This is a genomic window from Halopseudomonas formosensis, from assembly GCF_900115905.1.
In the GTDB taxonomy this organism is placed as follows: Bacteria; Pseudomonadota; Gammaproteobacteria; order Pseudomonadales; family Pseudomonadaceae; genus Halopseudomonas; species Halopseudomonas formosensis.
This window is the reverse complement of sequence record NZ_FOYD01000017.1, coordinates 1-47,661: the sequence shown is the minus strand read 5'-3', so window position 1 is coordinate 47,661 and position 47,661 is coordinate 1. Positions and strand designations below refer to the sequence as shown.

The 47,661-nt window shown below is 56.2% G+C and carries 48 protein-coding genes; 35 read left to right on the top strand and 13 right to left on the bottom strand.

The features are described from left to right. Positions 1 to 304 (top strand): integrase core domain-containing protein (locus tag BM046_RS15550; RefSeq protein WP_143084214.1); only part of this gene is annotated, 304 nt, incomplete at its 5' end. Here BM046_RS15550 and BM046_RS15545 read toward each other — a convergent pair. From BM046_RS15545 to BM046_RS15520, 6 genes are all read right to left on the bottom strand, one after another. Continuing rightward, the gene (locus BM046_RS15545; protein ID WP_090541165.1) at positions 283 to 654 is read right to left on the bottom strand and encodes a CoA transferase; all 372 of its coding nucleotides are present in this window, start codon (positions 652 to 654) and stop codon (positions 283 to 285) included. The two genes, BM046_RS15550 and BM046_RS15545, sit on opposite strands and share 22 nt — an antisense overlap. Before the next feature lie 117 nt (positions 655 to 771). Continuing rightward, on the bottom strand, positions 772 to 2,100 hold the full coding sequence (locus tag BM046_RS15540; RefSeq protein ID WP_218150052.1) for a multidrug effflux MFS transporter: 1,329 nt from the start codon (positions 2,098 to 2,100) through the stop codon (positions 772 to 774). A gap of 160 nt (positions 2,101 to 2,260) precedes the next feature. Then, positions 2,261 to 3,436, bottom strand: a complete 1,176-nt coding sequence (locus BM046_RS15535; protein WP_090541163.1) for an MFS transporter — start codon at positions 3,434 to 3,436, stop codon at positions 2,261 to 2,263. A 68-nt stretch (positions 3,437 to 3,504) separates the two neighbouring features. Continuing rightward, positions 3,505 to 4,740 (bottom strand): NAD(P)/FAD-dependent oxidoreductase, encoded by a 1,236-nt coding sequence (locus BM046_RS15530; RefSeq protein ID WP_090541161.1) that lies wholly within the window; start codon positions 4,738 to 4,740, stop codon positions 3,505 to 3,507. 17 nt (positions 4,741 to 4,757) lie between these two features. Beyond that, a complete protein-coding gene (locus BM046_RS15525; protein ID WP_090541159.1) occupies positions 4,758 to 5,078 on the bottom strand; it encodes a 2Fe-2S iron-sulfur cluster-binding protein in 321 nt (106 codons plus the stop codon). A 22-nt stretch (positions 5,079 to 5,100) separates the two neighbouring features. Continuing rightward, complete coding sequence (locus BM046_RS15520) at positions 5,101 to 6,378, bottom strand: MFS transporter (protein ID WP_090541157.1); 1,278 nt, start codon at positions 6,376 to 6,378, stop codon at positions 5,101 to 5,103. Between the two features lie 167 nt (positions 6,379 to 6,545). Here BM046_RS15520 and BM046_RS16565 point away from each other — a divergent pair, with 167 nt between their 5' ends. The 4 genes from BM046_RS16565 to BM046_RS15510 are packed head-to-tail and all read left to right on the top strand — an operon-like array spanning position 6,546 to position 8,993. Beyond that, positions 6,546 to 6,848 carry a hypothetical protein gene (locus BM046_RS16565; protein ID WP_177197892.1) on the top strand — a complete coding sequence of 101 codons (303 nt, stop codon included), beginning with the start codon at positions 6,546 to 6,548 and terminating at the stop codon, positions 6,846 to 6,848. Continuing rightward, positions 6,812 to 7,495: a HAMP domain-containing protein gene (locus BM046_RS16560; protein WP_177197891.1), complete on the top strand. Its 684-nt coding sequence runs from the start codon at positions 6,812 to 6,814 to the stop codon at positions 7,493 to 7,495. Before BM046_RS16565 ends, BM046_RS16560 begins: the two co-directional genes overlap by 37 nt. After that, on the top strand, positions 7,492 to 8,196 hold the full coding sequence (locus tag BM046_RS16555) for a methyl-accepting chemotaxis protein (RefSeq protein ID WP_177197890.1): 705 nt from the start codon (positions 7,492 to 7,494) through the stop codon (positions 8,194 to 8,196). Before BM046_RS16560 ends, BM046_RS16555 begins: the two co-directional genes overlap by 4 nt. Before the next feature lie 32 nt (positions 8,197 to 8,228). Beyond that, positions 8,229 to 8,993, top strand: coding sequence for a hypothetical protein (locus BM046_RS15510; RefSeq protein WP_090541154.1), 765 nt, complete (start codon positions 8,229 to 8,231; stop codon positions 8,991 to 8,993). Between the two features lie 21 nt (positions 8,994 to 9,014). On the opposite strand, the gene BM046_RS15505 is transcribed toward BM046_RS15510, so the two are convergent. Further along, the gene (locus BM046_RS15505; RefSeq protein ID WP_090541151.1) at positions 9,015 to 9,653 is read right to left on the bottom strand and encodes a TetR/AcrR family transcriptional regulator; all 639 of its coding nucleotides are present in this window, start codon (positions 9,651 to 9,653) and stop codon (positions 9,015 to 9,017) included. 227 nt (positions 9,654 to 9,880) lie between these two features. Between BM046_RS15505 and BM046_RS15500 the strand changes: the two genes are divergently transcribed. The 10 genes from BM046_RS15500 to BM046_RS15455 all read left to right on the top strand — a co-directional run bounded on the left by BM046_RS15500 (position 9,881) and on the right by BM046_RS15455 (position 21,659). Next, positions 9,881 to 11,143, top strand: a complete 1,263-nt coding sequence (locus BM046_RS15500; RefSeq protein WP_090541148.1) for a cytochrome P450 — start codon at positions 9,881 to 9,883, stop codon at positions 11,141 to 11,143. Then, a complete protein-coding gene (locus BM046_RS15495) occupies positions 11,136 to 12,758 on the top strand; it encodes a GMC family oxidoreductase (protein WP_090541145.1) in 1,623 nt (540 codons plus the stop codon). The genes BM046_RS15500 and BM046_RS15495 overlap by 8 nt, the downstream gene beginning before the upstream one ends. Next, positions 12,755 to 14,242, top strand: a complete 1,488-nt coding sequence (locus BM046_RS15490) for an aldehyde dehydrogenase family protein (protein ID WP_090541142.1) — start codon at positions 12,755 to 12,757, stop codon at positions 14,240 to 14,242. Before BM046_RS15495 ends, BM046_RS15490 begins: the two co-directional genes overlap by 4 nt. Positions 14,243 to 14,483: 241 nt before the next feature. Beyond that, on the top strand, positions 14,484 to 15,962 hold the full coding sequence (locus tag BM046_RS15485; protein ID WP_218150051.1) for an alpha/beta hydrolase domain-containing protein: 1,479 nt from the start codon (positions 14,484 to 14,486) through the stop codon (positions 15,960 to 15,962). Between the two features lie 236 nt (positions 15,963 to 16,198). Further along, positions 16,199 to 16,420 carry a ferredoxin gene (locus BM046_RS15480; RefSeq protein ID WP_074779625.1) on the top strand — a complete coding sequence of 74 codons (222 nt, stop codon included), beginning with the start codon at positions 16,199 to 16,201 and terminating at the stop codon, positions 16,418 to 16,420. A gap of 45 nt (positions 16,421 to 16,465) precedes the next feature. Next, positions 16,466 to 17,224, top strand: coding sequence for an SDR family NAD(P)-dependent oxidoreductase (locus BM046_RS15475; protein WP_090541138.1), 759 nt, complete (start codon positions 16,466 to 16,468; stop codon positions 17,222 to 17,224). Positions 17,225 to 17,259: 35 nt separating this feature from the next. After that, the gene (locus tag BM046_RS15470; RefSeq protein ID WP_090541133.1) at positions 17,260 to 18,201 is read left to right on the top strand and encodes a VOC family protein; all 942 of its coding nucleotides are present in this window, start codon (positions 17,260 to 17,262) and stop codon (positions 18,199 to 18,201) included. A gap of 2 nt (positions 18,202 to 18,203) precedes the next feature. Next, positions 18,204 to 19,088, top strand: coding sequence for a fumarylacetoacetate hydrolase family protein (locus BM046_RS15465; RefSeq protein ID WP_090541130.1), 885 nt, complete (start codon positions 18,204 to 18,206; stop codon positions 19,086 to 19,088). Between the two features lie 78 nt (positions 19,089 to 19,166). Then, positions 19,167 to 20,759 (top strand): MFS transporter, encoded by a 1,593-nt coding sequence (locus tag BM046_RS15460; protein ID WP_090541127.1) that lies wholly within the window; start codon positions 19,167 to 19,169, stop codon positions 20,757 to 20,759. A gap of 105 nt (positions 20,760 to 20,864) precedes the next feature. Further along, complete coding sequence (locus BM046_RS15455; RefSeq protein WP_090541124.1) at positions 20,865 to 21,659, top strand: IclR family transcriptional regulator; 795 nt, start codon at positions 20,865 to 20,867, stop codon at positions 21,657 to 21,659. 3 nt (positions 21,660 to 21,662) lie between these two features. Here the strand turns inward: BM046_RS15455 and BM046_RS15450 are convergent, their stop codons facing one another. Further along, positions 21,663 to 22,853, bottom strand: coding sequence for a thiolase family protein (locus BM046_RS15450; RefSeq protein WP_090541120.1), 1,191 nt, complete (start codon positions 22,851 to 22,853; stop codon positions 21,663 to 21,665). Between the two features lie 2 nt (positions 22,854 to 22,855). Beyond that, positions 22,856 to 23,251, bottom strand: a complete 396-nt coding sequence (locus BM046_RS15445; RefSeq protein ID WP_090541117.1) for a Zn-ribbon domain-containing OB-fold protein — start codon at positions 23,249 to 23,251, stop codon at positions 22,856 to 22,858. Positions 23,252 to 23,394: 143 nt separating this feature from the next. On the opposite strand from BM046_RS15445, the gene BM046_RS15440 reads away from it, so the two are divergent. From BM046_RS15440 to BM046_RS15425, 4 genes are all read left to right on the top strand, one after another. Further along, the gene (locus tag BM046_RS15440) at positions 23,395 to 24,096 is read left to right on the top strand and encodes an SDR family NAD(P)-dependent oxidoreductase (protein ID WP_090541115.1); all 702 of its coding nucleotides are present in this window, start codon (positions 23,395 to 23,397) and stop codon (positions 24,094 to 24,096) included. Between the two features lie 28 nt (positions 24,097 to 24,124). Further along, on the top strand, positions 24,125 to 25,123 hold the full coding sequence (locus BM046_RS15435) for a fumarylacetoacetate hydrolase family protein (protein ID WP_090541112.1): 999 nt from the start codon (positions 24,125 to 24,127) through the stop codon (positions 25,121 to 25,123). A 182-nt stretch (positions 25,124 to 25,305) separates the two neighbouring features. Continuing rightward, complete coding sequence (locus tag BM046_RS15430; protein WP_090541167.1) at positions 25,306 to 26,709, top strand: aromatic ring-hydroxylating dioxygenase subunit alpha; 1,404 nt, start codon at positions 25,306 to 25,308, stop codon at positions 26,707 to 26,709. 29 nt (positions 26,710 to 26,738) lie between these two features. After that, positions 26,739 to 27,299 carry an aromatic-ring-hydroxylating dioxygenase subunit beta gene (locus tag BM046_RS15425; RefSeq protein ID WP_090541109.1) on the top strand — a complete coding sequence of 187 codons (561 nt, stop codon included), beginning with the start codon at positions 26,739 to 26,741 and terminating at the stop codon, positions 27,297 to 27,299. 38 nt (positions 27,300 to 27,337) lie between these two features. Here BM046_RS15425 and BM046_RS15420 read toward each other — a convergent pair whose 3' ends face one another. After that, a complete protein-coding gene (locus BM046_RS15420) occupies positions 27,338 to 28,132 on the bottom strand; it encodes a DUF2889 domain-containing protein (protein ID WP_328586354.1) in 795 nt (264 codons plus the stop codon). 106 nt (positions 28,133 to 28,238) lie between these two features. Here BM046_RS15420 and BM046_RS15415 point away from each other — a divergent pair, with 106 nt between their 5' ends. After that, a complete protein-coding gene (locus BM046_RS15415; RefSeq protein ID WP_090541103.1) occupies positions 28,239 to 29,039 on the top strand; it encodes an SDR family NAD(P)-dependent oxidoreductase in 801 nt (266 codons plus the stop codon). Between the two features lie 182 nt (positions 29,040 to 29,221). Here BM046_RS15415 and BM046_RS15410 read toward each other — a convergent pair whose 3' ends face one another. Further along, positions 29,222 to 30,853: an ATP-dependent acyl-CoA ligase gene (locus BM046_RS15410; protein WP_090541101.1), complete on the bottom strand. Its 1,632-nt coding sequence runs from the start codon at positions 30,851 to 30,853 to the stop codon at positions 29,222 to 29,224. Between the two features lie 176 nt (positions 30,854 to 31,029). Here BM046_RS15410 and BM046_RS15405 point away from each other — a divergent pair, with 176 nt between their 5' ends. From BM046_RS15405 to folE, 15 genes are all read left to right on the top strand, one after another. Further along, entirely contained in the window at positions 31,030 to 31,737 is a 708-nt protein-coding gene (locus BM046_RS15405; protein ID WP_090541098.1) for a TetR/AcrR family transcriptional regulator, read from the top strand. Positions 31,738 to 32,173: 436 nt separating this feature from the next. After that, positions 32,174 to 33,280, top strand: coding sequence for an amidohydrolase family protein (locus tag BM046_RS15400; RefSeq protein ID WP_090541095.1), 1,107 nt, complete (start codon positions 32,174 to 32,176; stop codon positions 33,278 to 33,280). After that, the gene (locus tag BM046_RS15395; protein WP_090541092.1) at positions 33,280 to 34,131 is read left to right on the top strand and encodes a fumarylacetoacetate hydrolase family protein; all 852 of its coding nucleotides are present in this window, start codon (positions 33,280 to 33,282) and stop codon (positions 34,129 to 34,131) included. The genes BM046_RS15400 and BM046_RS15395 overlap by 1 nt, the downstream gene beginning before the upstream one ends. Before the next feature lie 13 nt (positions 34,132 to 34,144). After that, positions 34,145 to 35,050: a 3-hydroxyacyl-CoA dehydrogenase gene (locus tag BM046_RS15390; RefSeq protein ID WP_090541089.1), complete on the top strand. Its 906-nt coding sequence runs from the start codon at positions 34,145 to 34,147 to the stop codon at positions 35,048 to 35,050. Beyond that, entirely contained in the window at positions 35,047 to 36,222 is a 1,176-nt protein-coding gene (locus BM046_RS15385) for a thiolase family protein (RefSeq protein WP_090541086.1), read from the top strand. Before BM046_RS15390 ends, BM046_RS15385 begins: the two co-directional genes overlap by 4 nt. Positions 36,223 to 36,257: 35 nt before the next feature. Further along, positions 36,258 to 36,761, top strand: coding sequence for a carboxymuconolactone decarboxylase family protein (locus BM046_RS15380; protein ID WP_074779583.1), 504 nt, complete (start codon positions 36,258 to 36,260; stop codon positions 36,759 to 36,761). Between the two features lie 170 nt (positions 36,762 to 36,931). Further along, a complete protein-coding gene (locus tag BM046_RS15375; protein WP_090541081.1) occupies positions 36,932 to 38,206 on the top strand; it encodes a cytochrome P450 in 1,275 nt (424 codons plus the stop codon). A gap of 220 nt (positions 38,207 to 38,426) precedes the next feature. Further along, positions 38,427 to 39,734 carry an amidohydrolase family protein gene (locus tag BM046_RS15370; protein ID WP_090541078.1) on the top strand — a complete coding sequence of 436 codons (1,308 nt, stop codon included), beginning with the start codon at positions 38,427 to 38,429 and terminating at the stop codon, positions 39,732 to 39,734. A 106-nt stretch (positions 39,735 to 39,840) separates the two neighbouring features. Further along, positions 39,841 to 40,992, top strand: a complete 1,152-nt coding sequence (locus BM046_RS15365; RefSeq protein WP_090541075.1) for an acyl-CoA dehydrogenase family protein — start codon at positions 39,841 to 39,843, stop codon at positions 40,990 to 40,992. Beyond that, positions 40,992 to 42,050: an acyl-CoA dehydrogenase family protein gene (locus tag BM046_RS15360; protein WP_090541073.1), complete on the top strand. Its 1,059-nt coding sequence runs from the start codon at positions 40,992 to 40,994 to the stop codon at positions 42,048 to 42,050. Before BM046_RS15365 ends, BM046_RS15360 begins: the two co-directional genes overlap by 1 nt. An 11-nt stretch (positions 42,051 to 42,061) precedes the next feature. Further along, positions 42,062 to 42,862, top strand: a complete 801-nt coding sequence (locus tag BM046_RS15355) for a crotonase/enoyl-CoA hydratase family protein (protein WP_090541070.1) — start codon at positions 42,062 to 42,064, stop codon at positions 42,860 to 42,862. A 24-nt stretch (positions 42,863 to 42,886) separates the two neighbouring features. Then, positions 42,887 to 44,011, top strand: coding sequence for an acyl-CoA dehydrogenase family protein (locus tag BM046_RS15350; protein WP_074779571.1), 1,125 nt, complete (start codon positions 42,887 to 42,889; stop codon positions 44,009 to 44,011). A 56-nt stretch (positions 44,012 to 44,067) separates the two neighbouring features. After that, a complete protein-coding gene (locus BM046_RS15345) occupies positions 44,068 to 44,934 on the top strand; it encodes a cache domain-containing protein (RefSeq protein WP_235818664.1) in 867 nt (288 codons plus the stop codon). A 13-nt stretch (positions 44,935 to 44,947) separates the two neighbouring features. Continuing rightward, entirely contained in the window at positions 44,948 to 45,670 is a 723-nt protein-coding gene (gene folM, locus BM046_RS15340; RefSeq protein WP_090541066.1) for a dihydromonapterin reductase, read from the top strand. Between the two features lie 9 nt (positions 45,671 to 45,679). Next, a complete protein-coding gene (gene folE, locus BM046_RS15335; RefSeq protein ID WP_090541064.1) occupies positions 45,680 to 46,240 on the top strand; it encodes a GTP cyclohydrolase I FolE in 561 nt (186 codons plus the stop codon). Between the two features lie 22 nt (positions 46,241 to 46,262). Here the strand turns inward: folE and BM046_RS15330 are convergent, their stop codons facing one another. Beyond that, the gene (locus BM046_RS15330; protein ID WP_090541061.1) at positions 46,263 to 47,093 is read right to left on the bottom strand and encodes an SDR family NAD(P)-dependent oxidoreductase; all 831 of its coding nucleotides are present in this window, start codon (positions 47,091 to 47,093) and stop codon (positions 46,263 to 46,265) included. Between the two features lie 239 nt (positions 47,094 to 47,332). Further along, on the bottom strand, positions 47,333 to 47,661 hold a 329-nt coding region (locus BM046_RS15325; RefSeq protein WP_143084213.1), incomplete at its 5' end, for an integrase core domain-containing protein.

Below are 47,661 nucleotides of genomic sequence, written 5' to 3'. Positions count from 1 at the left end.
GGATCCGATCACGCTGCGTAGTGACAACGGCCTGGTATTTACCTCTCGGCATTACACTCGGACGGTGTACCAATACGGTCTGAAACAGGAGTTCATCCGTCCCCACACCCCGCAGCAGAACGGGATGGTTGAGCGACTGATCCGAACTGTGAAAGAGCAGTGTCTCTGGCTTCATAACTTCCAGACACTGGATGAAGCCAGGCAAACCTTGAGGGCGTGGTTCAAGTACTACAACGAGCAGCGCCCTCATCAGGCACTGGGGATGAAAACACCCAGTACGATTTACCAACAATTAGCGGCTTGAGTGTGCAAATTCCGCTGGGTCATTACAGGGAAGCGCTGCGCCAACTGGGCATCGTCAAGCCCCAGCGTGCCTGCCACTTTCGGGCTGAACTCGTGGATGAATACGTCGGCGGATGTCAGCAGCCGTTCGAGTCGCTGCTGTCCCTCCGGCTCGTTGATATCCAGGATGACGCTGCGTTTACCCCGATTAAGCACAGCAAACAGCGCCTGCTCCTGTCGAGCGGGATTGTCAGGCGGCTCAACCAGAATCACCTCCGCGCCTGCCTCGCAAAGCTGCAAACCCGCCGCAGCGCTCGCGATCCCTGAACCCAGGCTGACGACACGCAGCCCATGCAATGTTGATTCATTCATAAGCACCTCAAGGTATCTTGTTGTTGCCCCGTGAAGAAAGCTCGAATGGACTGTTGTGATACACGACTGATCTGTTCACTCCGCCGGGCCACTGCAAGTCCCAGTCAGCTTTGCCTCCTATTTCAGGGCCGACGGCTCGATGTCCGATCCGTGCAGAATGAGAATGTTGTGGCGATGGCCGAAATGATGGATGAGCAGGCTGGTGCCCAGCATTATCACCATGACTCCCGTCAAGGGTATTGCGCTGGGCATGACCCAGACGCTCACCGCAACGGCACCCAAGGTACCAAAGAGAAACTGTACGGCACCTATAACTGCTGACGCCGATCCCGCGCGATGACCCTGACTGGCCATGGCCAGTGCTACTGCATTAGGCGACAACATACCCATGGAGAACATGTATACGAAGAAGCAGGCCATCAGCAGCGGTAAGGAAGCGTATCCTGCCAAGGTGGCTGTGAGAGCGACCAATGCCGCCAGGAATGGCGGCCAGAGAATGGCGTGCAATAATGCAGCCGGGCCGAAGCGTGCCACCACCCGGGCATTGAGCTGGGAGCCCGCAATCATGCCGAACGCATTCAGCCCGAAGAGCCAGCCGAAATGCACGGCGGGCACCTCGTAGAGCTCAATGATCACGTACGGAGCACCCGCGACGTAGGCGAACATCGCGCCGAAGGGCAGGGCAATGATAAGCACATACATGATGAACTGCCGGTCGCGGAATAGATCGGCGTAACGTTTGAATGTGCCCGCCACACCAAGGCGCTCTGCGGTGTGTCTGGACAAAGTTTCGTGCATATTGAAATGCACGGCCAGCAGCAGAATCGTGCCGGCTATCCCCAGGATGGCGAATATCTCCCGCCAGCCCATGACCTTCAACAGCAGACTGCCGGCGACGGGGGCGAGAATAGGGGCCAGCCCCAGTGCCAGCATCAGCATCGAGAAGGCCCAGGCAGCCTGCGCTGTGGTAGTGCGGTCGCGAATGACTGCGCGACTGACAACCACGCCCGCGCTCCCGCCCAGGGCCTGGAAAAACCGGGCCACGGTCAAAGTCGCCAAGTCTGTGGCAAGCATGCACCCGAAGGAGGCAAGCAAGAAGAGCGCGAGCCCAAAATAGAGCGGTGGCTTGCGTCCGTAGCGATCACTCAAAGGGCCGTAAACAAGTTGCCCTACGGACATCCCGAACAGAAAAACGGCCAGTGTTATCTGCACGTCAGCAGACTGAACACCCAGATCTGAAGCGATGGTTGGAAAAGCGGGAAGGTACAGGTCAACCGACAGCGGCGACAACGCGGTCATCATGGCGAGAAGAAATAACCAGCCGGGGAAGAAGGGCCTTGGTTCGGAATATGACATTAAAAGACACGCAGCATGAAAAATAACATCGGTGACTCCGCAGTCCTGCCCGTGCTTGGGCAAAATAGAAAACTTAAGGTAGCAGAGCAAGCTTGAGGAATCCATATGAAGAATTGCATTTCATATTAAGAATAATATTCCGGGCGCAGGAATTCTCGGTTCAAGGAGTATCGGTAATGGACTGCTTACCTGTTTGCGCTTAACAAGCTGAAAAAGAATGCAGGCTGTTAGCTCCGGACGTCGGGATCGGCTAACGCGCGCCTCGGCGCAGCGCCAGAACCAGTACGAAACCGATCCCCGATAGCAGCGCCGCACTGAGGAAAATCTGAGCGAAACCCAAACTGGCAGCGAGCAAGCCCATCAATGGCCCTGCCAACCCCACCGCCATATCGAAGAACAACGAAAGTGCACTCAGTGCGGAATTGCGATTGGCATCCGGGGTGCGTGCCAGGGTCTCCACCGCCAGTCCCGGGTATACCCAGGACACTCCCAGCCCAGTGAGGGATGCACCGAGAATCGCGACCTCGGGCAAGGGTGCCAGCCAAACCAGCAGCAGGCCCAGGCCTTGTATTGAAAGACATAGCGTCACGACCTGATAGCCACCAAAACGGGGTATCACATTGGGCGTGGCGAGCCTGGCAAAGATAAAGGCGATACCGAAGCCGGTCAGACACCAAGCGGCGTTCGCCCAGCCGAGGCTGTCAAAATAGAGTGCGATGAAGGCCGTCAGACTGCCGAAACCGGCCGAACTGCAGACCAGTGCCAGACCGTTGGGCAATACCGACCACAACACGTGGAGAAAGGGTAGTCGCTCGCCGCGCCCCAGCGGCGCGGGGCGTCTGACGACCGCCACCAGTAGCGCAAACAGTCCGAGCACTACGATGCACATCCCGATGCTGGCCAAGTTGAACTGGTCTCTGATCAACACCCCCAGTGGCGCGCCGACGGCGATACCGCCATAGGCGGCAATGCCGTTCCAGGACATTACCCGTGCGGTATGCGATTTGCCGTGCAAGCCGATAGCCCAGGTACAGCACGGAGTGGAAACCATCGCTGAGGCGAAGCCTTGGATCACGCGGGTGCCGAGTAGGAGCCAAATGCTGAGCCAGGGCGAGGCATACATCACGATGGCCAGTGTGGTCAGTATCCCGCAAAGAACGAGGGCGACGAGTCCAATGATGACGGCGGATTTGGCCCCGAAGCGATCGGCAAGCAAGCCGGCCAATGGTCGAGACAGCAGTGTTCCCACATACTGTGTACCGATCACGATACCAGCCCAGACAGTGCCGAATTCGAGTTCGTTGAGGACAAAGCCGGGCAGTACCGCCAAAGGCAGCCCGCTGGCCACATATGACATGAAGTTGAAGCAGACGATGAAAATGATCGACAGCGAGGGCTGCGTGGAGGCTGTGGTTCTGGTATCCAAAACTGCTGGCTCCTGAATTGAAAAACCCCTTTCACCCTAATGGATGTCCGGGGTTAAACAATTACTGACTAAGGGCGGTGAGCCAGTTCCCAGGTTTTGAGATCGAAGTCCGGTGCACTGGCCTCGGCAGACGTTAGCTCCGGTGGACGAGAGAGGATTTTCTTCCCTGCCAGGTGATCGCCGGGACGGTTGCAGGACTCCACAGCAACCAACTGGCCCTTGCGGAAACACAGAACCGAAAACTGCTGGGTCGCTTCCGAGCCTAGTATGACAGTATTGTCATAGCCGCTGGAGAGACCCGCGATCTGCAATTTCAGGTTACCTTGGTCAGTCCAGAACCAGGGTAATGCATTAAATGGGCTGGCGTTGCCCAATAACCTGCTGGCAACGGTTCGCGCCTGTTCCATGGCATTAGGCACTGATTCGATACGGGTATGCTCACCTTCATTCTGAATGCAGGGGAAACAGGCAACGTCGCCTATGGCCGATATGTGCGGATCGGAGGTCAGCAGGTTGGCATCGACCTTGATACCGTTCTCGATTGCCAGTCCCGCCTCGTTGGCGATGGTTATATTGGGTATGACACCGATGCCGTAGACCAGGAGTTCGGCGGGCAATACCTTGCCGTCAGTGGTTTCAATCGCGGTAATCTGGCCATTTTCGCCGATGAGTCGGGTGACGCCCTGATGAAAATGAAACTGGACGCCCCAAGACTCATGTGTCTGGCGGAAAACGGCGGCCATTTCACTGGAAACCGCCCTGGCCATGGGTCGGTCGCCGAGATCCACCACATGAACCGACGCTCCCAACGCTGCGGCAACGGCGGCAAATTCCAGACCGATGAAGCCTGAGCCAATCACCACGACGTTACGAGCGTCTTTTACCCTGGGGGCCAGCGCGTCGGCGTCGGCGAGGGTCTTGATGCCAAACACACCTTGAAGGTCATCGCCTGGTACTGACAGTGGGCGGTTGTGCGCCCCTGTAGCCAGTACCAGATGATCGTATTGCAGGCTCTTGCCGCTGGCCAAAACGACATGCTGGTTCTGCCGGTCAATAGCGATGGCATCGTCCTGCAGCAACTCTATCTGTTGCTGATCGAAAAAAGCCTCCGGGCGAAAGGCCAGGTTGGATGCCGTTATTTTTCCCAGCAGATAAGCTTTGGATAGCGGCGGGCGTTGGTAGGGCAAACCGGGCTCATTATTGATAAGCGAGATGCGTCCGGTAAACCCCCCCTGGCGCAGGGATGCGGCAACCTGAAAACCTGCCTGGCCGGCACCGACAATAACCACTGACGAAAGCGACATATTAACTCCTGAGTACTTCAGTATTGGGATTCAGGTAAATGCAGCACTATTCCGTCCATATCATCATGAATGACAAGCTGGCAGGTAAGGCGGCTGTTATCCTGGCGTGCACTGGCGAACTCAAGCATATCGGACTCGCATTCTTCCGCTGGTGGTACAGATTTCACCCAGGCCTCGTCAACGTATGCATGGCAGGTTGCGCAACTGCAGGCACCGCCGCAATCTCCCTGGATGCCGGGAATCATGGCATTCATGGCGGCTTGCATCACGGATTGGCCCACTTCACCGACAATGGAATGTTGGGTACCGTTATGTTCGATCAGCGTTATCGTTGGCATTGTTTTTCTCCAGTCAACGGTTTCAGGCCACAGCAGGCTTGAGTGGGGGTTGGGTTTCAAATTGGGGGGCTCGACCCAAGGTCAGAAGCATCAGTGGGCCCACAATCGAGCAGACAAGACAGTAAACGAGCATGGTTGTATACGACCCCGTCTGGCTCAAGAAGGCCGCAAATAATAAAGGAGCCGCAGCCGCTGTAGCGGTCAATAAGCCGATATGAAAACCATACAGCCGGCCGTAATCTTTCAGCCCGAAATAGCGAGCGATCAAAAATGCGGCAATATCGAACTCGGCACCTGCACCAAAGCCAATTGCGATTGCGGCTAGCAGGAGCAAGGTAAAGTCGGTTGTCCCGCTGAGTAGGATTAAGCAGCCTAAGGCTGGCATGGCCAGGCTGAGGGCCGATATGCCTGGGGGCCACACGCGGTCTAACAGATAGCCGACCAGGATTCGACCAAACACCAGCGAAATACCGAAACCACTGAATACCAAGCCGGCTTCTTCTGCAGAGAGCCCGAGGTCACGCAAGATGGGTATGGTATTGGTAACCATCCCAATAACCACCGACGTCACCAGCGCCAGGGCAATATTGCAGATCCAGAAGTTCTTCGAGGTGAAGCCTTCCTTGAACGTCATTCCGGTAATGCTGCGCAGGGCCGCCTGCTTGTCAGCTTCGCTTTTATGGCTCTTTGGTTTTGGAACCGAAAACCACCAGATGGTGAGGGGTAACAGCAGAAGCAGGTTGATCATGGCCAGCATGATAAAGGCTGCTTGCCAGCCCCAGATGCCAATGCCCCAGGAAAGCAACGGTGGGACAGTAGCTGCGGCGAGGCCGGTTCCTGAGAGACCAATAGCCAACGCCAGACCGCGATTCTTCTCAAACCACATGTTGAGTAACTGAGTCCAGGTGACAGCGAGGTTGCCAATACTCAATATCGGAATGATCGTGAATGCTAGATAAAGGCTCCAGATCGACTCACCGAGCCGGGTGGCTGCCAAATAACCCAGCACCGTCAAGCACGTGGAAATTGCGGTTACTTTCTTGATCCCAAACCGCAAATTGAACCAGCCTACCAGTTGCAACGAGATAACTGCGCCCACGAATAGAAAGGTAATGGCTATCTGCAGTGCGCTTCTGTTCCAGCCAAAGGCTTCTTCCAACGGAACGACAAGGGTTCCGAAGCCATAAAGCAATGAGGAATTGATGCTGATGCCAATGCCCAGCAAGGCCAGGATGAGTACCCGCCAACTGGTTCTAAATTCCGAAAAATCGATGGCGGCGCTATTGCTTGAATGATTCATACGCTGTCCTTCATTTTTTTTATGGCATCAGCTTATCGGAGAAATGCTACCAGCTTCTGATTACAGAACTGTATACTGATGTCAGAATATTGCATAAGGATCGGATTGTCCACACCGCGGGCACCTTTCCCGCAGCACAACAATAATAAAAGGAACGAGGTACCATAATGATGCCATGGCTCAGCCGCTTTTCCATTGGCGCGAAGCTTTTATTTGCCCCCGCACTGATTGTTTTCCTGCTTATCGTTATCTCCGCTGTTGCTTATGACGGGCTCAAGCGGCAGCAGGCTGTGCTGCACCAGGTGGAGCACGTCCGCTTCAGTCAATACCAGCGCGCACTGGACATTGCAGCCGCTTCTCAGGCAGCGATGGTCGGCTCTTACGCGGCTGTGGTCCAGGTCATTCAAGCGAGGGTAATGTCGCCGAAGAAGAAATGCAGTTTTACGTGGAAGACATGCAGGCCAGTGTGAAGGATATGTTGGCAGGGATCGGGCAGGGTCTGTCTGAGTCAGCGAGCCTCACTGCAGAGGAGATGGTGCTCTACCAGAACCTGCAGGAACAGGCCGTGGCGTTTGGCGGGGGAGTAGAGCAGCTCGCGGAGGCGTCACTGAACAATCCGTATCTGGCCCCATCGCAGCTAGGCTATGTAAGGGCGGATTATACGCGCTTGGTCGGCCTCCTTAACCTGTATCTGGATCAGCAGAAGGAGTTGGCCAGCATCTCGTTCACGTCGGCAGACGCGACTGCTAAATCAGTTACTACCGCATTGGCGGTTGCGGTTCTGGTCGCCATCGCGCTGGCGCTCGTTGTCGGGCTACTGGTGCGTCATCAGATTCTGCGCTCTATCAAGGCAATCGAGCAGGCTGCTATCAAGCTGCGGGACGGCGATCTGACCCATCGTGTCGAGGTGACAGGCAGGGACGAGATAGCCCAGACAGCCATGGCCTTCAATGCGCTGATCATCAGTCTGCAAAGGGCAGTGCAGCAAGTGACGCGTATTGCCGAGTCGGTCGGAGCCTCCGCGGAGGAGCTGGTGACCACCTCCAATGAGGTGGCACGGGGTGCCAATGAGCAGGCCGGTGCGGCCTTCAGGCCTCATCCACCGTTGAGCAGATGAGCGTGGGTATCGCTTCAATTGCCTCGCATGCAGAAAATTTGCGGTCTTCAGCCGACGCCAGTATGCGAGGGGCAGAGAATGGCCGTTCAGCTTTGGCCAGGCTGCTGGATGAAATCTGCCGGGTGCGGGATGCTTTTGCCGCGATCACCCTGTCGGTCGGCGACTTCGTCTCCAGCACCACTGCCATTACTGACAGCATCAACCGGGTCAAGGAGCTTTCCGCACAAACCAATCTGCTGGCACTGAATGCCGCGATTGAGGCCGCGCGGGCGGGGGAGAGTGGTCGCGGTTTCAGCGTTGTGGCTGATGAGGTGCGCATTCTGGCCCAGCGTTCGGCAGTGGCGGCCAACTCCATCAATGAACTTACCGATGAACTCGAAAGCCAGTCAGGGAGTGTCACGCGAGTGCTGGATGAAGGTGCGGCAGCACTGGATAGCAGCCAGGTGCTGCTCCAGGAACTGGAGAATGTGCTGCTGGAGGCGGCAGGTCTGGTCGGCGCGTCCAGTACCGGGGTGAGTGAAATCGCTTCGGCGGTGCAGATACAGAACGAGGGCGGCAAGAATATTTCACTGGACATAGAGCGAATCGCAAAAATGGCGGAAGAGGGGGATCTGATCTCCCATCAGGTGACCTCGGCCGTGGCATCACTAAGGGAACTGGCAGGAGAGCTTGAGCTGTCAGTCAGTCATTTCCGGACCTGAAGGGGCCGCAGACAAGTTTGCTGGAGGTTTTTATGAAGGGATTCAAGTGGGGCGCGTGGGGTTTTGCGTTATTGGTTGCGATGTTGCCAGCCCATGCAACACAGGCGAGCTCGGCGCAGGCGATACAGGAGATGCGTTCGTTGGGCTTTTCGGTATGCGCCAACATTCTGGTGTATTTCAACGAAAATGGTAGCCCTTATGAGCTGCGCAATAAGCAAGCATATCTGCAGGGCATGACCCGCTTACAGAGCCTGGCCGCCAGTCAGCGGCTTGAGGATGTAAGCGCAGAACTGAGCCGCCTGCAATCGAGCGTGGCCGACACGGCCGAGCTACCGCAGTCGGAGGTTGAACTGCGAAGAACGTCTCCGGGCTATACACGCTGGTTATTGCCTGTGGTGGACTCCCATGCGCGCTTACAGGAACTACTGGATGCGCACTATAGGCGTATCGATAATGCTGAAGAGCTGCAAAGCAGTTTGCATGCTCTGAGCCGTGATATAGGTCAATTGCTGCTGGGATATCAGATAGTTTCGTTCAGCCGCCTTGGAGCGGAGCAGTGGGTCATGTCTGCCCAGCAGGTGCTTGATCAAGACCAGCGTGTCCTTGATAACTTCACCCGCTTGTCCGCCCTCAGCCCGGAGCTGGACAGAGCACTTACGGACCCTGCACGACAATATATCTTTTCTCGGCAGCAATTGTTCAATCAGGCGGGGCGGTGGATGCCCAATGCCGTCGAACGTTATCTGGGCATGGCGATGTTGAAAATTGATCAGGCTGCAATTGAACTGACTAAATGATTTGCTCTGTATCCCGAGTCGCTACGGCTTCGCGGGCCTGACGATACGGCCTGTTGATGCGGGCCATACGCCGTTATTCATGAGCGCGTCAAATGCCTCCGTCATTTCCTGCGCAGAACAGGGATAGCCATGTCGTACCCACCATAGCCACAGCCCCAGCAAGGCACCCACGAAGCAGCGCACTGCGACTTCGCCGTGCAGGCCTTCGCTGTAGATTCCCTGCTTCTGGTAATGCTCTCTGACCTGGATAATGAGGATGTTTTCCAGGTGAGCAAGGATGATGTTCTGGGACGGATTGCTGAAGAAGGACGTGGTAAGTGAGCGATGCCTTTCGGTAGCTGCGAATAGCCAGGCAGACACATCCAGAACAACTTGCTTTTGCCCAGAAACCTCCAGTAGTTTGGTAGGTGGAGTCCCTATCCATTCATAGCCGGCGACCAGCAGATCTTCCTTGTCCCGAAAATGTGCATAAAAAGTAGAGCGTGCTACACCTGCCTTTTCGAGTACATCCTGTATCGTGATCTCACGATAATCCTTTTCCAGAACGAGCAGATACATGGCATCGATAAGCCGCTCACGGGTACGGCGTGCGCGCGCCTTGTGACGGTTGCCGGGGAACACCGCTGCGTTCGGCGCAGTGGCATCAAGTAGCTGATTCATTCTGTGCCTCTGTAGGCAATTATTATCCTGGATAGCCGAATTGCGTATGGCTGAGCGCTGCGCATGGGCTTGCAATGAGCCTGACACAAGCCTGGTAGCCCAGGCAAGCCAAACCCTGGCCGCTGTTCTCCATTCGAAATCGAACGGTTCCAAAATTCTGTCTGTTGTTTGTGTTTCGGCTCCAACCCTAGACTCCGGGTGTCAGTCATTACCGGAGCTAATAATAAATGAACGTCAGTGACGATATAGACAGTGCCGTGCCGCATCACGTGCCTGTTCATCTGGTAAGAAATGTCGACCTGTGGGCCGAACTTACCGCGCAGGGAGAGAAGGCCTATGCCTGGGCAGCAACCCTGCACCAGAGTACTCCTCCTATATTCTGGGTGCCCCGTCTGGGTTTCTTGCCAGGCACCTGGATTCCGCGGCGCGCGGAAGATATGCGGCGGATACTGCAGGATCCAGAGACGTTCAGCAGTGCTGGTTTGACTCCTTACCCCATGCTGCTCGGGGAGAGTTGGCGGTTGACTCCGCTGGAAGTGGATCCGCCAGCCCATGCCAAATACCGTGCATTACTTAACCCGCTGTTTACACCGAAGAAGGTTGATGCGCTCGAGCAGGACATGCGGGACTTGGCGAGCAATCTGATCAACCAGGTCGCAGAAAAAGGGCGCTGCGATTTCAACGAGGCCTTCGCCAAGCCCTTTCCGACCCTGATATTCCTCAAGCTCATGGGCTGGCCTCTGGAAGAGCAGCCTCTGTTCCAGCATTGGACACAGACTCTGATCAAGAGCTTTGACCCACAGGTCGTTACCGACAATGCTCGTGAGATTACCGGCTGGATTCGCGCGCGTATCGCTGAATGCCGCGCCAACCCTGGCGACGACTTTACCAGTTATCTTCTGGCCAGCGAGATTGATGGCCGACCCTTGACTGATGACGAGATGCTCGGCATCAACTTTCTGATCTTCATCGGCGGGCTCGACACCGTTACCTCAAGCATGGGCCTGTTCGTCCATCATCTGGCGCGTAACCCGCAGCAGCAGGCTGCATTGCGGGCTGACCCTGCAATGATCCCCGGCGCTGTTGAGGAAATGCTGCGTTCCTACTCCGTCGTCAATATGCGCCGCACAGTAACCCGAGACGTGCAGATCGGCGAAGCAACCATGAAGACAGGCGACATAGTGCTGATCAGCACAGAGTTGGCCAATCTCGACCCGGAGGTTTTCAACCAGCCTGAGAAGGTCGACTTTCTGCGCAAGCCCGGTTACCCGCCCCATATGGCTTTCTCCTACGGTGTGCACCATTGCGTTGGCACCCACCTTGCGCGCCGCGAATTGCGTATCGCCCTGGAGCTATGGCTTCGTTACTTGCCGCCTTTTCGTATTGCCAGCGGATCCGTTCCGCGCTTCAACGCTTATGGGGTATTCAGTATGGAAGAGCTCGAACTGGAATGGGATGTGCCGACGCGAGGGAGGCCAGAACATGAATGAACGTTACGATTACATCATTGTCGGTGCCGGTTCGGCGGGTTGTGTCATGGCTAATAGGTTGTCCGCCGACCCTGTGGTATCTGTGCTGCTGATCGAAAGCGGCCCGGAACACACCAGCCCGCTGATCGCCATGCCAAGAGGCATCGGCAAGCTGCTCATACCCGGTAATCCACATATATGGGACTACACCGCATCACGCGGCGAGGGCATGGCCGATGAGCTATGGATGAAAGGCAAAGCCATTGGCGGCTCGAGTTCGATCAACGGCATGGTTTACGTGCGCGGCGCACCGGCGGACTATGACGCCTGGGAGGCGCAGGGATGCACTGGCTGGGGCTGGGGCGATATGGGCAGGCAGTTCGTTGCGCTGGAGGATCATCAGCTAGGCAAATCGCAATGGCGCGGAACGGGGGGGCCGTTGAAGGTCACCGTGCACCCCGAGGGTGATGCGCTATGTGATGCGGTTATCGACGCTGCGGCGAGCGTTGGTATACCCACTGTTGCCGACACCAACCACGTGGATTCCGTCAGTCAGGGCGGGTTCGGTTACCAGCCGCAAACTACCTGGAAGGGGCAGCGATTCAGTGCGGCCAAGGCCTTCCTGGATCCGGTGCGAAGCCGTGCCAATCTGACAGTGGTAACCGATACTGACGTACGGCGTATCGAGTTCGCTGGACGGCGCGCGGCAGCAGTGCACGTGCAGGGTAAGTCGGGCGAGCGGCGTATCGATGCAAGCAGGGAAATTCTGCTTTGCGCCGGTGCCATTGAGTCGCCCAAACTATTGCAGCTGTCCGGTATAGGGCCCGCCGGACTATTGCAGTCGCTGGGTATTCCGGTGATCCAGGATGCGCCAGACGTGGGCTGTAACCTGCGCGAGCATGTATATATCGCAGCGCAGTTCCGCGTTACCCATGGCAGCTTCAATCATTGTTTCGGCGGGCTCGGGCTGTTGCGCTCGGTAATACGGTATTTCCTGTTCAGGAAAGGCCCCATGACCCACGCTGCACACGAAGCGGGTGGTTTCGTGAAGACCCGGCAGAGGCTGAAGCGCCCCGATGCCCAGATTGGGGTGAGTCTTTTCTCGATGGCCGGAGACGGCAAAACAGTGGAGATCGATAAACAGCCGGGGATAACGCTCGGTGGGTATTTCATGCACCCTGAGAGCCGGGGCGAGATTCGCATTCAATCCGCTGATCCTGCAGTGCCACCCAAAATCGTTGCCAACTATTTGAGTGCCGAAGCTGACCAGACTGCGGCGATTGCGCTGCTGCAATGGATTCGCAAACTGGCGGCACAGCCTGCGCTCAAGTCTTTTATCGTCGAAGAGCTTACGCCGGGACTTCAGGTGCAGACCGACGACGAGATGCTTGCCGCCTTCCGGCGTTACGGCCAGACGGCATTCCACGTGGCGGGAACCTGTCGCATGGGCATCGATGCGAACGCAGTGCTGGATCCCGAATTACGGGTTCGCGGCGTAGAAGGCCTGCGCGTGATAGATACCTCGATCATGCCTTCACTGGTTTCCGGCAACACCAATGCACCGGCCATGGCCATTGCCATGCGCGCAGCAGAAATCATCACTGGTATTGGCCAACAAGGAGAAGACGCCGCATGACTATTCCATTCACTCATCTCGACAAACTCTACATCGACGGTAGTTGGCAGGCCGCCAGCAGAACCGAAGACGTGCTCAATCCTGCTACCGAAGAGGTGATCGGCCGTGCGCCAGTGGGCAGTGCAGGGACGGCTGAGGCAGCCATTGCAGCCGCACGCCGCGCCTTTGATCACGGTACCTGGCCTTCCTTGAGCATGGCTGAGCGTGCCGGTTATATGCGCCGCCTGCATGCTGCGCTGGTCGCTCGGCGCGAGCAGATAGCGGCGTTGATTATCGCCGAGGTGGGTTGCTCGCAAAATATAACCTACGGCATGCAGGTTGATATGCCGCTGGCGCACGTGCTGACGGCGATTGATCAGTCGCTGCATGCGGAATCGCGGCAAATTCCGATAACAGCAGTACCCAACCCCATGGATCCCAGCGGGTCGATGATCCTCGGCAGCGGCAGTATCGAGCGCGAACCGGTTGGGGTAGTGGCGGGTATTACCGGCTACAACTTTCCCTTTCTGCTCAATCTGGCAAAGGTGTTTCCGGCGTTGCTGGCAGGCAATACGCTGGTCTTGAAACCCTCGCCGTTCACGCCGTATTCGGCACTGCTTTTCGGTGAAATTGCCGAAGAGATCGGTCTGCCGCCGGGCGTGCTCAATATCGTGACCGGTGGAGTGGAGGTCGGCACCTTGCTGAGCAGTGATCCCAGGGTGGATATGGTTTCCTTCACTGGTTCCGAGGCGGTGGGTGTCAGCATCATGAGTCAGGCAGCGACGACCCTCAAACGGGTGCATCTTGAACTGGGTGGCAAGTCGGCGTTGATAGTGCGACATGACGCCGATATTCAGGCGGCGGTGATGGGCGCTGTCGGTGGTCTCACGGTGAACGCCGGGCAGGGTTGCGCGCTCCTTACCCGTTTCCTTGTGCATAACTCCATACGCGAACAATTCGTACAATTTGCCCAGACCCTTGTCGGCCAGCTGAAAGTGGGCAATCCGGCAGATCCCAGCGTGCTGATGGGGCCGCTGATCCGTGAGTCGCAGCGCGCAAAGGTCGAAGAGTTGATCACCAGTGGTCTGGAGCAGGGGGCCACCCTGGTATGCGGTGGCGGCCGTCCTGCCGAGCTTGAGAAGGGCTTTTTCGTCGAGCTGACGCTGTTTGACGATGTGCGCAATGACATGACTATCGCCCAGGAGGAAATCTTCGGGCCAGTCGGTGTGGTGATCGGATTCGACACCGATGAAGAAGCTGTGGCCATCGCCAACGATTCGCGCTTCGGTCTCAACGGCGGCATCGTCAGTGCGGATGCCGCAACAGCGTATCAGATGGCCAAGCGTATCCGGGCAGGCAGCGTATATATCAACGGGGGCGGCGGCACCATGCCTTACGCGCCCATCGGCGGTTACAAGCGCTCGGGCATCGGCCGGGAGTTTGGGCCGGACTGGTTGAAAGAGTTTACCGAGGAAAAGTCCATCATTTATCCAATCGGGCGCTGATTGGTCGTTGACGCGGATAGCCAGTGGAAGGTCGTTCGCAGGTGTAATACGCGAAATCTGCAGACCAATATGGCAGGACGCGACCTGCAGATATACGCGCGTGTAGGGGATAAGGAGCTGTCCGGCTTGGCGCGCCGGCAACTGATCGTGCTGGGGACTACCTGTTGAAACGATTATGTGGGCCAGTCTGAGCGCAGATAGGTGAATGCGTTAGCCATAACAACCCTGAGGGAGAGAGTCCATGCAACACATGACAGCGACATTTCTACTGGCTTCCATGCTTGCACTTGGCGCTTGCAAAGGAAGTGGTGGCAAAAGTGAAGGTATCGATATCGGTAGGAACGAGCCCCGCGCAGAGACGCCTGAGGTGCAGGCAGCGGATGGCGGGATGGGCCAGCCAGCCCTTGCTGCCGGGCTGAATATTCCGCTGGAGACTCTGGGCTACAGTGAGAAGGAGTACTTCCTTTCAGGCACTGCGCGGTCATATCTGTCGCGTGCTGGTCAGGTGCTGACAGAGGACGGCCTGTGGGATATCGAAGCGGGAACTGCCGCGCCGTACGTTACCCGCGCTGTGGTTTATCGGCCACTGGCTGCGGCGAATTTCAATGGCACCGTTATAGTGGAGTGGATGAACGTGACCAGCGGCAGCGATGTCAGTCCGGTGCTGATCTACACTCATAACGAGTTGATCAGGGAGGGCTACGTACTGGTCAGCCTGTCGGCCCAGGCTGCCGGCGTGGAAAGCACCAAGGCACTGGATCCTGAGAGGTACACTCGGCTTCAGCACCCGGGGGACAACCATTCCTACGACATTTTCTCGCAAGTCGGGCAGGCAGTCTGGGATCACGCCGATCTGCTTCTCGACGGGCTCATACCCCAGCGTGTTATAGGTGCCGGCGAGTCGCAATCTGCCTATCGGCTGGTGACCTATGCCAATGCGGTGCATCCGCTGGTCACAGTGTATGACGGTTTTCTTCTGCACAGCCGCCTGGCCAACCCGGCACCGCTCTTCGCTGAGGGTGACGTGTCCGGATCGACGGCGATTCGTCCCGACCTCGGTGTGCCGGTGCTGGTGTTTCAGACGGAAACCGACATCAATGAGGTGACGCGACAGCCTGAGACCTCGACCTACCGGTTATGGGAAGTGGCCGGTACCGCACACTTCGATGCCTACGGCGGAGGGGCCGGTTTGACCGATACCGGGGACGGGCAGGGCGCGGTGCTTGCTGTTCAGGCGCTGTTAAGCCCGCCCAAGTCGGTGTTTGGCTTGATCACGTGCGACAAGCCGATCAACGCAGGACCAATGAACTTCGTATTGAGTGCTGCTATCCATGCGCTGGATAAGTGGGTCAGAACAGGCAACCCTCCGGCCACCGCGAACCAATTGCAGGCGATCGATTTCACTCTCTACAGCCCGAGGCTCGAGCGTGATGCTTCGGGCAATGCTCTGGGCGGCATACGTACGCCCTTCGTCGACGTACCGCTTGCCGTACTCAGTGGAGCCGGCAACTCCGGCGGTAACGGTTTCTGCGGACTGTTCGGCACCACCACACCCTACAATGCGGCTGAGCTGGACGCCCGGTACCCAACTCAGCAGGTATTTGTGAACGCGTGGACTGCAGCCACCGAAGAGGCGGTTGACAAGGGGTTTATTCGCCCTGCGGACGGGCAAGCACTTATCGATGCGGCGAAGCGAGTACAGATCTCCCCTGATATCTAGTAATATGAACGATATTTCTGTTTCTGTGCTTGTTAAGAATATCGTCTGGGATGTCGAGTGGGTTTAGCTTACTATCTGATTTCAAAGGGGTTATTGGTTGGCATAACCGTAGCGGCCCGCTGATATACCTCTTTGCCAGTGAAATTGGCGACCAGTAGCTAACTAAAAATTTACAAAAATGAATTTTATGTTCATTATATCCCTGGCTGAGCCTGACGAATAAAGAGGATAAAGGTATGAGTTCAGATAAGTTTGTTTTCCGTGCTGTTGCTGATCGTGGTCGCTGCTGCGGTTATGGTCTGTGTGCCTCGATCTGTCCCGAAGTCTACAAGCTCGACGACAATGGTCTGGTTTATTTCGACGACGACCGGATTGCGCCGGAACTGGAGGAAGCCGCCCGTGAAGGCGCTGCAGCTTGCCCAGCCGAAGCACTCTGGTTGGTAAAGATTGAAGAATAACCGGCAAGCCCGGTCATCCGTCATGGTCGTTGCGAGGTAGATTTCATGGGACGTTTAAAGGGTAAGGTTGCTCTGATCACGGGTACTGGTGGAGGGCAGGGCAGAGTTGCGGCGCTGCGTTTTGCGCGTGAGGGAGCCCTGGTGGTGGGTTGTGATACCAATGCCGCCGAGCATCAGATCACCGCCGATCTGCTTTCAGAGGAAGGTTTTACCCTGTATGGCAGCGCGCCGGTGGATCTTGGCGACCACGAACAGGCCAAGGCCTGGGTGGAGGCCGCGGTGGCCGAGTTTGGGAAGATCGACATTCTGTACAACAACGCTTCCGCTGCCCGCTTTGCTCCTGTCCAGGACATGACCATTGAAGATTGGCACTTTACCATTCGCAATGAAGTGGATCTGCTGTTTTACACTACCAAATACGCATGGAACCATCTGGCTGAACAAAAGGGCGTGATCATCAACGTGTCCTCCACTGCTGCATGGGGTGGATCCAAGGTGGCCGGTATTTCTGCTCATTCCGCCGCCAAGGGCGCAGTGGTTTCTTTCACCCGCCAGCTGGCAGTGGAGGGCGCACCGGTAGGTATCCGCGCAGTGAGCCTGAGCCCCGGTTTCATTGCTACGCCAGGCACGGCCGCGTTCATGGAGAACCCGGTAGCGCGGGCGGCGCTGCTTGACGGAGTGCTGATGGATCGCCCGGGGGAGCCGGAAGAAGTCGTTTCGATGGCCGTATTCGTGGCGTCGGACGAGGCGTCATTCATTACGGGGTCGGATATCGTCATTGATGGTGGACTTCTGGCCATATAGCCAGCCCCCGCCCCTGGCAGAACGAGGAGGAACAGATGGATATTATTGGACTTGGTTACATGGGCTTTGAAGCCACTGACCTTGATGCCTGGCGCGACTATGGTCCGGCGGTAATGGGCTTTGCGATAGGTCAGAATCCGGAAGGCGATCCGGATTCGTTGTATTTCCGTATGGACGATCGCCGCCACCGTTTCGCCTTTCATCCTGGCAAAGTTGATCGACTGGCCTATCTCGGGTGGGAAGCCAAAGGGCGTATGGAGTTCAAAGCAGCCTGCCAGAAGTTTACCGATGCTGGCGTGGAGTTTACCGTGGGCGACGCCGAGCTATGCGAGAAGCGCGGCGTCAAGGAGCTGATCCGCTTCTTTGACCCGGTGGGCTTCCGGCATGAACTGTTCTACGGGCAGAAGTGGCTACCTGATTCCTTTGTGCCAGGACGTCGCCATGGCGGCTATCTTGCTGGCAGAAGAGGATTGGGCCATGTCGTGCTGATGACACCCGAGTTTCCACCAGAGTTGGAAGATTTCCTTATAAATATCATGGGTTTCCATTGGTATGGCTCGGGTGCTGGCAAGGGTAAGACTGGGTTCTTCCGCTCCAAGCTGAATACCTTCACCAGCCATGATATCGCCTATGGGCACGCTCCTGGCCGTATGGGGATTCAACACGTCGGTCTGTTTGTTGGCAGCTTGCGTGACGTGGGCGAGACCTACGATATCGTGAAGAAGCGCGAGCTGCAGATGATGATGACGCTGGGTCAGCATTCCCAGGATCCACATATTTCCTTCTACCACTTCAATCCTTCAGGCTTCGCTTTTGAATGTATAGCCGAAAGTGAACCCTGGCATGACGATGGGTTCGAGCTGAACCCAGAGAAAATGAGCGTATGGGGCCACGAACTGGTTGGTCCGATTCTGGGGCCTAGCGTTAAAACGCCAGAAGAGGTTGGCGATCCGGAATTCAAGGCCAAGAAGGGTTAGAGGTGCGACTGGCTAGAGTAGAAGATGCGAAGGGCGAGCGGTACTGGGTTCTGTTGCATTCTGATACGGGTTTCGGCCAGCGTATAAATGCCCCGTTCTCCCGTTGGGCCGGCAGCGTCAACAGGGGAGGTATCGGGGCCCTCGACCTGTCGCCGACAGCGCTTGAGCCAGATAGGTTTCGCCTCATAGCCCCCATCGAGCCCGGTGCCCGTATCTTCGGCGTCGGGCTTAATTATTTATCACACCTGACTCGCCTGGGTAGTACCGCGCCTCCTCATCCTCTCGCGTATATCAAACCCGATTCCGCAATCGTTGATCCTGACGGGGTGATTTCCTATCCAGCGATGACCGGCGAGCTGGATTATGAGATCGAGCTGGTTGCAGTTGTCGGCGCGCCCCTGGGCGATGCGGAATATGCCACGTCACGTCTGATGGGATACACGATCGGCAATGATGTCAGTGCGCGTGATGCCGGCAGGGCACTGGGACGGCTGGATCTTTTTACGCAGAAAGGCATGGACGCTACAAGCCCGATAGGGCCTTGGGTGTGTACGCTTGATGAGTTCGGCGGCGCCGGCCAGCCTGAGCTGGACATGCAGCTGAGGGTGAATGGCGAACTGCGCCAGCAGGGCAATACACGGGAGATGATCTTTCCTCTGGATGAGTTGCTCAATTACCTGGATGCCCGCATCGCGCTGCGGCCAGGGGACTTGGTGCTGACCGGCTCCACACATGGGGTGGGGTTGGAAACAGGTCGGTTCCTGCAGCCGGGCGATCTGGTCGAAGCGTCCATTGACGGCATCGGCCTGTTACGCAACCGGGTCGGCTACCGGAAACAACTGACCAGCTCTCGACGCGCTGGGCGGTTGGGGTTTCCGACGCCATAAAGTGGTGATGTCCGATCCGGTACGGCAGTTTCCTTCTTCAGCGTACCCAGTGCTAACTATAAGAGAAAAACGCGAAACATGAATCAACAGGCAACCTGGTTTCCGCTGACGCACCCGCAGTTCCGCTGGTTCTGGGGGGCTGGCGCAGTGGTCAATCTCGCCATCTGGATGCATACCGTCGGCGCAGCATGGATCATGGCCGGCCTGACCGAGTCAGCGTGGATGGTGTCGCTGATCCAGACAGCCATGGCTCTTCCGGTATTTCTCTTCGGTCTGCCGGGAGGCGTCATTGCGGATCTGGTGAACCGGAAATACTGGTTACTGTTCACGCAATCACTGATGCTGACGGCAGCGGCTGTGCTGTTGGTCATGAGCCTGATGGGCGTCCTTAATGTTTGGTCATTGCTGATACTGACCTTCGTCTTGGGGACGGGGAGTGCGTTGAGCATGTCCGCCTGGATGGCCGTAACGCTGACCTTGATCCCGCGTGATATCGTCCCGGCCGCCGTAGCATTGAGCGCCATTTCGACCAATGTGGCGCGTGCGGTAGGCCCAGCGCTGGCCGGTTTGCTCATCGCGCTGACTGGGCCGGCGTCCATGTTTTCGTTGATCGTCCTGTGTTTTCTGTCAGTAATGCTCTTTCTGTTGCTGTGGCGAGCCCATTGGACGCCCGAGGTGCTGCCGCCTGAAACCTTCGTAGGCGGAATGCGCAGCGGGTTGCGCTATATCCGGCACTCTGTGCCGCTCACCAGTTCGCTAAAACAGGTCTTCGTGTTTACCAGTTGCGCCAGCGCGTTATGGGCCTTGCTGCCGCTGATTGCCAGAGACCAGCTGAGTATGGGGGCAGACGGTTATGGCATGCTGATGGGGGCGCTGGGCGCAGGTGCGGTCATTGCCGCCGTAAATCTGACTCGTCTTTATCAGCGCGTCTCGCTCAGGATTGTGGTGGTTTGGGGTGCGCTCTTCTTCGCGTTGGTGACGGCTGCGGCGGCGTTACTGGAATCGGCATGGCTGGTCTGGCTGCTGCTGGTGATCGCAGGAATTGCCTGGATGGCGGTGAATGCGACCGTTGCGACTATCATCCAGACTTGCGCGGCTGACTGGGTTCGGGCGCGAGTCGCCTCGGTGTACCTGCTCATGTACATGGGGGCGATGGCGCTGGGCGGTGCAGTTTGGGGGCTTCTGGCCGAGTATCTGGGAACCACCGGCAGCCTGTTGATCTCGGCTGCGGCCATCGTTCTGGGATTGCTGCTTACTCGGAATGGTGTTTTCGTCCTAGGGAGCGAAACCGATTACAGAAGTGTTTCACAGACTGACAAGCTGGTGATCATTGGGGAGGTATCCCATTCAGACGGGCCGGTATCAGTTGAAAACTGTTATCGGGTTGCGGCAGAGAACCAGACGGAATTCATCCGAGCTGCCTACGCTGTAGGCAAGGCACGGCGCCGGAACGGGGCGCGGAACTGGCGGTTGTACCGCGATCTGGCGGATCCGGAACGTTTCGTTGAACGCTTTATCGTGGAGTCCTGGCTGGATTATCTTCGCCAGCGAGCTAGGGTTACCCAGTCTGATCAAGCGCTGGCGGCGGCGCTTAAACATTACCTCGCCGACACGGGCACAGCAACCAAGCGCTATATTTATCAGGCCGATATCGAAGCGGATTGGCGCTGAGATAAATCTCTACCGAAATTCTATTCTTGATAGAGAATATTGGCTATGCTATCGCACAGTACATCAAATCCGTATTAACTCTCATTGTAAAAGCGAATTTAAAAAATGGATGCTGAAGTGGCACGCGATAGTGACAGAAAGATGGTGAAGTCGTCCTTGGTAACTGTCAAGCCGGTGGTCAATGCCGTTCGCATACTCCGCTTCCTTAGCCAGGCTGGCGCTCCGGCGCGCTCCGTGGATATAGCCAGGAAGCTCGATATCAACCCTAGCACCTGCTTTAATATCCTCAGAACGCTGGTGGCCGAAGATATGGTTGAGTTCAACACAATGTCCAAGCGCTATTCGGCGGGGTTCGGCCTGGCCCGTCTGGTCGAACAATTCGTGACTCAGGGGCAAAGGGTGCAGCGGGCCAAGCCGTTGCTGGAAAGCTTCGCAGCTGACTCAAAAGTGACTGTCACGCTGTGGCGTCGGATGGGAAGTGACAGGAGTGTTATCGTCAGTTCCGCAACCTGTCCTACGGATGTCAGTATCAATATGAGTGAAGGGCAGCGGGTGCCCATCCTGATGGGTGCGAGTGGTCGTTTGTTTGCGTCTGAGCTGGATCTGGATGCTGAGCAGCCACGCGAAATGTTTGAAAAAATTCGCTGGGGAGGGCAATTGTCCTATGCCACCTATCGACAACAGGTGGCAGAGGCCGCCGAGCGCGGATGGGCAATTGACGATGGCCATTTTTCAATTGGCATTCTGGCGGTAGCCGCGCCGGTATACTCACCGGCCAGGACGATTGATTACACTGTGTCGGCGGTCATGTTCCGTGGCCAGCGAGACGAGGATGGCATCAGCGAGCTTGGCAAGGCGCTTTGCGGTCTGTGCAATGAATTGCAGGATGTGCTGTTCTAATCTTCAATCGCGCACCAGCAGCAGACTTCCCCCCAGCGGGCCGCCACCGGCAGCAGTTACCGCTATCTGATGATCGGCTATCTGCCGACCTTCTGCCTTGTTCCACAACTGTAGGCAGGCTTCGTGTACATAACCCAGACCGTGCGTGCGGCCACCGGAGAGCTGCCCGCCGTTGGTATTGATCGGGAGTTCCCCGTCCAGCGCAATACGCTGGCCACCCTCTACAAAACGCCCGCTTTCACCCTTTGGGCAAAACCCCAACGCTTCCAACCAGATCATGGTCAAGATGGAAAAACCATCGTATAACTGAGCGGAGCCGACATCCTTCGGCTTGAGGTCGGTGCGAGACCACATCATTCGGCCCACATCGAATGCTGCGCCTTCGGTAAGGGAAATCTGATCCCATGACCAGGGCTGATTGAGAGCTGCCCCGATAGCTTCTATACGGATCGGGGGGTTGCGGCAGTCTTTGGCGATATCCCGTCGGGACAGAATGATGGCCGTCGACGCGTCGCAGTGAACGTCGCAATCGAACATGCGCAGCGGGGTGGAGATCATCCGGGACTGCATGTAGTCATCCATGCTCATCGGAGATCGATAGATTGCCTTGGGGTTGCGCTGCGCGTTGCGACGACAAGTGAGGGCTATCTGTGCCAGTTGCTCGGAGGTGGTGCCATAATCATGAAAATGACGCTGCGCATACATAGCAATGAGATTAGCCGCAGACAGGACATTGAAGGGCGTATACCATTGCCAGGCAAAGCTGCTGTCTCGGCCCGAGGTCTTGTTGCTCAGCGCAGAGGCCTGCCTGTTGTGTTGCCGGGTTGAGGATTCAGTGATGGTGCGAAACACCAGCACGTTTCGGCATAGGCCACTGGCGATTGCCATGGCACCATTGATCAGGCCTGTCAGGGGCCCCGGTCCTTCATAACCTCCTCCAAACCAGTTGACCTCCAGCCCGAGAGCGTTTTTCAGCGCAAGCGGGCCCACTGGCGAAAAGCTGTCCCCGTTATTGTTGTCGCCCGGCCAGCAGGCTATGCCGTCTATGTCCTCCTTGCGCAGGCCCGCATCATTGATTGCTTCCAGGCAGGCATCCAGAGTAAGGCGCATCCCCGATAAGGTAGACGGGCGGCCCACTTCTGATTGGCCGATGCCGGTGATCGCGACATCTTTCTCGTATAGTCGGTCGTACATGCTCAATCCTTCACGAATAGGGGTAGCCAGACATCATTTTCCTGCTGGAACCGCACCCGCACTTTCATTCCTATATGCACCTGCTCGGGCGGTGTGTCTTCGATATTTGTTACGAAGCGAAGATCCTTCTGCTCCTGCAGTTCCACGATGGCAATGACAAAAGGGGCCGTGAGATCGGGGGTCCATGGCTGATGATTGATGGTGAAGCTGGCTATCTTGCCCTTGCCCGACACGCGCTGCGGTGCCACCTCAAAGCTGGTGCACGTGGGGCAGATCGGGGAGGGCGGATGGAAATATCGCTTGCACGCTTCGCATCGGTGAATGAGCAACTCTCCATTCCTGCCTCCCTGCCAGAATGAGTGGTTATCGGCAGTAAGAGCGGGCAGCTTTCTGGGCATCACGCGGTTCCTTAAGGGCAGCCTTGAATTTGCCAAGAGTATCATTTGTACATATGTTAGAAAAGTGTTCTAATCTTTTCCACCGAGCCCCGCTATCTGGCTCGCAATAATAAAGATAACACTAGCTCGTAGAGGACCTTTAGATGACCCTTACCCTGCAAGACCGCGTAGTAATTGTGACGGGCGGTTTTGGCGTGCTCGGCAGTGCTCTGTCCAGGTTGCTTCTCGAACGCGGCGCCCGTGTAGCCGCGCTGGATCTGAGTCCGGCTCCCACGGACATCCCCGTCCATTCCGATTTCCTAGCTGTGGGTGGAGTCAATCTGACCGACCCTGCTTCGGCAGGGGCAGCGATGCATCAGGTTGCCGATGCCTTCGGCCATATCAACGCGATCGTCAACGTGGCGGGCGGCTTTGCTTGGGAAGCGTTTGAGGACGGCGCGCTTGATACCTGGGATCGCATGTATCAGATGAACGTACGAACCGCAGTGGTAAGTACCCACGCGGCGCTGCCGCATATTATGAAGGCGGGCAACGGGCGCGTAGTCAATGTGAGCGCCCTCGCTGCACTCAAGGCTGGCTTTGGTGTGGCGGCCTATGCCGCATCCAAAGCAGGCGTCTCCCGCTTTACCGAATCCCTGGCCGAGGAACTCAAGAGCCGGGATGTGACGGTAAACGCCGTCATGCCCAGCATCATCGACACGCCAGGCAACAGAGCGGATATGCCGGATCAGGATTTTTCCAACTGGGTGACGCCTGAAGCGCTTTCCGCTGTCATCGCGTTCCTGCTGTCTGCGGAAGGGCAAGTCATCACCGGCGCCTGTTTACCGGTGAGCGGCCGGGTATGAGCGGCGTAAAAACAAGGAGATTGTACCCATGAGATTGGTCACTTTTGTCAGTGAAGAAGGATTGGAGCTGGCAGGTGCTCTGTTCGACCAGGATCAGGCGGTTCTTGATCTGCAGAAGGCCTATACCGTGCTCAAGGGTGGCCAGTCGGCTGCGCTGAGCAGTGTACTGGCGCTGGCCGAAGCTGGTGAGGAGGGGTTGTCGTTGGCGCGCGCGCTACTTGCAAAAGCGCCCGTCGAGGCAGTACGTCAGCGGGCTGCCGTGCACCTGCGTGCGCCCATTCAGCCGCCGCCACAGATGCGCGACTGTTCCTGCTTCGAGCTGCATCTGCGCCAGAGTTTTGCTGCCGCACGCCGATTGCGCGCTATGCGCACTCCTGACCCGGAGGCGACACTCAAGGCGATGGATACCAGCGCGGATGATCGGGTTATTGATACCTTCAATCGCCAACCTATCTATTACAAGTGCAACCGGTTTGCCGTGGTAGGTGTGGATGACCAGTTCGAGTGGCCGGCCTTCAGCAAGGCACTGGATTTCGAGCTCGAGTTCGGCTGCTACATCGGCAGGAAGGGCAAGGATATCAAGCGTGAAAATGCGCGCGAGCATATCTTTGGTTACACCATCTTCAACGACATCAGTGCCCGTGATGCCCAGGCCAAGGAGATGAGCGGTATGCTGGGCCCAGCCAAAGGCAAAGATTTTGATACGGCCAACGTGATGGGTCCATGTTTGGTTACTGCAGACGAGCTGGGTGATCCTTACGATCTGAATATGGTCGCACGCGTCAACGGGGAAGAGTGGGGGCGTGGTAATACTCGGGATATGCGCTGGCAGTTCGAGGACGTTATCGCACATATCTCGCAGTCCGAAACTCTTCACGTAGGCGAGTTCCTCGGGTCGGGTACCGTAGGTAACGGCTGCGGACTGGAACAGCTACGGTATCTCAAGCCAGGGGATGTGGTGGAGCTGGAGATAGACGGCATCGGTAAGCTGACCACACAGGTAGGCTCGCCCGGCAATCCGTTCTAATGCTTGCGGCGGCACGAGGAGCTGAGCCTGCTCAAAAAATCGGCGCATGTTAATGCAGATTTAAGTGATTCAATGAAGTTTCGTAACAAATGACTTTGTGGTTTAGTGTACAAATATTGATTAAGTGTTTATGTTTGTGCATGAAGAAGCCTGAATAAGGTCCTTAATAATTGGAGGCGAATATGCTTACAAAATCCAGCCCGGTGCTCTCTGATGGCACCAAGATTTCAGAGCTCATCTATCCGGAAACTCGTGAAGTACAGATGCGCGTGTTGTCTGATCCTGAAATCTACGAGTTGGAGATGGAAAAAATCTTCGGTCGTACCTGGGTGATGTTGGGTCATGAATCAGAGATTCCTGAGCCCAACGATTTCATGGTGCGTGACATGGGATCCGATTCCGTGATCGTTGCCCGTGACAAGAACGGTGAAATTCATGTCACTCTGAACGTCTGCCCTCACCGTGGTATGCGTGTCGCGCTGACTGATTGCGGTAACGCCACAATCCATAAATGTATTTATCACGGCTGGGCTTTCCGTCCCAACGGTGACTTTATTGGCTCACCAGTAAAGCGCGAGTGCATGCATGGCAAGATGCTGCCGAAGGAGGAGCTGGGCCTGAAGAAAGCCCGGGTGACGCTCTACGGCGGTCTGATCTTCGCTACCTGGAATGTCGATGGCCCGTCGTTTGATGAGTTTCTCGGTGATGCCAAGTGGTACTACGACATGCTTTTCCTGCGTAGCGATAAGGGCATGGAGGTTCTCGGGCCGCCACAGCGTTTCATCGTCAATGCAAACTGGAAAACGGCCGGTGAGCAATCTGCGGCGGATGGTTTCCATACGCTGACTCTACATCGCTGGCTGGGAGAGGTCGGTAACTATTCGAAAAAGGGGCCTGGAGAAGAAGAGAGTGATGAGCCTGATCTGACGCCGGAAATGTATGGTGTGGAGGTCAGTTCACCCCATGGCCACGCGCTTCGCTGCATCGACCTGTCGCGTAAAATCCGTCGTTTAACGGGTCTGGAGCCTGACGATCTGACCATTCAGGAGAAACTCGATGCATTGCCGCCGGCAGGCATGACCAAGGATATGGTCGCGCAGTTGGCGAATAACCTGTCTGAGGATCAACTCAAGGTTTTGACCTCCATGCCTCCGCAGGTGGGTGGCATATTCCCGAATATTCTCTTCGGGTTTGTCTATATTCCGCAGCCGGATGGGTCAGTGGTCGGCTCCATGACCATGCATACCTATATCCCGCGTGGCCCCAACAAGCTTGAATTCTGTAATTGGATTTTCGCAGAGAAAGATGCCCCGGAAGAGCTGCGCGAGAAAATGTTGAAGCAGACCATTCAGCTTTTTGGCACGTCAGGCATGGTCGAGCAGGACGACTCTGACACCTGGCCGCATATGACATTAGCCGCCAAGGGGGCGATGGGCCGCCACGTGACGATGAAATATCAGGCTATATATGAAACGGGCAAACCTGAAGGCTGGCCCGGGCCAGGCATCGTCAACGAGGGCTTCACCAAGGACGATACCCAATGGCATTGGTGGCTTTACTGGAATGAGCTGATGAACGCCGAATAAACCCAGATCAACAAGAACAGGAGCTTCTCATGCAGCAAGTTCAAAAACAGAGCCGTGATGTGACTCAGGGTCAATATGTACCTGTCGGATCGGCAGATTACAGCGCTGTCCTCACTTTTTTATACGAAGAGGCTGCGCTGCTCGACCAGTTACGCCTGAGCGAATGGGGCGAGCGTCTGGCCACTGACCTCGTCTATACTGCGCCGTTGCGCCATACCCGTCTGGGCGTGGACCATGCCAAGAGCTTTGTGCGGTCTGTGATGCATTTTCATGATGATTATCGTTCGATAATGGGGCGCATCCTGCGGCTTTCCGGCCAGAGCGCCTGGGCTGAGGATCCACCGTCACGTACACGGCGCTTGATTACCAACGTTCTGATTCGTGAAACGGCCAATTCGAATGAGTTTGATGTCACCAGCTACATGCTGCTGACACGCAGCCGTTTCAGCGATCATAATGTGGATGTGATTAGTTGCGAACGTCGGGATCTTATCCGCCGGGAGGCGGATGGCAGCTTCAAACTGGCCAGGCGTGAAGCCCTGCTGGATCAGTCAGTGATTGGTACTCCCAACCTGGCCGTGTTCCTGTAAGAGTTCGGTTCGGTTGCTTTGAGAGTACAAAAGCCCGTCTATTTGGCGGGCTTCTTCTTTATGGGTTGAAGTGCGGTTTGAGAAGAAATCGTTGGGCGGATCTGATCTTCAAGCCCCGCGAGCCAGTCCTGGTCCCCAGCGCAGAGGAGATCCTCGCAGCCAGTAAAATCCTGGGTCGAGCCTTTCATGCGCAACGCATGCTCGGCGCGCTCAGGTTGCTGAGCAAAACAGAGCCCGGTGTTGCGGGCATGGCGTTCAGCGTCCAAGTCGAATTCACGCCCCCGTGAGATGATGGTGCAGCGGCGCAATAACAAGGCGGCTTCGGCCTCCTCCGGCGGAAGGGTCTTGATCGCCCAGCCAGCCATGCCATGATTCAGATCCACTCCGGTATAAGGGGCAGGGCTTTCTATGAGCGTCCCCTGAGTCTGCCATTGAAGAACCTGCTGGCCATCTCGCAGTAGCCGCGGCGCCGTACGGCCAGCCACCCGTTTGGCGATGGTGATGTCGTATACGCGGCGCAATGTACCCCGCGCTGCGGCAGCGATAGCCAGCCCTGCCAGATCAAGCATATGGGTACATTGATGGCGACTGTCCGTTGCCCTGGTGACGCTGTGGGCTATTTCGGACAGAGACATGCCTATCAGTGATTCGAGCGATTTTGCAGCGGCCGGGCAGGCTGTGAAAGGGAATCGGACAGCGTAACCTTTCACTGCGGTGACAGTCCCGTGCTGGTGTTGAATGCTGACTCTGAAATGGTGGAAGTCATCTTCCAGAGCCGCTCGAACTTCACCGTTATGCTGGGTGTGGATCTCCACGCGACGACGAAAAATCATTATATATGCCCTTGGAAAACGAAATGGATTTGAAGTGGAAGAACCGATAAATGTAGGATAATATGAACATTAACAAAAAAAGTGTTTATTAAGAAGGCTGCTGATTATGAGACTGCTCGAGAACAAGGTTGCCTTGATCACCGGTGCCGGCGGAGGCATCGGGGAAGGCGTCGCGCGCTATTTTGTCAAACAAGGCGCGGCTGTTGTGGTCGCCGAGCTGAACCCGGCCCTGGGCGAAGCGGTCGTCTCCGATCTGCGCACGCAAGGTGGCCGGGCCTTGTTCTTCAAGACAGATGTCTCGGATAAGCAGAATATAATTGATGCGGTTCAGGCTGCGCAGGAGCACTTTGGCGGGCTGGATATTCTGGTCAACAACGCTTTTGCCCCCACACCCAATGTGCTGATGGAAGATAAATCCGATGAGATGCTCGAGCAGACGTTGGGCACGACGGTATGGGCAGCTTGGTGGGCCATGCGCGCGGCGTTGCCATTGATGCGCAAAAGGGGTGGCGGAGCCATCATAAATTTCTATTCCATTGATACCGAAATCGGTGCCTGGCTGCATGCCGATTATAATACTGCCAAGTCGGCGATCCTCGGACTTACGCGCAGTGCGGCTGCCGAGTGGGGGCGTTTCAATATCAGAGTGAACGCCATCGCACCGACCGCAATGGGTGCCACCTTTCACAAGCTGGCGGCCGAGAATCCAGGGTTCGCAGAGCGCTCTGCATCCATGCGGCCCTTGGGGCGCTGCGGCGAGCCTGAAGCGGATATTGGCCCGGTAGTAGCCTTCCTCGCTTCCGAGATGGCCCGGTTCGTGACGGGAGAATCGATTCATGTGGATGGCGGCCTACACCTGCCGGGCTACAACTCAAGACCCGCCGATATACCCGTGAAGGAGTACTGAGTTCGGTTGTGTGGAGGGGCTGGATCGGAAGGATCCGAGGCCCGTGATGCTTTTCTCGCAGATCTTCTGTTGCCTGCTAGTAACTCATACCTCAGATACTCTTGGCTTCAGACAGCTGCGGAGCTGTGGGCAGCGGTCATGAGAGTGATAGCTCTGCGCATTGCGCAGAGCTATAGGGTAGATCAGCGTTTCTTGACGCTGATGTTGGTATCTTCCAGATCCCAAGTGTTTTCTGTCTTGCCCTCATCACGCAGTTGGTATTTGAGCACGCGGCCTTGGGGGTTCTTGGGCAGGGTGCTGCGAAATTCGATATAGCGGGGGAGGGCATAATAGGGCACTACATCCGTGGCCCAGTGAAACAGCTCCTCCTCCGTGAGTTTCGCGTCCTCGTGCAGAACGGCGGTAACTTTCACATCGTCTTCGCCCTTGTCTGACAATACCGCGTGTACTGCCACTTCTGAAATGGCCGGGTGGGCGGCGAAGGCTGACTCCATTTCGAAGCTGGATATGTTTTCACCACGGCGTCGCAGATAGTCCTTCTTGCGGTCAACGAAGAAGAAGAACCCGTCTTCGTCGAACTTCCCGATGTCTCCGGTGTGAAACCACATATTCTTCATCACTTCCAATGTTGCTTCAGGTCGGCGCCAGTACCCCTGGAACATGATATCCGGGCGTAGCGGGCGAACAACGATTTCCCCCGGTACGTTGGGCGGAACTTCATGATCATTATCGTCCACGATACGCACGTCAAAATCCGGTATGCGCTTGCCGGATGAACCGGGCTTGGCATACTCGCCAGCGGCAAGCGAGGTGATCACGCAAGCTTCGGTAAGGCCGTAGCCGTTGCCGCCAACGAGCCGTGTGCCGAAGCGTGAACGCCATATTTCCTTAGTTTCCTCCGTGTAGGGATTGCCGCGGGCAGTATGAATTTGCCCGTAGCAGCGCTTCATTGCATCGTTGTCTGGAGCTTTTGCCAGAAGTCCACCCATTCCACCAAGAATGGAAGCGATGGTCGCGCCGCTGCGTTCCACCTCCGGCCAGAAGTTGGAAACGGAGAAGCGGGGGAGGATGGCGGCCCGGGCGCCAACCATGATGCTGGCGATGATGGTCACGCACAGAGCATTCATATGAAACAGGGGCAAGGGAGTGATGGTTACGTCATTTTCATTTGCCGGACCGGAACGCAGCTGCAAGCGCGCCAGATTGCACATGAAGTTGTAGCTGATCATGCATCCTTTGGAGGGGCCGGTGGTGCCTGAGGTGTAGATCAAACAGGACAGATCGGACGGCGCTGGCTTCACTTCAAACGGCGTCGCATCCTGACCTCTATGTTCATCAAGCGCGGCAACAGGAACTGCACAGTCGATAGCTGTCTCAAGTGTGTCGCGATAAAGAACGAGCTTGAGGGCATCAAGCTGGCCGGCGACGGCGGCTACGCGTTCCAGGTAAGACGCTTCGCAAATCAGCAGCTGGGTGTCGGCATCGGCTATCTGGTGGCGCAGGAACTCCCCGCGCAAGGCGGTATTGATGGGCACACTGACAGCGCAGAGCTTGTTAACTGCCAGCCAGCAGACAACAGCGTCAATATTGTTGTCCAGCATGGTGACGACCGTATGGCCAGCCTGAACACCCAGTTCAGACAAGGAGTGGGCAAGCTTGGTAGACATTAAATCAACATCACGAAAAGTGTATAACTCTCCGCTAAAATCGAGGAAGACTCGTTCTGGATGGCGTGCAACAGCTCGATCCAGCGCTGCGATCACCGTGTCCTGCTCTCCAACGAACCACGTCTCTGCATTTCCAGTACCACTCATACGAAATCTCCTTCCGGCCAGCTCACTATGGGAGCTTGATGATTTTATTTTTAATGCAGAATCCAATTCTATATTGTATTTTTTGCGTTGTCTCTAGCAAGAGTTGAACAGAAACTGCTGATTGTGACCAGTTAAACTGATAGACTTGCCTTTGATGACGCTGACAGGGGGACACTATGCTTGATAAGGAAGCTGCAGAGACTGAAGTAATGAGGGGTAAGGGGGAGTCAGTAAGCCGTTCGGGTGCCGCGCGTAGGCCGGATCCAGTTCTGACGGGGGGGAAAACGCGGTCAGTGAAGCCCAACCGTCGATCTGAAGAAACGATCAGCAGCATTTTGCGGGCCACCGAAGAAGTGGTGCTGCTTTCTGGTGCTGATCGTATTTCCATTCTTGAGGTGTGCAAGCTGGCAGGTGTGTCCCGCGGTACCTTCTACCGTTATTTTTCCTCCCAGGAGGATCTGCTTGATACGTTCTCCCGCCACAAGCGGGATGATTTCCATCAGGTTCTGCTCAATACTATCAGCACTGTCGAGGAGCCTGAAGCGCGGCTCAATGCGTTTATCAGCTTTATCGATGACTACCTGGAGCAAAGCCGGGCACGGCGTTTGCTGGTTGTGGCGCCGGAATATGCGCTGGGTTTCTTCAGGCGTATCTTTCATGACTCGATCCTTCGTTTTCAGGATACGCTGGATATCGTCTTCGATGACTGGGATGCGAGGCTTGGGGTCAAGCTGGACAGGGAGTTGATCTGCGAAATGATTATTCGTTATGTGCTGAGCGAGGTGCTGGTTCCGGAGAGAGCTGGTCGGCGGCTGTTGCCCGTGCGGGTGAAAAGACTTTTCGCTTCATTGATCATGGGTTCCACCTCCCGAACCCGTCGCTGAATTCGGGGGCCTGCTGCCCCAGAACATTCCCGCCCCCGCCCTGGGGGCCTGGAACGCGCTTTGCGTTATAGCTGTAGTGCTCCGGTTTACGATGTTTGAACACTACTACAGGATCTGTAGCAATCCGCTTCGCCACTCTTTTTGTATGTTTCTCTGCACCTTTCCCCGCGAACCGCTGCTGACTGCTGCGCGTTCTGTTCACGGCTAGTCAAATAATCTGTTAAAAAGCAATTGGTTATCTGGTTTTCCCCGGTGTTGGGAACGGTAGAATCGACTTGATGCTTTACGCCAGAAACCTGTTCAGACTGCAAAAAAGTTGAACAGATTTTGGGTTTCTGATCAATCTGTATTATGCTGTGAGGTGCAAGCCAGGCGCATTGAAAGATTCAACGCCTGTGCGCCTTCACCCAGAACAATCAGAACAGGGGTTTACCTCATGCTTATCGATCTTCATGCACATGCGCCGCACCCGGAATACTACGATCAGCACCCGTATTGGGGACCGGCTTTTGAATCGCAACCTGACGGTGATATTAAGCTGCGGGTTGGTGAGTGGATTCTTACACTGGGCGCGCCGGAACGGAAAAAGGCCCTGCGTGAGGCCCACGCCCGTGGCGAAACGCTGCAGGTAGCCGAATACATGGCGAAATGGGCTGACCCTCAGCATCGTCTTGCCGCGATGGACGCCGCTGGTCAGAATGCCCAGGTCATCTCCGTGCCAAGTCACTGCTACATGTACTGGGCTGAACCCGAGTTTGGCGTTCCCTTTGCCAGAACGGTGAACGACTCACTGGCCAAGTATTGCTCCGGAGCACCTGATCGCCTTATGTTCTGGGCGCATGCACCGTTGAACGTGCCTGTCGAGGCGGCCAAGGAGATTCGTCGGGCGGTCACCGAGCTGGGCGCCAAAGGCCTGGTAGCCGGTGGTTCCAACTTCGGCGGACTGGAGTTCGATTCGCCGGAAATGGATCCCGTCTGGGAGGCGCTGTGTGACCTGGATGTGCCCATGTTTGTGCACGGCTACAACCAGTCAGTGACCTGGGGCAAGGAAGCCAATACCGACCGTTACGAAACAACCGCGATCGTCGGCATGAACTACGACGAAACCAAATGTTTCTGGTACATGATCAACGGTGGTGTATTCGATCGCTTCCCGAACCTGAAGGTCTACATTACGCACGGCGGCGGTTATGTACCCTATCAGCTCGGTCGGATGGCGCAGACCAACCCGAACCTTGACGTGTCCTATAACAAGAAGCCTTTCCTGGAGTATCTGCGCAACTTCTATTTTGACGTCGAGTTGCACGAAGTGCCCATGCGCCAGGCAATGGTGGAAGTGATTGGTGCTGACCGGGTGCTTTACGGTTCCAATTTTGGCGGCAGTGATGCAGTACGTCATGACCTGACCTCGGATCTGAAGCTTTCCCAGGAAGATATGGATCGCATCCGGTGGAAGAATGCCTGTGAGCTGCTGCACCTGGATCCGGCGAAGATCGGCAAGGTGGGAGACCCCGCCAAATCAGCCGGTAAGGTAGGTGCCTGATGAAACTGGCACGCTGCTCTCTTAACGGCGGCAAGCCCTTCTGGGCTGTCGTCGATCTCGAGCATGACGAAGTCAATCCGATCCTGGGTGATTTTCAGGAATGGGCACCCCGAGTAGCCGGTGGTGCCGGGATCAGCGCATTGTCACTGGCTGCCAAGCCAGTGGCGATGGCTGATATCGTGCTCCTGCCACCAGTTGATCCGACCAATCGTGTGGTGGTGGCGGGTGCCAACTATCTTGCGCATCTGCAGGATGATTTCGGGCTTGACACACCCCTCCAGCCGTTCGCTTTCCTCAAGGCCTACGGTGCCTTGATTGGCGCGAATGATCCAATCCGTTATCCACCACTCACCAAGGAGCTGGATCATGAGGTGGAGCTTGTGGCGGTGATCGGCAGCAGCCAGATCGATCTGCAGAACCCGCTTGCTTGTGTGCTCGGCTATACCGTGGGCAATGACGTCAGTGCGCGAGATCTGCAGCGTAGCGGCCCCAAAGGTATTGGCATGGATCTGTTTTCTGCCAAAAGCCAGGATCGCACCACGGGTGTAGGGCCGTGGATTGTCACCAAGGATGAGTTTCCACAGGGTTCGCCCAAGCTGCGTCTGACACTGGCGGTAAACGGCGAAGTACGTCAGGACGGAACAACGGCCGACATGACCTGGGATGTGGGCGAGCTGATTGCTTTCGTGCATGCGCGGTCGAGTTTCGCCTGCGGAGATATTCTCTTCACCGGATCACCTGCCGGTGTTGGCATGGGAACCGGACGTTTCCTGAGTCCAGGGGATGTCGTGGAAGCCTCCATCGAGGGTATTGGTACGCTCCGCAACGTGGTCAGTGAAGAAAACGTATAAGAGGCTCTTTATCATGGGTGCTGACAAAAGCAACAAGGTAGTGGTAGTGGGCGCAGGTCTGATGGGCACCGGTATTGCCCATGCCTTCGCGAGCTCAGGTTTCGAGACAGTATTGGTGGATACCAATGCCGCTGCCCTCGAGAAAGCCTATGCAAGTGTTGAAAAAATATTGGGTGATGGTGTCCGGTTGGGCAAGGTCAGTGAAGAGAAGGGGCGGGCTGCCCTGGATCGGCTGACGGTCAATGCAGAGTTGTCCGAGGCGGCAGTAGGCGCCAACCTGCTCGTGGAGACCGTTTCCGAACAGCTTGCAATCAAGAAAGCGGTGGTTATGCAGGCCGCCAGTCTGATGGTGGATAACGCCATCATCGCCAGTAACACGTCGGCCCTGAGTGTCACCGAAATTGCAGCATCGGTTCCTGCTCCCGAGCGCTTCATAGGGATGCATTTTTTCAATCCGGTGCACAAGATGAAGCTGGTCGAGCTGGTTCGCGGACTGGCTACCAGCGATGAAACTGTCGCGAGGGTCAAGGATCTTTGCGATGCGATTGGCAAGACGTCAATCACCGTCAACGAATCTCCCGGCCTGACTACCAGTCGCATGTCTGCGCTGTTGGGTAATGAGGCGATGTATATGCTTCAGGAGGGCATCGCTACCGCCGAAGATATCGATACTGCGCTCCGTATGGGCTTCAATCACCCTATGGGTCCGCTCGAACTGGGCGATCTCACAGGCTGGGACACGCGCCTGTCCGTACTGCGTTACTTGCATGAAACGCTGGGTGAGAAGTTTCGGCCTTGCCCGCTGATCATCAAGATGGTCGCTGCCGGACGGCTGGGGCGCAAGACCGGGCACGGCGTATATCAGTACCATGAAGGCAATCGAGTTCCCGGTTCCGGGCTCAAAGGAAGTGCGTTATGAATGATATCGTCATTGTCGACGCAGTACGCACGCCGGTTGGCCGCTTTCGCGGCAGCCTGGCTGGCGTCCGTGCCGACCACCTGGGCTCGTTGGTCATCAATGAGCTGTTGCAGCGCACGGGGCTTTCCGCCGAGCAGATTGATGACGTCATCTTCGGTTGTGTGACGCAGATCGGAGAGCAGTCGGCCAACGTCGCGCGCACGGCCCTGTTGGGCGCGGGCTGGCCCGCTTCTGTGCCGGGCCTGACGCTGGATCGCAAGTGCGGCTCCGGTGAAGCGGCGGTACATGCTGCAGTGGGCGCCATTGCAGCCGGAGCTGCAGAGATCGTGATTGCCGGTGGAGTGGAAAGCATGAGCCGGGTGCCTATGGGCAGCAACCGCGAGATACATGGCGAAGCGTTCGGCTGGATGGCGCTGGAGCGACACGAGCTGACCTCCCAGGGCGAGGCAGCGGAGCGCGTGGCGGAAAAATGGCAGATCAGCCGTGATGAGCTGGACGCATTCGCTCTTGAAAGCCATCGTCGGGCGGCCGTTGCTGCGGATGCTGGGTATTTCGAACAAGAGATTGTTCCAGTACCGGTAGGCGAATACTGCGAGAAGGGCTATGAGGGTTTCACCGGGCTGCTTACTGCCGATGAAACCATTCGGCGCGACACCTCTCTTGAAAAGCTGGCTAGCCTGAAGACCAGCTTCCGTCCGGAGAACGGGCGAATCACGGCAGGTAATTCGTCGCAAATTTCTGATGGTGCTGCTGCGCTGCTGCTGATGTCCGCGGAGACGGCGTCCCGTTTGGGCCTGAAGCCTCGGGCGCGGATCAGAGCGATTGTAACGGTGGGCGCGGATCCAACGCTGATGCTCACGGGTCCCATTGAGGCTACGCGTAAAATTCTGGCCAAAGCCGATCTGAAGATCGACGATGTAGATCTGTTCGAGATCAACGAAGCCTTTGCATCCGTACCTATCGCCTGGCTCAGGGAAATAGGCGTGTCGGCAGATCGCCTGAATGTGAATGGCGGTGCCATTGCCCTTGGCCACCCTCTAGGTGCAAGTGGCGCACGGATCATGACTTCAATGTTGAATGAGCTGGAACGTCGTAACGGTCGCTACGCCATGCAGGCGATATGCTGCGCTGGTGGCATGGGAACCGCTACGCTGATCGAACGCCTGGTCTGACAAGTATGCCGACCAGGGTCGGCGCGAGGTGGTTTATGTCACGAATTTCACCCGTTCCGCTGTCGGCTTTACCAGATAGCCTGGCAGATACCCTGGAGCGGGGGCTGCAGTCAGGAATGCTCAGCTCCAGCGTGCCAGTACAGGTATGGGCGCATCGTCCAGCGCTTGCGCAAGGCTGGCTCGCGTTGCTAGAACAGTTTCATTTCCACAGTCTGTTGAGCGAGCGTGTGCGCGAGCTGGTGCGGCTGAAGGTCGCCAGCGTCACTACCTGCCAAGTTTGCCAACTGGCACGAAAGTCGGAGGAGGTAAGCGAAGAGGATATCGCTTGCCTGGCGACGGACAGTGATCGGTTTACTCCCGCCGAGCAGGCTGCCCTGACATTTGCCGGTCTTTTCGCCGGCGACTACATGGAGCTGGACGACAAGCACTATGCGGCGCTGGCACCATATTTCAGTGAGCCTCAGATTACCGAGCTCAATATGTATTGCGCTCTGATGCTGGCGGGCGGGCGTATGACCTATGTCCAGCAGGCATATTGATTATGGGAATGAGCCAATCCCAAGTGGTAGTGTGGGGGGGATGGAAGTTAATCAAAATATTTAAAAGGGTTCAATTACGCTGCCGCGGAGCTTAAGCTTTAGTCAGCGACCGAACTTCAGACCCTGTAGCTAGCCTGACAAAATTAATAGAATATTAAAGGGAGACGATCATGTCCAATGCGCCCAAAAGCGAGCTGGAGAAGGTGTTTGCCGATGTGGCAAGCAATTATCAAGGTAGTGATATCGACCTTCACGCCGTTTACGCGAAGATGCGGAAAACCAACCCTGTCATGGAAGGTAATTTCATGGAGCAGTTGGGGGTGCCGTCTATAGCGGGGGTGGATCCGAATCGCCCGTGCTTCACGCTGTTCAAATATGACGATGTCATGCAGGTAATGCGAGATGCTTCAAAATTTACCAGCGGATTTATCGCTGAAGGTCTGGGTGCGTTCTTCGACGGATTGATCCTTACAGCAATGGACGGCGAGCAGCACAGGAACATGCGTAATCTGCTGCAGCCAGTATTCATGCCGGATACGGTCAATCGCTGGAAAGAGGATCGCATAGACGGGGTCATCCGGGAAGAATTCATTAAGCCCCTGGTTCCGCAGAAGAAGGCGGATCTGATGGACTTCGCTCTGTATTTTCCCATCAGGGTGATTTATTCGTTGATTGGCTTCCCCAGCGATCAACCTGAAAAAATCAAACAGTACGCCGCCTGGGCGCTAGCCATTCTGGCCGGGCCGCAGGTTGACCCGGCCAAGGCTCAGGCAGCCAAGAAGGCAGCGATGGAAGCGGCGGGTGCGCTCTATGACGCCATCAAGCTGGTCGTCGCTGAGCGTCGCGCCGAGGGTGGCTCAGGCGATGATCTGATCAGTCGTCTCATCCAGGCTGAATATGAGGGTCGCTCGTTGGATGATCACGAAATTACTACATTTGTGCGCTCATTGTTACCGGCCGCTGGGGAAACCACCACGCGTACGTTTGGCACCCTGATGACGTTGTTGCTTGAGAATCCCGAGTTGCTGGAGCGCGTGCGCAATGATCGCAATCTGGTCAACAAGGCCATCGATGAGTCCATTCGCTATGAACCGGTAGCGACATTCAAGGTTCGCCAGGCCGCAGAGGACACCGAGATTCGTGGCGTCAAGATTCCAAAGGGCGCGATGGTCTCCTGCATCGTCAGCTCCGCCAACCGCGATGAAGACGTCTATGAGAATGCCGACGTGTTTGATATTGACCGTCGTCCGCGTCCCTCGTTCGGTTTTGGTTTCGGCCCCCATATGTGTATTGGTCAGTTCGTGGCCAAGACGGAAATCAACTGCGCGCTCAATGCTGTACTGGACATGATGCCTAATATACGGCTCGATCCGTCGAAGCCTGCCCCCGAGATCACCGGTGCCCAATTGCGCGGCCCGCATCAGTTGCACGTTATCTGGGATTGATGCTCTCTTTCTAGAGGCTTGAACAGGCCGTCCAGCTCTGCTGGCGGCCTTTTTTCGTTCAGATTCCCATTCTTACCCCTTTTCTGCAGCCGATCGGTGCCGCTGGCAGTTCCGCAAAAAATCTTATATACACACAAATCAAAAAAGTGTTTAAATTTTGTGTATCTTGGTCTATCATGAGTCAACAATCACAATCCGCTAAAAGCGAAGGGGAACAACCATGAAACTCGACGACCTCATCCTTGTAAGTGTGGACGATCACGCCATTGAGCCGCCGGACGCGTTCAAGCACCACATGCCAGAAAAATTCAAAGGTCGAGAGCCGCGCGTTGAGAAACGGGGTGAGCGCGATGTATGGGTCTTCGAGGATGAAGCCACTGGATACATGGGGCTTAATTCCGTTGTAGGACGCCCGAAGGAAGAATACGGGATGGAACCGCTTGGCTACGACCAGATGCGCCGTGGCACATGGGACGTCAAGGCCCGGGTGGATGACATGAATGCTAACGGGGTGCTTGGCTCCCTGTGTTTTCCAACCTTTCCTGGCTTTGCCGGTCAGCGCTTCCAGGCCCATTCGAACAGAGACGTCGCCTTGGCGGCGATTCGCGCCTATAACGACTGGCATCTGTATGACTGGTGTAATGCCATGCCGGGCCGTTTCATCCCCCTGATGCTGGTGCCCTATTGGGACATGAACGCAGCAGTTGCTGAGATCAAGCGGCTATCGGCGCAAGGTGTGCACGCGCTGTCGTTCTCCGACAATCCTGCCCGCCTGGGTTATCCGTCGATCCACGACGAGTACTGGGACCCGATGTGGAAGGCATGTGCCGACAACAACGTAGTGATCTGCTGTCACATCGGATCGGGGGGCAAGGCTGAGCATGCTTCGGATCTGTCGCCCATTGACGCCTGGATCACCACCATGCCGATCTCCATCGCCAATGCGGCGGCGGATTGGATCTGGGCACCCATGTGGAAGAAGTACCCCACGCTGCGTATGGCGTTGTCCGAGGGCAGCATTGGCTGGGTGCCGTACCTGCTGGAACGCGCTGACTTTACTCACCGTCACCATAGCGCCTGGACCAACGCGGACTTCGGTGGAAAGATGCCGAGCGATATCTTCCACAAGCATTTCATTACCTGCTTCATCGAAGACAACTTCGGCCTGCAGAACCTGCACTTCATGAATGAAGACATGGTCACCTGGGAAAGCGATTACCCGCACTCCGACTGCACTTGGCCTGAGTCGCCCGAGACTGTTTGGGCGGGCCTCAAGCACCTGACCCGTCAGCAGATCGACAAGGTCACTCACCTCAACGCAATGCGGGAGTTCTCGTATGATCCGTTCTCGATTCTGGGTCGTGAGAACTGCACGGTTGCCGCTCTGCGTGCCCAGGCTACGCATGTCAGCACCGAGCCCGCGTTGGGATTGGGTGGTGCAGGGGTAACGCGCAAGGATGGCAAGCCCGTTACATCCGGCGATATCAACGCGATGTTCGACGCAGCAGACGCAAAAACGGCAATTTGACCGGCAGCTGATATTGCCGCTCCAGCGGGGCGCCCGCTGGAGTGGCGGCGGGCAGCCCCGCCGGTTGCTGCCTGAGGTGCTTTGAGTAGCCAAGAGTGACTTGTTGATGAGTATCTCCCAGTTTAAATACAGCACTATTCCCGATGAGGCAGAGGCGCTTCGCCAGGAAGTCAGAGCGTTTCTGGCAGAAGCGCTGAAAGGTTATCCCGCAGTGAAGCGTGCCTATTCCTGGATGGGATTCGACGCGCAGTTCAGTCGTTTGCTTGGTTCCAGAGGCTGGTTGGGGATGGCCCTGCCGAAGCAGTACGGTGGTGGCGAAGCGTCACCCTTTGCCCGTTACGTGATCATCGAGGAATTGCTCGCCGCTGGCGCGCCGGTTTCGGCGCACTGGATCGCGGATCGCCAGAGCGCACCCTTGATACTGCGCTTTGGTACCGAAGCGCAGAGAGAAAAATATCTCCCGCCGATCTGTCGCGGAGAGAGCTATTTCTGTATCGGAATGAGCGAACCCAACTCCGGTTCCGATCTGGCGTCGATCACATCTAACGCACAGAAGACTGAGGCAGGTTGGTTGCTCAATGGGCAAAAGGTCTGGACTACCAACGCCCAGCATTCGCATTACATGATTGCCCTGGTGCGTACAGGTGACAAAGAGGAGAGCGGTCGGCACGGCGGTATGTCGCAGTTCATTATCGACCTGTCCTTGCCTGGCGTTACGATACGGCCGATTGCCGATCTGTCCGGCAACGAGCATTTCAATGAAGTGTTCTTCGATAACGTCCAGCTTGATAACGATGCGCTGATTGGCGCGGAAGGCAACGGCTGGGGCCAGGTGACCGCCGAGCTGGCATTCGAGCGCAGCGGCCCGGAGCGCTTTCTGAGCAGTATCGCCCTCATACACACGGCCATTGCCGCCATCGGCAAACAGCCTGATGCGTTGCAGGCGCGCGATATCGGGCGCATCACCGCACGATTGGTCACATTGCGCAATATGTCCCTGGCCGTTACGCAGCAACTCAGCGAAGGGCAGAATCCGGCCTGGGCCGCTTCCTGCGTCAAGGATCTGGGCAACGTGTTTGAACAGGATCTCCCCGAAATACTGCAGTTGCTGGTTGAAGATCAGCCGCAGGTGGGAGGAGGGTCCGACCACGCGCAGGTGCTGGCGTATCTGACCCAGATGGCTCCTTCCTTCTCGCTGCGTGGAGGTACTCGTGAAATCCTCCGCGGGATCATTGCACGTGGACTGGGGCTTCGATAATGAGAGAACTTTTTGAGTCGACTATAGAGCGTCTGTTGAGTGATATCGCTACGCCGGAATATGTCCGCGCGGCCGAACAGAACGTGTGGCCAGCCGATCTTTGGCGAGCGCTCGAGGAAAACGGCATTACGCTTGCCGGAGCGCCGGAGGAAGTGGGCGGTTCCGAGGCCAGCTGGGCTGACCTTTTTGTTATCGTGCGTGCGGCCGGTCAGCATGCCGCACCAGTGCCGCTGGTCGAAATGCTGCTGGGTAACTGGTTGCTTGAGCAATGCGGTATCGGTTCGCGCAGCGGAATCCTGACTGTTGCCACTGACTCCACCCTGACATGTTCTGCTGGTGCGCTGTCAGGTGAACTGCGTTATGTCCCCTGGGGACGTAACGCCGAACTGGTGGTTACTGTCGTGACCAGCGACGAGGGGTATGACGTGGTGTTGCTGGAGCCGGCCGCCGCAGAACGTATTGTGGAGGGGGTGAACGTTGCTGGTGAGCCGCGCGATATATTGCATTTTTCCGCCGCGCTGCCCTTGGCTTCGGTGCCATTGCCTGCCGGATTGTCGCCTTCGGTGCTGTTGGCTGGCGGTGCGATGCTGCGCTCTGCGCAGATTGCGGGTGCCTTGACGGCCATCATGACACTCACCTCGGCCTATGCAGGCGAGCGAAAACAGTTTGGTCGTCCCATCTCCGCGTTTCAGGCCATCCAGCAACAGCTCGCCGTGCTGGCTGAACAGACTGCAGCCGCGAACATCGCAGCCGAAGCAGCATTTGCGCAGTCTGATACAGCATTGGCGACATTCAGCATCGCTGCGGCCAAGGTCAGCACCTCCGATGCGGCCAGCCAGGCCACTAGTATCGGGCATTCGGTGCATGGTGCGATTGGCTTTACGCGGGAATACTCGCTCCATTTGCTGACCCGCAGGTTGTGGGCCTGGCGCAGCGAATTCGGCTCGTCCACCTATTGGAGCAAGTTGCTCGGAGAGGCTGTGTGCAATGCCGGTGCGGAAGGTTTCTGGCCGCTCATCACGCAATCACACAACGAACAGCTTCCTATTTCAGAATAAGGATGACACCCATGGAGCAATTTCTTCAAGTTGAAAGAAACGGCGGTGTAGTAGTGGTGAGGATGAACAGTCCGGATACCCGCAACGCGCTGTCCGACCCTGTGCAGATGCAGGAATTCGTCGATCTCTGTGCGCAGCTCAGGCGTGACCAGAGCGCCAGGGTGATGGTGTTGACCGGCAACGGCAAGGCGTTCTGCGCCGGTGGCAATATCAAGGACATGCAGAACCGGGAGGGTATTTTCGGTGGTTCGCCGTATCAACTTCGTGATACCTACCGCAATGGTATTCAGCAAATCCCGCTGGCGCTCTACGAGCTGGATATTCCGATCATTGCGGCCGTCAACGGGCCTGCTATCGGTGCCGGGCTGGATCTGGCCTGCATGTGCGACATTCGTTATGCCAGCAGCAAGGCGCTGTTCGCTGAAAGCTTCGTCAAACTCGGTATTGTTCCCGGTGATGGCGGTGCCTGGCTGCTGCCCCGGATTATCGGTATTCCCAAGGCGAGTCTGATGGCGTTTACCGGGGATACTATTGATGCGGCACAGGCGCTTGAATGGGGGCTTGTGGAGAAGGTCTGTGCTCCCGAAGATCTCGAGTCCGAGGTTCTGGCGCTGGCCGAGCGCATCGCTGCGAATCCCGGCCATGCCCTGCGCCTGTGCAAGCGATTGTTGCGCGAGGGTCAGCATATGCGGCTGGATTCGTTGCTGGAGCTGTCCGCCGCGTATCAATCGCTGGCGCACCACACCGCCGATCATCAGGAGGCGGTCAACGCCTTCGTGGAAAAGCGCAAGCCCGATTACAAAGATCAGTAACACGCCGTCAAGGAGAGCGTCACGATGCGAAGAGTATTTCGTGAAGACCACAACATGTTCAGAGAGCAGGCTCGTCGCTTCATCGAGCGGGAAATCGTTCCGAATCTGCACGAATGGGAAACGGTCGGTATCGTGCCCAAGGCGGTATGGCTGAAAGCCGGCGAAATGGGCTTGCTGTGCTCAACTGTGCCTGAAGAATACGGCGGTGCGGGTGGTGATTTCGGGCATTCGGCAGTGATGATCGAAGAACTGGCACGTGCCAACGCCACCGCTGTGGGTTTCACTACCCATTCGGAGATCGTCGCGCCCTATCTTGTCGCCTACGGTTCAGAAGAGCAGAAACATAAATGGCTACCCAAAATGGTCAGCGGCGAGATGATCGGCGTGATTGCCATGAGCGAGCCGGGAATCGGCAGTGACCTGCGATCCATGCGCACCGTACTACGACAGGAAGGTGATGAATACGTAGTGTCTGGTCAGAAGACCTTTATTACCAATGGCGGTAACGCCGACCTGGTGGTAACGGCTACCAAGCTGGATCCTGCCGGCAAGGATCTTACACTGGTGTGCGTGGAGGCAGACCGGACCGGCTTTTCCAAGGGCCGGCTGCTCGACAAGATCGGTCTTAAAGGTCAGGACACCGCCGAGCTGTTTTTCGATGACGTGCGTGTACCTGTAAGCAACAGGCTCGGCGAAGAGAATCGGGGATTCAAGTACCTTACCCATCAGCTTGCTTGGGAAAGATTGATCATTGCGTTGCGCGCGGCACAGTCGATTGAAACACTACTCGAAGAAACAATTACCTATACCCGTGAGCGCAAGGTGTTCGGTAACACTGTATTTGATTTCCAGAATACTCGGTTCAAGCTGGCTGAAGTGAAAGCCAACGCGACAATGTTGCGGGTGTTCGTGGACGACTGTCTGGAAAAGGTCATGGCTGGAGAACTGACCGCCGATGTGGCGGCAATGGCAAAATTGCTCGGCTCGGAAATGCAAGGAAAGATGCTTGACGAGTTGCTGCAGCTTCATGGTGGCTACGGTTTCATGAGCGAGTACAAGATAGGGCGTGCCTGGGTTGATGCTCGCGTTGCGCGGATCTACGGTGGAACCTCGGAAATCATGAAGGAGATTATCAGCAGGAATCTTTGATGAGAGGCCTGGGTCTTGAAATATTGCCGTCCAAAACAACAAGTAGGAGATAGGCTATGTTACCGATCTGCCGAAATGTCGCTCTGGTTGCCACGATGTTTTTGATTGCCAACGTATTTGGTCAGGGCATCCCGGAAGATCGCTACGCTGACGAGGCGGATCGCGCAAAGTCGCTTTTGCGCAAAGCCGTCGACCACTATCAGGAGAATGGCGAAAAGGCTATCGCTGCGTTCAGTCGGCAAGGAGAGTTCATGGATGACGAGCTCTATGTCTATGTCATCGATACCGAGGGCATTATGCTTGCCAGTGGTGGACCCTCGGCCAATCTGATTGGGCGAGACGTCAGCCAGGCGCTCAACGACGACCTGAACAAGGGCTTCAAGGAAGCCCTGGCCCTGCCGCCAAGCGACACCATACATCATGCCGACTATCGCTGGCAGAATTGGCAGGACGGCCGTGAGGAGCGCAAGCGGGTTTTTTTTCAACGCGTTGATGACAAAATATTCTCGGTCGGCTATTACATGCCCCGTTCAAGCGAGGGAGAAGCGAAAGCGCTGCTCAATAATGTCGTGGAGGCGGTGAAGGAAAATTCCCAGCAGACCTTCGAGCGAATCAATAAGCTGGATGCTGAGTACCTTCGGGATGATCTTTACGCCTTTGTTGTTGATCGAGAAACTCAGCGCTTCATTGCCCATGGTTACAATCTGCGCCTGGTCGGCAGCGATTTTCGCAAGCTGCACTCCGCCGACCGGCATCCAATTGGTAACCAAATTCTGGAGGCCGCTGCGCAGAGCGGAAGTGGTCGTATTCCCTATCTGTGGCCCAACCCGGTAACCCGCAAGAACGAACCGAAAGTGACCCTGTTTGAGGCGACGGACAGCTATATCGTTGCCGTGGGGTACTACCTGGACGAAGAACAGTAGCGAGGGTGCTGATATGCCTGATGCGCCCATAAAGTCCAGGCCAACCGTTCTGATCACCGGTGGCGGTCAGCGTGTGGGCTTGTATTGCGCTCGTCGTCTGGTTGAGGATGGCTTTCAGGTGATAATCAGCTGCCGCCGGTTGAGAACGGAGTGGCAAGCCACTCCGTTACAGGGTATTGACGTCATCGTGGCTGATTTTTCAACCGTGGAGGGCATTGCAGAGTTCATAGCGGCAGTCGCGGCGAAGAGGCTACGTTTAAGAGCCATCATTCACAACGCCTCATTGTGGCTGGAAGACGAGGGGCTGACGCCCGAGCAGTTTCAGCAGATGTGCATGGTGCATATGCAGGCTCCCTACATGATCAATATGGCGGCTGCAGACTGGTTCGATTCAGGTCCGGCTGACATCATCCATATTACCGATCATGATGCGCTCGGGGGCAACGCTGATCACGTAGCCTACCTGGCCACAAAAGCAGGCCTGGAAAACATGACGCGTTCCTTCGCTGCTCGTTTCGCGCCGGACATCAAGGTCAACAGTATCGCCCCTGCGCTAATCATGTTTAACGATAATGATAGTGAAGAATTCAGAAAGTATATCCTGTCCCGTTCGGCTCTTGGCACAGAGCCGGGCCCCGACGTGGTTTATCAAGCTGTGCGCTATGTTATGGGCAATCCCTATATAACCGGTACGTGCCAAGATCTGAACGGCGGCGGTATGCTCAAATTTGCTTAAGGAAACAGAATGAGTACAGAGAATATTGCTCTCCAGTATGAGGCGATTTTGCGCGGCATTGGAGAGGATCCGCAGCGGGGCGGGTTGGCAGAGACCCCGCTAAGAGCAGCCAAAGCCATGCAGTTTCTGTGCAAGGGCTACGAGCAATCGCTGGAAGAAATCGTCAATAATGCACTGTTCGATGCCAAGGGTGACGAGATGGTGGTCGTCAAGGATATCGAGCTTTACTCCCTTTGCGAGCACCATATGTTGCCGTTTGTCGGCAAGGCGCATGTTGCCTACCTTCCCAAAGGTAAGGTTATTGGCCTTTCAAAGGTGGCGCGCATTGTCGACATGTTTGCTCGACGGCTGCAGATACAGGAAAACCTTACTCGTCAGATCGCGGAGGCACTGCAGGAGGTGACTCAGGCTGAAGGGGTGGCCGTAGTGATAGAAGCTAAGCACATGTGCATGATGATGCGCGGAGTTGAAAAACAAAATTCCACTATGTTCACCTCGGTTATGCTGGGTGCTTTCCGTGCATCAGGTAACACTCGTCAGGAGTTCCTGCAACTGATTGGCCGGGGCTAACCGGCCCAAGTTTGCTGAGATGTCAGGCGTCAGTAGAAGTAGCTAAGTTTCGCCAGCGCTGCATTTCCTGTTTTCTCGAGGCTAACTGGGTTTCAGCCAGCCCGACGGCATCGGAACCCACTATAAAATGGAGCGGAGCTTCCGGATCCAATGCTAACTCGACTAAAGCCTGGCCAAGCTTCTCGGGTGCTCCGGGTTGCTTATGGTTGTTATTAGCAGATGATGAGCGAATTTTATCAGAGAACGTCTTATATTCGGGAAGGGGCACGCTGCCAAAATGAGCCGAACTGTCGTCCAGAAAGTCCGTGCGGAAGGCGCCGGGTGCCACCGAAGTAACCTTAATGCCAAAGCCTGCAACTTCCTGGGCCAAGGATTCTGAAAAACCAGCGACGGCAAATTTGGAGGCGCTATACACGCTAGCACCTGGCATTCCGACAAGGCCAGCGATCGACGCGATATTGAAAATATGCCCAGAGCGTTCTTTGCGCATCACAGGTAATACCATTCTGCACATGTTGAACAAGCTAAACACGTTGGTGGCGAACTGATGCTCAACATCGGCGATGCTATTGTTTTCAAACGGGCCCAACTGGCCATAGCCTGCGTTGTTTACCAAAATATCGATTTTACCGAAAGTGGCAATAGTAGCTTCCACTGTCTTCTCGATCTGATCCATTGCTGTGACATCAAGTGCAAGCGGTAGGACTTTATTTACGTCGTAGCCGCGAAACGCTTCGATTATCTTCGCCAGTGTCCTTCCGGTTACTACTACGTTGTCACCGGCCGAAATGGCGGCATTAGCTATGTGCCAACCAATGCCTCTATTTGCACCCGTGATTAGCCATGTACGCATTGATGTCCTCGAATTAAGCAGGTTTTGGATTTTGGTTCGATGAAAGTAGACATAAATTCAAAAAGTGTCAATTTGATAGTGTCGCAGGCCGTTAAGCATAAGGCGAACGCTTGCGAGCTTACTGGAATGCCCCGGATTTATGGACACTGCGAAGCCTCACGCTGATGCGGCCTCGAAGGCCTCTGGGCTCAACCCTCCCAGATGACTGTGGCTGTAATGACCCAGCGGAATTTGCACACTCAAGCCGCTAATTGTTGGTAAATCGTACTGGGTGTTTTCATCCCCAGTGCCTGATGAGGGCGCTGCTCGTTGTAGTACTTGAACCACGCCCTCAAGGTTTGCCTGGCTTCATCCAGTGTCTGGAAGTTATGAAGCCAGAGACACTGCTCTTTCACAGTTCGGATCAATCGCTCAACCATCCCGTTCTGCTGCGGGGTGTGGGGACGGATGAACTCCTGTTTCAGACCGTATTGGTACACCGTCCGAGTGTAATGCCGAGAGGTAAATACCAGACCGTTGTCACTACGCAGCGTGATCGGATCCTGAGCCCTGCCCAGCGTGCCGTACC

What these genes read in the sequence shown, in the direction of transcription:
- BM046_RS15495 (WP_090541145.1), top strand. Translation starts at nt 11,136, where the DNA reads ATGAATGAACGTTACGATTACATCATTGTCGGTGCCGGTTCGGCGGGT.
- BM046_RS15435 (WP_090541112.1), top strand. Translation starts at nt 24,125, where the DNA reads ATGAGATTGGTCACTTTTGTCAGTGAAGAAGGATTGGAGCTGGCAGGT.
- BM046_RS15370 (WP_090541078.1), top strand. Translation starts at nt 38,427, where the DNA reads ATGAAACTCGACGACCTCATCCTTGTAAGTGTGGACGATCACGCCATT.
- BM046_RS15455 (WP_090541124.1), top strand. Translation starts at nt 20,865, where the DNA reads ATGGATGCTGAAGTGGCACGCGATAGTGACAGAAAGATGGTGAAGTCG.
- BM046_RS15355 (WP_090541070.1), top strand. Translation starts at nt 42,062, where the DNA reads ATGGAGCAATTTCTTCAAGTTGAAAGAAACGGCGGTGTAGTAGTGGTG.
- BM046_RS16565 (WP_177197892.1), top strand. Translation starts at nt 6,546, where the DNA reads ATGATGCCATGGCTCAGCCGCTTTTCCATTGGCGCGAAGCTTTTATTT.
- BM046_RS15365 (WP_090541075.1), top strand. Translation starts at nt 39,841, where the DNA reads ATGAGTATCTCCCAGTTTAAATACAGCACTATTCCCGATGAGGCAGAG.
- BM046_RS15480 (WP_074779625.1), top strand. Translation starts at nt 16,199, where the DNA reads ATGAGTTCAGATAAGTTTGTTTTCCGTGCTGTTGCTGATCGTGGTCGC.
- BM046_RS15440 (WP_090541115.1), top strand. Translation starts at nt 23,395, where the DNA reads ATGACCCTTACCCTGCAAGACCGCGTAGTAATTGTGACGGGCGGTTTT.
- BM046_RS15470 (WP_090541133.1), top strand. Translation starts at nt 17,260, where the DNA reads ATGGATATTATTGGACTTGGTTACATGGGCTTTGAAGCCACTGACCTT.
- BM046_RS15415 (WP_090541103.1), top strand. Translation starts at nt 28,239, where the DNA reads ATGAGACTGCTCGAGAACAAGGTTGCCTTGATCACCGGTGCCGGCGGA.
- BM046_RS15425 (WP_090541109.1), top strand. Translation starts at nt 26,739, where the DNA reads ATGCAGCAAGTTCAAAAACAGAGCCGTGATGTGACTCAGGGTCAATAT.
- BM046_RS15430 (WP_090541167.1), top strand. Translation starts at nt 25,306, where the DNA reads ATGCTTACAAAATCCAGCCCGGTGCTCTCTGATGGCACCAAGATTTCA.
- BM046_RS15350 (WP_074779571.1), top strand. Translation starts at nt 42,887, where the DNA reads ATGCGAAGAGTATTTCGTGAAGACCACAACATGTTCAGAGAGCAGGCT.
- BM046_RS15330 (WP_090541061.1), bottom strand. Translation starts at nt 47,093, where the DNA reads ATGCGTACATGGCTAATCACGGGTGCAAATAGAGGCATTGGTTGGCAC.
- BM046_RS15445 (WP_090541117.1), bottom strand. Translation starts at nt 23,251, where the DNA reads ATGCCCAGAAAGCTGCCCGCTCTTACTGCCGATAACCACTCATTCTGG.
- BM046_RS15360 (WP_090541073.1), top strand. Translation starts at nt 40,992, where the DNA reads ATGAGAGAACTTTTTGAGTCGACTATAGAGCGTCTGTTGAGTGATATC.
- BM046_RS16560 (WP_177197891.1), top strand. Translation starts at nt 6,812, where the DNA reads ATGCAGTTTTACGTGGAAGACATGCAGGCCAGTGTGAAGGATATGTTG.
- BM046_RS15400 (WP_090541095.1), top strand. Translation starts at nt 32,174, where the DNA reads ATGCTTATCGATCTTCATGCACATGCGCCGCACCCGGAATACTACGAT.
- BM046_RS15420 (WP_328586354.1), bottom strand. Translation starts at nt 28,132, where the DNA reads ATGATTTTTCGTCGTCGCGTGGAGATCCACACCCAGCATAACGGTGAA.
- BM046_RS15385 (WP_090541086.1), top strand. Translation starts at nt 35,047, where the DNA reads ATGAATGATATCGTCATTGTCGACGCAGTACGCACGCCGGTTGGCCGC.
- BM046_RS15490 (WP_090541142.1), top strand. Translation starts at nt 12,755, where the DNA reads ATGACTATTCCATTCACTCATCTCGACAAACTCTACATCGACGGTAGT.
- BM046_RS15545 (WP_090541165.1), bottom strand. Translation starts at nt 654, where the DNA reads ATGAATGAATCAACATTGCATGGGCTGCGTGTCGTCAGCCTGGGTTCA.
- BM046_RS15520 (WP_090541157.1), bottom strand. Translation starts at nt 6,378, where the DNA reads ATGAATCATTCAAGCAATAGCGCCGCCATCGATTTTTCGGAATTTAGA.
- BM046_RS15505 (WP_090541151.1), bottom strand. Translation starts at nt 9,653, where the DNA reads ATGAATCAGCTACTTGATGCCACTGCGCCGAACGCAGCGGTGTTCCCC.
- BM046_RS15500 (WP_090541148.1), top strand. Translation starts at nt 9,881, where the DNA reads ATGAACGTCAGTGACGATATAGACAGTGCCGTGCCGCATCACGTGCCT.
- BM046_RS15530 (WP_090541161.1), bottom strand. Translation starts at nt 4,740, where the DNA reads ATGTCGCTTTCGTCAGTGGTTATTGTCGGTGCCGGCCAGGCAGGTTTT.
- BM046_RS15345 (WP_235818664.1), top strand. Translation starts at nt 44,068, where the DNA reads ATGTTACCGATCTGCCGAAATGTCGCTCTGGTTGCCACGATGTTTTTG.
- folM (WP_090541066.1), top strand. Translation starts at nt 44,948, where the DNA reads ATGCCTGATGCGCCCATAAAGTCCAGGCCAACCGTTCTGATCACCGGT.
- BM046_RS15485 (WP_218150051.1), top strand. Translation starts at nt 14,484, where the DNA reads ATGCAACACATGACAGCGACATTTCTACTGGCTTCCATGCTTGCACTT.
- BM046_RS15395 (WP_090541092.1), top strand. Translation starts at nt 33,280, where the DNA reads ATGAAACTGGCACGCTGCTCTCTTAACGGCGGCAAGCCCTTCTGGGCT.
- BM046_RS15380 (WP_074779583.1), top strand. Translation starts at nt 36,258, where the DNA reads ATGTCACGAATTTCACCCGTTCCGCTGTCGGCTTTACCAGATAGCCTG.
- BM046_RS15410 (WP_090541101.1), bottom strand. Translation starts at nt 30,853, where the DNA reads ATGAGTGGTACTGGAAATGCAGAGACGTGGTTCGTTGGAGAGCAGGAC.
- BM046_RS15510 (WP_090541154.1), top strand. Translation starts at nt 8,229, where the DNA reads ATGAAGGGATTCAAGTGGGGCGCGTGGGGTTTTGCGTTATTGGTTGCG.
- BM046_RS15525 (WP_090541159.1), bottom strand. Translation starts at nt 5,078, where the DNA reads ATGCCAACGATAACGCTGATCGAACATAACGGTACCCAACATTCCATT.
- BM046_RS15390 (WP_090541089.1), top strand. Translation starts at nt 34,145, where the DNA reads ATGGGTGCTGACAAAAGCAACAAGGTAGTGGTAGTGGGCGCAGGTCTG.
- BM046_RS15460 (WP_090541127.1), top strand. Translation starts at nt 19,167, where the DNA reads ATGAATCAACAGGCAACCTGGTTTCCGCTGACGCACCCGCAGTTCCGC.
- BM046_RS15450 (WP_090541120.1), bottom strand. Translation starts at nt 22,853, where the DNA reads ATGTACGACCGACTATACGAGAAAGATGTCGCGATCACCGGCATCGGC.
- folE (WP_090541064.1), top strand. Translation starts at nt 45,680, where the DNA reads ATGAGTACAGAGAATATTGCTCTCCAGTATGAGGCGATTTTGCGCGGC.
- BM046_RS16555 (WP_177197890.1), top strand. Translation starts at nt 7,492, where the DNA reads ATGAGCGTGGGTATCGCTTCAATTGCCTCGCATGCAGAAAATTTGCGG.
- BM046_RS15475 (WP_090541138.1), top strand. Translation starts at nt 16,466, where the DNA reads ATGGGACGTTTAAAGGGTAAGGTTGCTCTGATCACGGGTACTGGTGGA.
- BM046_RS15375 (WP_090541081.1), top strand. Translation starts at nt 36,932, where the DNA reads ATGTCCAATGCGCCCAAAAGCGAGCTGGAGAAGGTGTTTGCCGATGTG.
- BM046_RS15405 (WP_090541098.1), top strand. Translation starts at nt 31,030, where the DNA reads ATGCTTGATAAGGAAGCTGCAGAGACTGAAGTAATGAGGGGTAAGGGG.